Origin of the sequence: [Scytonema hofmanni] UTEX 2349 (assembly GCF_000582685.1) — a bacterium.
Taxonomy (GTDB): domain Bacteria; phylum Cyanobacteriota; class Cyanobacteriia; order Cyanobacteriales; family Nostocaceae; genus Hassallia; species Hassallia hofmanni.
Map to the genome: position 1 here is coordinate 316,837 of NZ_KK073769.1, position 55,724 is coordinate 372,560.

Consider the following 55,724-nt stretch of genomic DNA (forward strand, 5'->3'; position numbering starts at 1 on the left):
TGTCTTCGTCCCCGGATGTGCCTATAGTCTGGGACTTGCTGCAATTGTTCGATCAGATTGTTCATACTTCCAGATTGTCAATTTACGATCGCCTCCCATAAGTATTGTCATTTTTCTCTGTTTGTATGAAACCACCCTGCTTGGATATTTCGCCGTAGGGGGTTGTTTTGAGGAAGTGAGAGTAATTCACTGACCGCTTGACGTTGCGTTTCTCCCTTTCCTAAAATCCTCAGCCAGAGAGTTTCAAGTGTTAGTGGTAATTGGTTGATTGCTACTACTGCCGTTCTGAATGATTTAGGTAGAAAGTAAACACCTGCTAGCCAATTCTCTGTATCTAATTTAGCACCAAAACTCTCAAGTAAAGTCGTTGAAGCTGAACTTGCCAAAATCCATAAACGCGGTAAGTTATCTTCTGGTAAAGATGTATTCTCTCGCTTGGCTTTCCGTTGCGATTCTCCACAAACGGAAAATAGCTTCAGCAGACAATTACGCACCTCGGTTTTACTGGGTTGATTGCGGAAGGGTTCCAATAATGAGGCAGTTGTGGCAATTCTACCAAGTAACCCAAGGGATTGCAGGTCAGCATTGGGGGAAGGTGCGGGAGAAAACAAGATATCTACTTGACGAACTTCATCTATGACTTCCCGACTTACTTCTACTTTTCCATAAGGGGAAAGTAATTCTTCTAAATATTGTTTGGCAAATTGGTCATGTGGTTGTCGGGTCATGCGATCGCCAGCATATATATTATCACAAATCTTACTTTTAAAATGCCCAGCTTCATCAACCACCCTAAGCTAAAGTTTGCAGGGTGGTTGGTGAGATAGAGCTATTTAAAAATAGCAACAATGGTACATCCTACTGCAAGGATGGTTGCGACCCAGACACTACCGCTGATCATCAGAAGTGGAATGGAAACAATACCCAGTGCCAGAATTAAAGCAACAGTTCTACCACCTGGTTTTAAAAATGGGAGAATCGGCTTCATCCATTGCTCCAGCCAGCTTTGTTTAATTTGTTTTGGGTACTCGATTTGCGTTTCTTCGCTCGATTTTTCTCTAGAAGCAAACTGCAAGTCTTCACTGTCTAAATCGAATTTTATAACTAAACTGTCGTCGTTTTGTTCTATACAGGCGATCTCGTCTTCTATAGCTTCCTCTGTAGGAGCAAGGTATGAGTTCTCTTGATTGAAAGCGTCTTCCTCACTATACCCTTTTCATGCATGGGTAGCTTGTACTTCCAGTCATCTCCAGACGCAGTATTGTAGTATGTCAACTAAAAACGGGCTTTCATCCCAACAATCTAAATCTCCTACTGCTGAGAATCCCCCTTCTTCAGTGGCATTTGTCCATAATTTCCTGGATGAATACGGATTAGACCCTTATGAATTTCGGCTATATGCTCATATAGTTCGCAGAACAGGAGGAAAACCTGAAGGTGTTTGTTTTGCCAGTCTCCGTAAAACAGCAGAGATTTGCAAAATAAGTACACGCAAGGCTCAACAAGCGATCAAAGTTCTGATCAATGCTAATTTCGTGACGCAAACTAAGCGTACAGGACGCACAGACGAGTATAGAGTTACTCCTGCCACTGACTGGGTTCCCAAGGAAGAACTAGACGAAATCCGTAAAGCTATTGCAGGAAAATCTCCAAAAACATCTGTCGATGAAGAAACCGAGATTGATATTGATAGCGTTCGCACGTTATACATTACTGGAAAATCTCCAAAAACATCTGTCGATGAAGAAACGGAGATTGATAGCGATCGCACGTCATACACTTAAGGCATAATACGTTAAGCGTGCTTTAGTTTGCTGCTTTACAAATTTCCTTTACTGACTTTAAAAGTAAAAATATGACAGCACATATTCTGTTAGTTGAAGATGAAGTTAAACTAGCGCGATTTGTTGAACTAGAATTGAGTAGCGAAGGTTACACTGTCAGTGTGGCGCATGATGGTGTCACAGGTTTAACACTGGCGCGAGAGTCAACGCTAGATTTAGCGATTTTAGATTGGATGTTACCAGGACTAACAGGATTAGAAATCTGTCGTCGTCTGCGAGCGACAGGTAGCTCAGTACCAGTGATTTTGTTGACAGCAAAAGATGAAGTAAGCGATCGCGTTGCCGGTTTAGATGCTGGAGCCGATGATTATGTACTTAAACCCTTTAGTATTGAAGAATTACTAGCAAGAATTCGCGCACATTTACGCCGCACTCAAGAAACAGATGAGGATTTATTGCAGTTTGAAGACTTAAGTTTAAATCGCCGCACTCGTCAAGTATTTCGGGATAAACGAGCAATTGAACTAACAGCAAAAGAATTTGATTTATTAGAATATCTTCTTTGCCGTCCCCGTCAAGTGTTTACTAGAGACCAAATTTTAGAGAAAGTTTGGGGTTATGACTTTATGGGTGATTCTAATATTATCGAAGTTTATATTCGTTATCTACGTCTCAAACTAGAAGAAAAAAACGAAAAGCGCTTGATTCATACGGTGCGTGGTGTGGGGTATACTTTGCGGGATAATTAGTATTTAACAAGTGGCGATCGCACTCCAGAGTTAAGGATTTTCTCAGATTCAACTCACCCGGATTTCATCACTGAAGTATAGTATTGTTAATGGTGCTTTCATTACAGTGATATTATTATGACCAAACTGAGAAGCTCCCATCGTCAAAGCTTTAGAATTGGGGGACAAACCTATCTCTGGCTAGCGATTTTGATTTTTGGCGTATCTAGCGCAGTGACGCGGAAGATAACAGAAATTGGTGCCCAAAACTTTATCGGGGGTAGTAATCCAATTTCTCTTTGTAATGTTTTGTTCGTAGGAAATCTCTGTGCTTTAATAATTCTTACAACAATTTATTGGCGAAATTGGAACAAAGCAACATTGAAGCAACTTTCATTTAAGAATTGGTTTAATCTGACGATAGTAGCAATTCTATCTGGAGCGCTTGCCCCTGGTTTAATTTTTCAGGCATTGGCATTAACTGAAGTTAACAATGTCATTTTAGTTGGACGTTTAGAACCACCTTTGACTTTAGCTTTATCTGTTTGGTTGTTGAAAGAACGAGTCAATCTTTGGCAAGTTTTGGGAGCGATCGCTTCATTTATTGGTGTTATGCTAACTATCACCCTTCAACCCCCGACAAATGCAATGATGATGAATGCGGGAGGTTTCCATATAGGAGTTGGAGAACTTCTGGCTGCGGTTGGCTCTGTGGCTTTATCTATCTCTATAATTATTACGAAAAAACATCTCTTGCAGATACCCGCAGGAATTTACAGTATTTTTCGTACCGCTTTAGGAACTGTAATATTTTTCTTCTTGGCTTTAGTACTTTATGGAAGTGACCATTTTATGAATGCATTCTCACCATTTTTGTGGCGATGGATGCTTCTTTATGCTGCGATAATTATCGTAGTCGGTCAGTCATTTTGGATTAGGGGATTGAAAGCTTGCACCGTATCTATGGCATCTTTAGCTAGCTCGTTTATCCCCATTATAGGCATCTTGGCAGCTTATTTAATTTTAGGTGAAGTTCCAACACAGGCTCAATATCTTGGCGGTAGCGTGATATTATTTGGTATATTTTTAAGTCAAGTTGGTATTTCGCGTCAATCTTCTACACAAGAAAAGCAAACAATAGAAAACAAGATTGGATTTAAGGGAGTTTAAAATTATATCATGTCCCGATCGTTAACATTAAGAAAAACCTACCTACCCTCGTAGAGACGTTCCGGCGGAACGTCTTTACAGTATATATGATTTGTCGGATATGATATTATTACGTTCCTTATAGATAAAATGCGTATTTGGCAAGCTGATTTTTATCGTCGTCCCCAAGAGAATACATTTTGGCAATTGTTGATTTGTGACGCAACTCGCAGCTTTGAATATGAAGCTATCTGTCTTCAATCAGAAGCGAATTCTACTTGGGTTGGGGAGCAAATTCAATTAGCATCTGGCGAACATCTACCAGATATAATTGAGGTATTTCGTCCTCAATCTTTAAGTTTAATTGAAGCTGCTGGACGCAACTTGGGAATTAATGTCCAAGCAACTAGACGCACTTTCGCACTAAAACAGTGGTTGCAAGAACAACATCCTTTAGCGTTGGATAAACCACCCCCAACACCATTACCAGAAAACCTCTGGGGTGAAAAATGGCGTTTTGCTACTTTGAGTGCTGGTGATGTAGAGGAGGCATTTAGCGATCGCCCAATTCCCATTTTACATATGCCAGAATATCTCAAACCAATTAATCTCGGTTTAGCCTCAACACTGCCCGTCCCAGGTGTGATAATCTATGGTGGAAGGCAATCGATGCGCTTGGTACGGTGGTTACTACAAGCCCGTCCCGTGTCGCTTTCTTACATTGCAGGTGCCCCCGATGGTTTAATATTAGAAGCAGGTTTGGTAGATAGATTTATTGTGGCGACCTTTGCAGATCCAGAAGTTGCCGCATCTGCTCAAAGTTTTGAACAGCGCAAACAACAAAGTAAAGGCTTACATTTTTTGTTAGTTCAACCTGATGATTCGGGAATGACTTATACCGGATTTTGGTTATTACAGACAGAATGAGCGCTTTTCTGTATGAATAATAGTATGATTTTTAAGTAAGACTAAAAAGTAAGACTAATGGTCAAAGTGACAATTACCTTGGAAGAAGACATCCTCCAATTTATAGATCGACAAGCACAAGGAAACCGCAGTGGATACATTAATGCGCTGCTGTCAGAACATCGTCGCAGGCTTTTAGAAGCAGAAATGATTGCAGCACTCAAGCAGGATGCTGAAGATCCAAAGTATCAGGCTGAAGTTGTTGTTTGGGATAATGTTGTCGGGGATGGCATTAATGCCAGGGAATAATTTAACTTATCGACGAGGAGAAATTCGTTGGGTAAATCTTGATCCAACAGTCGGAGCTGAAGCACAAAAAATCCGTGCTTGCTTGATTATACAAAATGATATTATGAATCAATATGGATTGTTGACAATTGTCATGCCATTTCGACCAGGAAGTAAACAAGCTCCCTATGTTGTGAATGTCAAAGCAACATTAACTAATGGATTAGATCAAGATCGTTTTATTGATGTTGGGCAAATTCGTGCTATTGACCATAGTCGGGTTTTAGGTTTAGTTGGTATGTTAGAGCAAGAATACTGGGAAATTATTCAAACAGCTTTAAATGTAGTTCTGGGGTTTGTTGTTTAAAGTTTCCAAAGTGCGGTTCAAATTTCTCTCTTCGTTCTTGACCATCATACAATGTTTTCTTAATCAATTCTTCAGCCACAGCTTTGACTACATTAATACTCACAGAATTTCCCAATTGATAGTAAGCTTTATCATCATTGGGATGTAATATAAAGCTATCCGGAAAACCTTGTAAACGTGCGACTTCACGCTTAGTTAGTCGTCGCACTCTGTTATTATGGTACACTCCTAACCGATTAGCATCACTAGCAACCACAGTTACAGAAATCTTACTGGGATCGACAAATTTATAAACCTCAAAAGAAAAGTTCCCAGATACAGGTTTATATTTATCGTTAATCAGCTTAATATATTTTTTAGCAATCAACGCATCTAATATCTCTTCTAAATTAGGATGCTCAAAAAAACTAGCTATTTGCTTCTTAGTTAATAACTTACCATCTTGTTCTTGACCAAATTCTTTATTCCGTCTTTTTAAAATAAAACGGTTCATTAATTCAATTTCATCTAAACTACATTTTCCCCGCAATCCTAATTCCCAAGAATGAATTGAATTTCCTCCACGATAATCAATTAATCGCACTCCATGCAATTGATTTAAATCTTGGTTGTAGATTTGTTTTAAAGCATTGACAAATTTGGGACAACAATCATACTTTACATCTGGATTATCTTCCAAAATATCGGCAACAGTAACATATTTTTGAGGTGAGTCAAATAAAGATAGTTGCTGAGTATTGTAGGAGTGAGAATCTTTAAAACCAACATCAGAAATCAAGTCAAATTTAGGAGAAGCATTCAAAATGCCTAATAGATAAACTCTGACACGGTTTTGCGGTAAACCAAAGTTAGCACTGTTGAGCAAAAAAGCATCAAAGCTGTAACCTCTCTTTTTAATTTCATGCTTTATCGTTGCTAAGGTATTACCGTTATCATGGCTATAAAGTCCCCGCACATTTTCAAACAGAAAAGCTTGTGGTTGATATGTGTCGAGTAATCTGGTAATTTCAAAGAATAACGTTCCTCTCGTATCTCCAAACCCTGCTTTTTTCCCAGCATGAGAAAAAGACTGGCAAGGAAAGCCAGCTAATAAAAAGTCATGTTCTGGGAGTTTATCTATTAGGTGAATGTCACCTAAAGGCTTGTGTTGAAAGTTGTTTTCATATACTAATTGAGCATCTGGGTTAATTTCGCTACTTAATACGCATTCGGTTTTTAGATTTAAAGACTTAGCAGCTTCTTCAAAAGCTAATCTAATTCCCCCGATTCCGGAAAATAAATCAACAAACCGAATTTTTGGCATAAAAAATTAGTCTTTTTCCCCCAGTACAAGACGAATTACTTATATTACTTTGCTTTAACCCGCGTTTGCTTGATCATGTCAACTAATGTATGATGAGCATCTTCCGCATCTGCTAGAATATGGTCGAATTGAATGCGAACTGGTACAGGTTCTCCATTCACTTCTGCTTTCAAATCCATACCTTGAGCATCAATTGCCAGCATTTGTGCTGCTGTGACATCCGCTAACCCACCAAAAGCCTGAGCGTAAAGAACTATAGCATCAGCATGATCCTGGTTCATGTGATTGCAAATGCGTGAGCTAATTTCAGGTGAGAATTGTTCAGACATGGCTTGACTCCTTGTTGATGCTAATGGGATTTTAAACTAAAGAATGACCAACAGTATCCTAATTTAGTGGGAATGTAATTTCTTTTGGGGAATTTATAGTTATTTCTTATAGTATTTTACCTCAAAGCTAAGTATTCTAAATCTAATGCTTGCCAGGAGCGGAAATGTTCACCGATCGCTTGATATGTATATTTTTTATAAGCGATCGCTCTGAAACCGTATCTATTAATTTTAATAAAAGTTATGAAACATTTTTTACCTGTGAATCCGAAATTTATTTAGCTAAAACTGTAGCTTAATTGAGCAAAGTTATTCAAGCCAAAAACCGATGAGTGAAATCAAGCACCGCCGGATTATTATTGGGGATGTGCATGGCTACTATGATGCTTTAATGATATTATTGCAGGCGATCGCCCCACACTCAGACGATCAAGTCTATTTTCTTGGAGACTTAATCGATCGCGGACCTCAGAGTTGCCAAGTAATAAATTTTGTTAAAGAAAATGGCTATCACTGTCTGCTTGGCAATCACGAGCAGATATTGTTAAATATTCTTACTTCAAGATGCATCACCCCCGAAATTATGCAATCATGGCTTGACAAAGGAGGACAAGCCACTGTAGCCAGTTATCAAGAAGGGATTATTCCTCACGATCATCTTGAATGGTTGCTAAGTTTGCCTACATATCTCGACTTAGGAGATATTTGGTTATCTCATGCTGGTATTGATCCGTTAATTCCTTTGGCAAAACAAACAGCCGAGCAGTTTTGCTGGGTGCGAGATGCATTTCACAGCATGAAAAAACCCTACTTTAAAGATAAATTAATTATTGTCGGTCATACCATCACTTTTACTTTACCTGGGGTTGCACCCGGTAAGTTGGCTCAAGGACCCGGATGGTTAAATATAGATACAGGAGCTTATCATCACAAAAGTGGTTGGTTAACGGGACTCGACATCACCAATAACTTAGTTTATCAAGTCAACGTCAACCAGCTTTGTGTTCGTATTCTGCCCTTAGAAGAAGCTGTGATTAAAATCAATCCGGCGGAAATTGGGGACAAGGGGGACAAGGGGGACAAGGGGACAAGGGGACAAGGGGACAGGGAGACAAGAGGGAGTATTAACTGACTAATGGTCGAATATTTGCTTTATAGGCTGCACCATCCAAACCTTCACTGCGATTGCTCGGTTGAGCGTTTATGGCACGTTTGAGAGCTTCAATGCGATCGCCTGTTGCGGGGTGGGTACTCAAAAATCCTGGTGTAGAACTCTTTGATACCAATTTTTGCATAAAAGCAGGCATCGCCGACTGTGCATAACCAGCGCGTGTTAAAGTTTTTAATCCTCTTTGATCAGCATCAAATTCATTTTGACGACTGCGGGGAAGATTTCTCGCTACTTGCACACCAATGGCTACCGCTTGATTTCGATCTAAACCTGCTGCTGTTAACAATCCACTTTCAAGTGCTTTTTGCCGCATCTGTTTGAGTGCGTGCTTTCCACCGATGTGTCCCATTTCATGACCGAGCACACTTGCCAGTTGCGCTTCATTGTCTGCGGCTTTGATCGTACCGATGTTGATATAGACAAAGCCTCCCATTGTCGCAAAAGCGTTAAGAGCGTTATCGTCAATTACCTGGAAAGTATAGGGAATATCTGGGCGATCGCTAGATGCTACTAAACGCTGTCCAATTTGCCGGATGTAGTTATTTACTTGTGAATTACGATAAAGACGAATATCACTGCCTTGTAATTGCTGATTAATCCGTTTACCAAGATCAACTTCTTGAGAATCCGATATATTAGAAAGCTGAAATAACTGAGCACCTTGGAAAATGAGAGGCAATAAATCTATAGCCTTCCCTGGTAGAGGTGTCAAAAGGCAAACACTCAAGGCAACTACCACCGACATTAACGGATAAATCAAGCGATGTCGCCAAAAACGGTAATTTACTAAGCCTTTCCAATTCATCATAATCCGGCACAGCTGACTATTTTAGGAGAACGTAAAGTATAGGACGGATTTATGCAATTCTAAGTTGCATTTTACTTAATACTAATTCTGTTTGGTTTGCACACGTTTTAGACAGGTTATGATAGACTGTCGCATGACCGAGAATCACAGCCTCTTTTAAAACAAGCAACGAGTGTAAGCGGTTCTACTATTAGGACTTACGCACTCAGTCGCGAGAAAACAAGACTTTGATAGGTGCTTCCTGACGTCGATAGGGACGGAAATACGTAGTCCGTGCGTAAGTCCTGACTATACACCACGTTGCAACAATCAATTATTCCGCAATTAAGAATTGAAAACTGCTTATGGCTCTTTTAGATTCCAAAGGTCGCTTATTCGGTAAAATCAACCTTCTCGATTTTGGTGCCGCGCTGGTAATCTTACTAGTAATATTTGGCATCTTTGTCTTTCCAGGAACTTCTGGTTCTGTTGCTCAAATTAACTCGAAAACAGTACCAATTGAGGTAGATTTAGTTGTTCGCGGATTGAATGTACGCGACCCACAACAATTATATGAAAAAGGGTTTACAAAAGGCGGAAAAACTAACGTTATTATCCGCAATCAACCCTACGGTCAAATAGCGATTAAATCTATTCAAGAATTACCCAGAACTTTAGCAGTTCCTCAATCTGATGGTTCCGTCAAAGAATTGCCTGATCCTAGAGGTAACAATTTTAGTCGAGATATGCTTTTGACTTTAGAAGGCAAAGCGAATATCACTGAAACTGGACCAGTTTTAGGTAACAGTAAACTTAAAATTGGGATGCCTTTTGAGTTAGAAGGGTTTAATTACAACTTTAATGCTACTGTTATCGATTTAAGATTTAAAGACAAATGAAAAAGAGGGGGAAAGGGGAAAGGGGAAAGGTATGGAAATAAAGCGCTTTCCTCAGCGGGGTCGGTTTCCGTCCCGTTGACGTTTGTAAGAAGAGTTATTTAGATTACTCCTGAATATTTTTCTTCCCATGAATCCCTTTTTTCCTTTCCCCTTTCCCCCTCTTATCAAGCAGGGGTTTCAAGTATTAAAGGCTGATTTTTCACATCTCAGAGACGCCTTCATGCGAACGCACTACGTGTCTCAACTGCTATATATTTATCAACTACTCAACAAAGGCAAAAATCGCCGAATTAAACCAATTGTCACCGCCGGCAATTCTAGCTGTGGGGTTAATCCGACATTTTCTAACTCTAGAAAAACGCGAATCGCTTGCGGATTCATCTCAGCAAGACGACGACCAATTTCTGGACCCGTAAACTGCGATTTTTGCCCCCAAATTATCGCGGTGGGAGTTGTCAATTGTTGAATATAAAGCGATAAATCAAAGCATAAATCACCGCGCACAAAAGACAGCGCTGCATATTCAGCATTTGTCTGACGCGCAGATTCTAAATAAGCTTCGACAATTTCCTCGTAAACGCGACTAGATTCGGCAAATTGCCGTTGTTCTAAGAAACTGCGAATACCCGAACTAGTAGCAATTCCGGTAGTATACAGCAAGCGATCGACAATGGGAACGCTGACAATTTGGGCAAAAATGCTGCGAGAGTAGTCTTCACCAAAATCAGAAAGTCCGGCTGGTAAAGTGAGAATCAGCGACTTGAATAAATCAGGATGAGCGATCGCTACTCGAATTGTAAACGCTGCTGTCAGCGAAGAAGCAATTACTGTCACCGGTTCTGTACAAGTGTGCTCTAAAAACTCCCGAATTGTCGTTGTATAATCATCAATCTGATAATTTTGCGCTGGATGCTCAGATTTACCCCATCCCAGCAAGTCTGGTGCTATTATTCTATACTCGGCGGCAAAAGCAGGATAAACTTTTGACCACTCATATGCGGAAGAACCACCACCAAAGCCATGCAGAAACACTAAAGTTTCTTTTTCGGTGCGGGCAGCGATCTCATCTTGATAAGGCAAACCGACATTAGTATAATATACAATTCTACCTAATGAGGTATTTACGGAGCGTTGCTCAAATCCCAATGGCTGAAACATACGTGTTTTTTGTTTTCTGTTATGGTTGCTAGTACCGCCGTGAAGTCACGCATTCAAAAGTGAAAAGTCAAAAAGCTTACTCCATATTACTTTTGACTTTTGACTTTTAACTTCCGCCTTGCGGTACTAGTTAAATTAATTGGAGAATCTCGCACATCAAGCTTTTATTATTAGACATAGGAGTAAAAATTAATTATGCGTTACCCGAAACCCTTGTAGAGACGTAGCATTGCTACGTCTCTATGTCTTTTCTACGCCTATGTCTATTATCAGGTGCGCGATCGCAATTTACTTGTGAAATATCACACTGACTAACGGCAAAAATGCTAACAAAAAGCCATTCCAATTTTGGAAATTAAGTTCTGGAGTCGGTTCTGGTTGTGCTAACAAAGCTTCTATTCTCTGTTCTAAGCGATCGCTACCTAATGCAGCGCAGAAAATTTCTGAGGACATCGGAGTTGTACTCACTACCAACAACAGCGATTCTGCTAACAATAACGGATCTACTCGCGATGCAGCGTAAGCATCGGCACGTAATTCGCGCAAAATTAACAGTTCTTGCCACAAAGCATCTGTATTTGGCAACCAAGCGGTGCAGGAACGCACCCAACCCAACCAAAAAAACCAGAATGTATCCCTATAATGGTAATGTCCTTGCTCGTGTGCGAAGACGGTTTCTAAATGCTTTGGTGAAAGAGTTTCCAGTAGTCCTTCACTAATTACTAATTCTGATTGCCAAAAACCGATTTGACCGGCGAATAGCGCTTCAGTGTTGAGTAACCTAACTTGTTTCCCCTCAATATTAGCTAAGGGACAGTTGCGGACAGATTTCATCGATTGCCAACCACCAAAGGCAAGTTTAATGCACACAATGTCAACAATGACAAGACAAATTAACGTTAAGACATAACTAAACCAACCGGTGTACATCCCGCCCATTTTCCCTTGGGGTCCCATGCACAAAATGGCGATCGCTGTCATAAAAATTAACAAGGGCGGGAAGAGAAATAAGAATAGCGATCGCCTCCAGCGCATATTCCAACTACTTTCAAAGTCAGTCAGAAAGGATCTTAACCACCAAGCGACTGTTAAAGCAGTCAAAATCATCATCAGATGCATTATTCTCCCTCCCTAGCTTGGCGTGCAGCTTGAATGCGTTTGGCGATCGCTTGTATTTGTTCGCTTGCAGCTTCATCTAAACTATCTGCAAAAGCAGCAATTACATCGGGATTACCCACCGCGAGAAATCGCTGTAACTGCTCGTGTGCTTTAATTACCTCAGCTTGTTGTTTGGTAATTAACGCACGCCAATAAAATGCTCGTCCTCTTTTGTCGCAGGTTAGCCAACCTTTATCGGTAAGGCGACGCAATACGGTTGTCACGGAAGTATAAGCTAATTCGCGGTTGGGGTCAGTAAGAATGCGATCGTGTACATCTTTAACTGTAACTGAACTCAGTTCCCAGACGATATGCAAAATTTCAGCTTCTAGAGGACCTAAAGACAGTTGTTTGGGGCGATATTCAGGTAAAGGTGCCATATTTTTCGATTAGAGATGGTGAGCGGCAGAGCGTGAAGTGCAGAGTATTCCTGGGATTGTTACTGGTAGATTTATAGTCTGTCCTTCTTTTCAGATTACATTAGGACTTAGGCAAAATTCACGAAGAGGGGGAAAGGGACTCATGTAGAAATATTTTCTTTTCTCTTCGACTGATTTTAAATGACTCCATCTCCATGCGCCCCTTTTTTCCTTTACCCTTTTCCCCTCTCCAAAATGCCCAATGCCTAATTTGTTGCAACTCTTAACGTATACAGTAGCTTCCACTACCCCAGCCTTGGTAGACTGATGTTTATACAAATTGATTATTTCCCTGTATTGCGCCTTGTGAGAGCATTACTCAAAGCTTTCTCAGTCGCTCAAAAGAAAAAGACACTTCACACAATCAAGACATGGTAGACTCCCTAAAAAAACCAGGCTTTGAAGAAATGCGTCCAGGGATTAAAGTCCCGGCAAAAGAAACCCTGCTGACACCCCGGTTTTATACCACTGACTTTGATGAAATGGCGCAGATGGATATCTCTGTCAACGAAGACGAGTTGAGAGCGATTCTCGACGAGTTTCGGGCTGACTACAACCGCCATCACTTTGTTCGGGATGCGGAGTTTGAACAATCCTGGGATCATATTGACGGGGACACTCGCCGATTGTTCGTTGAATTTCTCGAACGTTCTTGTACGGCGGAGTTTTCCGGATTTTTATTGTACAAAGAACTTGGACGCCGCTTAAAGGACAAAAGCCCTGTTTTAGCAGAGTGTTTCAACCTAATGTCACGGGATGAAGCGCGTCATGCTGGCTTTTTGAATAAAGCGCTGTCAGACTTTAACATGTCGCTGGATTTGGGCTTTTTAACCAAGAGCCGCAATTACACCTTCTTTAAACCGAAATTTATCTTCTACGCCACTTATCTTTCAGAAAAGATTGGTTATTGGCGTTATATCACAATTTTCCGCCACTTAGACGCACATCCAGAAGATAGAGTTTATCCGATTTTCCGCTGGTTTGAAAATTGGTGTCAAGATGAAAACCGCCACAGCGATTTCTTCGATGCGATCATGCGATCGCAGCCGCAAATGTTGAATGATTGGAAAGCGCGTCTGTGGTGTCGCTTCTTCTTATTATCAGTGTTTGGCACGATGTATCTTAATGACATCCAGCGCAAAGACTTTTATGCCTCCATTGGTTTGGATGCGCGAGAATACGACATTCAAGTGATTGAGAAGACGAACGAAAACGCAGGTAGAGTCTTCCCGATAATGTTGGATGTCGAGAAACCAGAGTTTTATCAGCGGTTAGATGTTTGTCTGAAGAATAACGAGAAATTGAGTGCGATCGCTAAGTCCAGCACTCCCAAATTCCTCCAATTCTTCCAGAAACTACCGCTATACGTCTCCAATGGCTGGCAATTTGTACGGCTGTACTTGATGAAACCAATTGATACAGCTGCTACTCATGGCGCAGTTCGCTAGGTCATAATAAATTTGCGAAAGCTTTAGTGGTTCTGTACTTAACAGAACCATTTTTTTATGGTAAATCGTAGTAAGCACTTCAGTGCTTACTACGAAAGAAATTAAAGAATGAAACAAAAGTTGTCAGCTTTCGGCTTTTTAGTAAATATTTGCTTATTTTTACTAGCAAATCCGGCTTGGTGTCAATCTCAGCCAGATATAATACCGAATTCAACTGCCGAGGATTTAGATTTAAGTCCAGAAATTATTCAAAATAGCCCAGTTTTGCAACGTTGGCATCGTCATGTACCGAATATTTTACAAGAAATTCAAAACGATCCTAGTTTTCGCACTCGCTTGCGACTGGGTTTTTCAGAATTTCCTTCAACAGGACAAGCATTTGGGGTAATTGTTGGTGTAGAAGATATTTTTATTGGACGCACCGGCTTGACTGTGAGTGGTGAATATCAAGCAGCGTTTAATGGTAAGCGTCAGGCTTATGGTGCCGACTTACATTATTATTTGCGTCCTTTGGGTAGCTACGTCAATATCGCTCCCGTGGTTGGTTATCGACATTTGCAAACAAACCGCTATACAACCGATGGAGTGAATTTAGGTGCCAAGCTGCTGTTAGTTTTGTCTCGTGGTGGTGCAGCGGATATCTCTCTCACTCAAAGTTGGGTTTCTCCCGGTAGCAGTGAAGAAGTTGGTTTAACACAGCTTTCGGTAGGATATGCGATTACTTCCAACCTGCGTTTATCTACAGATATTCAAAAGCAAAATTCGCGACTTCAAAAAGATAGTCGGATAGGTGTCGTTTTAGAATGGATGCCGTGAGTTAAGCTATTGTACTAATTTAAGATTTTATTTATAAATCAACCCAAAGGCAGTTACTAACTATTAATCCTGTCATATTATTAAACATAATAGTATTATTGTTGCTTAAGTCTATTGGTATTGCTCATTGAAGCAAATTGTTTATTCAAAAAAATGCGAGGGGTGTACTGTCCATGCCCTTGACGATCCTTGTAGTGGATGACGACCTGGGTACTCGTTTATCTATCAGCGATTATCTGGAACTGTCTGGCTACATAGTAATTACAGCCGATGAAGGTCAAAAGGCTCTGAAATTTGTGGAAGAGTACCATCCTGATTTGATTGTCACCGATATTGTCATGCCACGGATGAATGGCTATGAATTGGTGCGCCAAGTGCGGCAAAAACCAGCGTTTCGTTTGTTACCGGTTATTTTGTTAACGGCAAGAATTAAGACTCAGGAAAGAATCTTGGGCTATCAGTCAGGGTGCGATTTATATTTGCCTAAGCCTTTTGAGTTAGAAGAGTTAGCCGCAGCGATTCGCAATCTCTTAGAGCGATCGCAAATCATTCAATCAGAGTATGGCTTTTCTCATCAAGAAAATTCAGGTAATTCTGCGCCTAAAGTTGCTGACTCTCATAATAATATTATTGATTTTGAGAAGTCCGAAGTACTTTTATCTTTAAGTTCTAGAGAACAGGAAGTCCTCGAACTGTTAACGCATGGTCATTCTAATGCTCAGATGGGTAATCAGTTACATCTGAGTCCTCGGACAGTAGAAAAGTACGTTAGCAGCTTACTAAGGAAAACCGAAACTAGCAACCGCGCTGAATTAGTGCGTTTTGCCATGACCCACGGTTTAGTTAAATAACACGTAATCACATCATGTCCGTTTAATTAACACTAATAAAAATATCGCAACCGTCGTAGAGACGTTCCGCCGTAAAGACGTTCCGCCGTAAAGACGTTCCGCCGGAACGTCTCTACAGTATATGTGATTTGTCGGACATGATATAATACCTTGATAACTGACCAAAAAAGTATGTTCGCGTAGCATCTGGTGACACCCGAACATACTTTATCCTTCATGCTTTAGTTGGCTGGTAACGTGTTTCAGCAAACCTTCACAAGCATCTACGAGTAAATCAATCACCTGATTAAATCCCTCTGAACCGCCATAGTAAGGGTCTGGAACTTCTTTGATGGTGTATTGAGAGCAAAAGTCACACATCAAGCGTACTTTCTGGGAATACTGTCCAGTTGGATCGAGAGAGAGCATATTTTCATAATTCTCTCGATCCATAGCCAAAATCAAATCAAAATTTTGAAAATCTGACTTTTGAAACTGTCGGGCTGAACCACGTAGTTTAATTCCCAACTTTTGAGTAGCTGCAACACTCATGCGTCTGTCAGGTGGACTACCAATGTGGTAACTAGATGTCCCAGCAGAGTCGCAGAGGATGCTTTCGCTCAAACCTGCCTGCTCGATTAAATGATACATGATATTTTCTGCCGATGGCGAACGGCAAATGTTTCCCAGGCAGACAAAAAGCAGCTTATAAGGCATAAAAATCCGTTTTGTGCGTCAGTCGTTAGTTGTTAGGTAGAGACGTTCGGTGTGGAACGTCTGTACAAAAGTTAGTTGTGAGTTGTGAGTTGTGAGTCGCAAAAAAATATTACTATCCATTATCCAGTAACTACTAACCACTAACTACTAACCACTAACTATTGACACTTTACTAAAATCCGGGAAGCTCTAGCCCACTGGTCAACTCTTCCATGCGATCGCGCATTGTAGCAGTGGACTTGGTGTAAGCATCTTTCATTGCTGCTGTCACAAGGTCGGAAAGTACATCTGCACCTTCTTCTAGAGCACTTGGGGCAATTTCCACACGCTTTGGTTCTTGGTTTCCGCTGACAATCACCTTGACTAGACCACCACCAGACTCTCCCAAAATTTCCATTTGCTCCAATTCTTCTTGGAGTTTTTTTGCGCCTTCTTGAACTTGCTGCGCTTTTTTAAACGCTTCGGCGAGTTCTTTCATTTTACCTAAGCCAAAGCCAAATCCCTGTCCTTTTTCTGCCATAACTGATTGTTCGCGTGTGCGTTGAATAACAAATCAAATTCAATTATAGATGTGCTTTTGCAGTTGCCTGTTTTTTTTACTGGAGTTGGTTGTCTGTCAGTTGCTCCCTTGGACACCAACTACTAATTAAACTGGTTGAAAATCTCCGATCATTTTAACTTCTGGCTCTAACAAAATCGACCAACGGTCTTGTACCCGCTGTTGAATGTGGCGGATCAGACCAAAGATATCGTTAGCTTTTGCCCCACCACGATTAACGATAAAATTAGCGTGGAGTTGTGCTACTTGCGCTCCGCCTATTTGATAGCCTTTAAGACCGGTTTGTTCAATTAACCAACCTGCGCTATGAGGTTTGGGGTTGCGGAACACACTACCACAACTGGGGAAGTTGTAGGGTTGAGTGGTTAGACGATGTTGTTTGTGTTGTTTTGTTGCGGCAATAACTAAAGCCCGATCTGCCCCTGGCTTTAGTTGGAAGGTGGCTTGGGTGACTATGCGATCGCTTCCTTGTAATAATGAAGTCCGATAAGCGTAGCCCAACTCATCAGGGGTGAGAATTTTTAATGTGCCATCAGGTGAAAGCACTTCGGCGCTGACTAACATCTGTGCGATACAGCTACTATGTGCGCCAGCATTCATCACAACCGCACCGCCGACGGTTCCGGGGATGCCAACCGCCCATTCTAATCCTTCCCAACCCAAATCTGCTGCTTGCCAAGCCAAGCTGGGGATTGATTCTCCTGCTGCAACTGTTAATTGACCTGTTTGGGGGTCAAAGTGGCTGTGGCGCAGATGACGAGTCGCAATCACTAAACCGGATATACCGCGATCGCTTACCAACAAGTTAGAGCCAGCACCGAGTATTGTTACTGCTAAATCATGTTCTTTTGCATACTTAACACTTGCTTCCAGTGCTGCTAGGTTTCGCGGAGCTGCGTACCATTCGGCGGGTCCCCCAACTCTGTAGGAAGTAACCGTTGCGAGGGAAGTCTGAGACTTGATTGCAAAATCGCTACCAATTACGTAAACTTTCTTTTCGATAGAATTAACTGTTTCTTGCTTACTTGTCGCTAAGGTAGAAACTTTGCAGACGTTTTCAGCTGTCTGGGAAATTGTCATATAACTTAAATTGGTGATTTTTTTACATTTCTATGCCGTATAAATACGACAAAAAGGTGAAGCAACAAAACTCTCGCGAGACAGACACAATGGGTTGTGGAATTAACCAAAAAGTGTCAGCTTTTTAGGATGTAGCTTTAGCTGGTTCGCAAAGAGTTGTAATTACTTCGGGTATCACCATGTTCAAGTTACCAGCACCTAAAAACAAAGCTAAGTCTCCAGGACGCAGCTTAGAAAGTAAATATTCACGTACTGAGGATAAAGTCGGTTGATAAGTCACCTGGGGCTGGTGAGTAGCAATTTTCGCCACTAGTTGTTTACCACTGACTTGCCCTAAATCTGGTTCACCAGCACTATAAATGTCAGTGATGACCACCAAATCAGCATGAGTAAAGGATTCAGCAAATTCTTCTAAAAAGGTGAGTGTGCGGCTGTAACGATGTGGTTGAAAGATAGCAACTACTCTTTGCCCTGGTTTTGCTTGGAGACGTGCGGCAGCAAGAGTAGCGCGAATTTCACTGGGGTGATGGGCGTAGTCGTCAATAAAGGTAATACCATTGACTTTGCCTCGCAATTCAAAGCGGCGTTTTGCACCTTCAAAAGTGGCGAGGCTTTCACCGATTTTGCCAAATTCTAAACCTAAAGCTCGACCAACAGCGACTGCGGCTAAGGAGTTGCTGAGGTTGTGACGACCGAGCAAATGCAAGTTTAACACGCCCAAGGCTTTGCCTCGTTCCCAAACTAAAGCTGTTGTACCATCAGCGCGATATTCGATATTGGTGACAGTGTAATCAGCTTCGGTGTCTGAGTGTAAGCTGTAGCTGATAGTTGGTTTGAGGCGGTTTCTTACCGTCTCACAATCAATACTACCGATCAATACTTTGCAACTATGAGCAAATGTCTGAAAAGTTTCCACCACTTGCTCTAATGTCTCGTAGTGGTCAGGATGATCTAATTCAATATTGGTGATGATGCCAATTTCTGGGGCATGTTTCACCAAAGAACCATCTGATTCATCTGCCTCAGCTACTAGATACTTACTTTCTCCCAATCGGGCATTGCCAGACCAAGCTTTTACTTCGCCACCGATCAAAATCGTTGGGTCTAAACCAGCTTGCAATAGCATATAACCAATCATGCTACTAGTTGTAGTTTTACCATGCGTTCCGGCTACTGCAATACTGTAATACTCGGCAATTAATGCAGCTAGTACATCAGACCTATGAAAAATTGGACAACCTAATTCTAGTGCTGCTTTGTATTCTAAATTATTTGTATTAATTGCGGTTGAACAAATAACTTGGGGCAGTATTCCTTTACTTACAGTAGGCGATTTATCTGGCGAGTTTAATACTACTGCATTATTCTCAGTAATAACCTCACTTTCCGGATGAAAAAAGGCGAGATTGCTTGCTTCTTGTGTACCAAATATATGAGATCCGATACCTTCCAACTTTTGTGTTATGTGATTTGGACGAAGATCCGAACCTGACACTGGCAAATGGCGTTTTGTCAGAACGTATGCCAGAGCAGACATACCTATACCGCCAATACCAATAAAGTGAAATGGTCTACCACTAAAGTCTACAGAATTGCTCATTGTTTAATCCTCTTACACCACACCACACCAATATTCACAAATGACACGCGTATCATAACAGGAATTTTATTTTTACCGTTACATATCATGCATCATTTTCTGTTTAATGATTCAGTTGCTATCAAATGTTAAACATCTGCATGTTCAGAATGATTTTACCAAGGCATGCGATTTTTTCTTTTTCTGAACTGTTTTTATGTTTATTCTGAAAATTTCCGCCGAATCGGGAAAAAAATGACTGTAATTTCAAATACATTGTTTGTTTTCCTTGCTGGAATTATCGCTCAATAGTAGATTGGGATGGGAAACTGCTTTTAAACTGAAATAAAACTCACACTAAGCTAATGCGGTCTATTGCAATTTTCGGCGGCACTTTTGATCCTGTTCATTGGGGACACTTGATTCTAGCCGAGACTGCTTTGCATCAAGTACCCTTAGAATACGTAATTTGGGTACCATCTTTAAATCCTCCTCATAAACAAGCGACTTTATTTGAGCATCGAGTAGAAATGCTCCAACTAGCGATCAAAGACAACCCCTCGTTTACTATTTCATTGGTTGAGGTGAATCGCTCCGGAACTTCCTATGCGATTGATACCCTACTTGAGTTATCTACTTTTTACCCTAATACTCACTGGTACTGGATTCTAGGCTTGGATACCATGCAAACTTTGCCCCGTTGGTATCGTGGACAAGAACTAGTACAAATGTGTGATTTGCTGGTCGCACCCCGATTAGTCGGTGGTGAGAATATAGCTCAAAGCGAGTTAATCTGCAAGCAAGTAGAGCAACAACTGCAAAAACAATCCTATACCATTAACTGGCAATTATTGCATATACCTTTAGTGGGAATTTCGTCAACCCTAATTCGACAGATGTGCGGCGATCGCCAGTCAATTCGTTACTTAGTCCCGGAATCGGTCAGATTGTACATCGCTGCCCAAAACCTCTACTTCAATAAATCTAAATAAAATATGTATTTTTTTGTTGCTCTAGCACTTTATAGTTATAAATACCCCCTCCCTTTGCTGTATGATCATTGTCAACGATATTAATGTATAGGCATAAATACAGAGGGGCAAGACACTGTGATTAGAGTTGCAATCAACGGTTTTGGGCGCATTGGACGTAACTTTATGCGCTGCTGGGTAGGTAGAGAACATAGCAACATCGACGTGGTTGCTATTAACGACACCTCAGACCCTAGAACTAACGCGCATCTACTCAGATATGACACGATGCTAGGAAAGTTAGAGAATGCTGACATTTCTGCCGATGATAATTCTATCATCGTTAACGGTAAAACCGTTAAGTGCGTATCCGATCGCAATCCAGATAACTTGCCCTGGAGAGACTGGGAAATAGACCTGATTATTGAAGCAACAGGTGTATTTACCAGCAAAGAAGGGGCAATGAAGCATGTAAATGCAGGTGCTAAGAAAGTTCTGATCACTGCCCCAGGCAAAAACGAAGATGGTACGTTTGTAGTTGGTGTGAATCATCACGACTACGACCATAACAAACACAACATCATCAGTAATGCCAGCTGTACTACCAACTGTTTGGCTCCCGTTGCCAAGGTGTTGCACGAAAAGTTCAACATCATCAAAGGCACAATGACCACTACTCACAGCTACACCGGCGACCAACGTCTGTTAGACGCTAGCCACCGAGATTTGCGACGTGCTCGTGCTGCGGCAATGAACATTGTACCCACCTCCACCGGTGCGGCAAAAGCTGTAGCGTTGGTACTACCAGACCTCAAAGGTAAGCTGAATGGTGTGGCATTGCGCGTACCCACCCCGAACGTTTCGATGGTGGATTTTGTCGTTAACGTCGAGAAACGTACTATTACCGAAGAAGTTAACCAAGCCCTGAGAGATGCCGCTGAAGGTCCAATGAAAGGCATTTTGGACTATTGCGACCTACCCTTGGTATCATCCGATCATCAAGGTAATCCAGCTTCTTCCATTGTCGATGCTAGCTTGACAATGGTCATGGGCAGCGACATGGTGAAAGTGATGGCTTGGTATGACAACGAGTGGGGTTACAGCCAGCGAGTCTTGGATTTGGCAGAGCTAGTAGCCGAGAAGTGGACTAATTAGTGAAGAGTCAACAGTCAACAGTCAACAGTCAACAGTCAAGAGTGAATATTTGGACTTTGGACTATTGACTATGGACTTTGGACTTTGGACTTTGGACTATTTACCAAAATGTTGAAACCCTCGACCAAGAGTGAGAACTTGGTGGGGGTTTTTTGCGTTCTGGTCGTGTAACAGGACTTTGGAGTCAGATGTAATTGTTCCCACGATCGCTGCCCCATAACCAAGTTGTTGAACTAAGAAATCAGCTGGTAATGACGGCAAGCACAGCACTAATTCAAAGTCTTCACCACCGTAAAGAGCGTATAAAAGCGCTTTTTCTTTTGTCAACCAGTAGTTGAAAGCATCTGGTAAAGGAATTTGTGTAGATTCTAAAACAGCACCAACACCACTAGCGCGGCAAATTTGCAACACTGCATCCGCTAAACCGTCGCTGCTATCCATCCCAGCGATGGAGAGGAGCGGTGAGGAGAAAGAATGTAAAATTTCCCAGAGGATAGGTAAAACATCTAAACGGGGTTGTGGGCGCTGGTGTGCGCGGATTAGAGCCGTATAATCCCCTTGAGTAAGGTTTTGCCTCAATTCCGGATGTAACAGCAGTTCTAAGCCAGCGTGGGAGGCTCCATGAACGCCTGTGATAACGATCGCATCCCCGACTTTGGCTTGATTGCGGCGGATAATTTGATCGGGATGAGCTTGACCAAAAGCGGTGATGGATAGGATTGTGACAGGCGATCGCACTACATCACCCCCGACAATTGAAGTATTGTATTTTTGCAAGCATTGTGTTATACCCTGGTACAATTCCTCAACCCAACTGACGCTGACTTCACCCCTGAGTCCCAAACCAACAGTTATTCCCAGTGGCGAAGCGCCCATTGCCGCCAAATCTGATAAATTAGCAGCAGCAGCTCGCCAACCGGCATCTTCAGCAGAAGTGGTAATCTCGCTAAAATGCACCCCATCAACCAGCACGTCCGTTGTCACCACCAAAGATTCCCCTGGTTTAGTCACCAGCACCGCTGCGTCATCCCCGATAATCTCCGGTGGACAAAAGCGCTGCAATCTTTCTAAAAGACCTTGTTCACCAATATCTCGAACTTGCATATGTTTGATGGTGGATAGTGGGCATGGGGCATGGAAAGAGTGCTATTAGATATAAAACGCGTATCAAAAATCGAGCGTCTTTAATTCCCATTGCCCAATGCCCAATGCCCAATGCCCTATGCCCTATGCTGTTTGCGGCTCGACTAAATTTTCTATGCCTTGGGTGACTTTTGCTGATTCGATTTTGTCACCTGCCTTAAGTTTGTCTAAAACTTCTTTACCCTCGGTAAGATAACCAAAAACGGAGTAGCGACCATCTAAGAGGTTGCGTCCGGCTGGGGTAAGTTCTGGTTCAAACAAAAAGAAGAAAAATTGTGAAGAACCGCCATTAACTTCACTTTCGGGACGAGCCATCGCCAACGCACCAAAGGCAGAAAAAGGCAGAACTGGCATATCAGTATAACGCCCAGCTTCTTCTAGTGTAATGCCGTAGGTGGGTTCTTTATCACCTTCAGCGAGAATTTCTAAGGGAATAGCGCGGTATTTTTTCGTTTTTGGGTCAATAAAACCGACTTCCTTACCTGCGGGATCTCCGGTTTGCAAAACGTAAGATTCCTCAGAACGGGTAAATTCTAAACCGTTATAAAACCCTTTTTGTACCAAATCAACAAAGTTTCCGGCGGTGACAGGGGCGCTGTAACCGTCCACAATCATAGTAAGATTACCTTTGGTGGTTTTCATTTCTATGGTGGCACGACCTTTGAGTTGAGGTAGGTTGCTGTACTCAGCAGGCACTTCAAAGGGGAATTTTTTCACCATTGACTCTTCTATGAGGGTAACGAGATTCAACAGCTTGGCTCGTTCAGAGCGAAGTTTTTCTTTATCTTTGGTTTTTACGACTTCATCCAGGGAAGCCACCCCAGATTTTAACTCAGCAATCCAAGCTTCAGCTTGGGGCTGGCGTTCTTCTGGAACGCTTGCTAGGATTTTGGAGGGATTATTCAGAATCCGCGATGCTTTACTGATGTCTCTGGAAATAGCCCCCCAGCGGCGATTTGCTCGCAGTTGCGCCGCAATGTCTTCTAAAGAAGCTTGCAGTTGCCGCACGGGTTTATTATCTATGGGCAGGGCGTAGCGTAACAAGGCGTTGCCATCGGTGATTGCATTTCCAGCTGGTAGCGCGGCTCTACTGATGGGAGTCCACCCAGCTATACTTATGCCTAAACTTATTGTCACCAACAACACTGCAATTAGGCTTTTTTTCAGCCAGGATTTTAATAAGTTGAACATGGCATGGCTCAAATGCAACATCTAAATTTTTGACTTTTTGCGTAACCCATGAATAATCTTCCCACAGTACAGGGGAATTGGGCATGGGGCATGGGGCATGGGGCATGGGGCATGGGGCATGGGGCATGGGGCATGGAAAGAGTTCTATTTAGATATAAAACGCGTATCAAAATCAAAAATCGAGATATTTAATTCCCATTGCCCATTGCCCATTGCCCATTGCCCATTGCCCATTGCCCAATGCCCAATTCTCAATTCTCAATGACAAAATGACTAATCTCCCCGCTTGAAGGGTACAATAAATGCCGATTGTCTTCCAAAGAGTAAAAGCTTCATGATCTCCAGTAACGACTTTCGACCCGGTGTTTCAATTGTTTTAGATGGGTCTGTATGGCGGGTGATAGAATTCCTGCACGTTAAGCCAGGTAAAGGTTCTGCCTTTGTGCGAACAAAGCTGAAAAATGTCCAGAGTGGGAGTGTGGTAGAAAAAACCTTCCGAGCTGGGGAAACTGTGCCCCAGGCTAATCTAGAAAAAAGCACGATGCAGTTTACCTATAAAGACGGCGATGAGTTTGTCTTTATGGATATGGAAACTTATGAAGAAGGCAAATTGAGCGCTAAACAAATTGGCGATCGCGTAAAATACCTCAAAGAAGGTATGGAAGCTGAAGTCATCCGTTGGGGTGAGCAGGTGCTGGGTGTGGAATTGCCTAAGTCTGTGGTTTTGGAAATTGTCCAAACAGATCCAGGTGTCAAAGGTGACACTGCCACAGGCGGATCAAAACCAGCAACTCTAGAAACTGGCGCAACTATAATGGTTCCTTTGTTTATTGCTCAGGGAGAACGTATCAGAATTGATACGCAGGAAGATAAGTACATCAGCAGGGAATAATTTTTATCTCACCTGTTTTATCTCACCTGAAAATTTCCCTCTCAAATCGGGATGCCAGCTTTGTGCCACGAAAAACATTTCATACGGTTAGGTTGAGGTAAAAAAACTGTGCCATTGGACTTTAATGAAATCCGCCAATTGCTGGTAACTATTGCACAAACGGATATTGCAGAAGTAACCCTTAAAAGTAACGATTTTGAATTAACGGTACGTAAGGCGGTTAACGTCAGCAATCAAGCACAGGTTAGCGGTGCAGCTGGATCGGGATTGACAACGACACCAACTGCACCCCAAGTGGCATTTACTCCTTTACCGGAGATTGCCACAAGTCGCGTTACAGAAAATGCCGGGACTGGGGCGCCGTCCTCAGCACAAAATTCGACGCTTGACCAGCGATTAGTAGAAGTTCCTTCCCCGATGGTGGGAACATTTTATCGCGCTCCGGCTCCAGGTGAATCGTCTTTTGTGGAAGTGGGCGATCGCGTCAAAAGCGGTCAAACTGTCTGCATTATCGAAGCAATGAAGCTGATGAATGAGATCGAAGCCGAAATATCCGGACAAGTGATGGAAATTTTGGTGCAAAACGGCGAACCAGTCGAATATGGTCAACCTTTGATGAAAATTAACCCTGATTAAGTATTAATCTATATATGAAATGAGTAATTGTTGATATTTTCTGTCCTTGCGGGTTAAACAGTAATGAAACAAGTGTTGCCTATACCCCCTGAAGTGGTGCAACAAGTCGCCGAATACTTCAGCCTGTTGAGTGAACCGATGCGCTTGCGGCTGTTGCACTTACTACGGGATGATGAAAAATGCGTGCAAGAGTTGGTAGAGGCAACACAAACTTCTCAGGCAAATGTGTCAAAACACCTGAAGGTAATGTGGCAAGCGGGAATCCTCAGCCGTCGCAGTGAAGGAACTTGCGCTTATTACCGTGTGGAAGACGAAATGATTTTTGATTTGTGCAATCGGGTTTGCGATCGCCTTGCCACAAGGTTAGAACAGCAAGCTCGTAGTTTTCGCATTTTGAACAGCAAAATCTAAGTTGGTTGTTGGTTGTTGGTTGTTAGTTGTTGGTTGTTGGTTGTTAGGTACGAAAAATTACTCTTAACCACTACCCACTACCCACCAACCACTAACCACTACCCACCAACCATTAACCATTAACCACTAACCAATAACCATGTTCCTAAAGCGAATAGTCTTTCTTAAAGCTTTCGCGAGTTAGTGGCTGTTCTACTTCCAAACCTTCACCGCCTAAAGTTTCTAATTTTTTACCGTTCACATCAATGTATACTTTGGCGGTGGGATTCAAAGTGGTAGCTGTGTAAATAACTTGTCCTAGACGACCCATCATTGAAGTACTACCACCTCCACTAGTAAATTCATTAGATAAATTAACGTGGATTTCATCATTTTTCACCTTTAAACTTTCTAATTTTGTTCCTTTGGGGATGGTGGTAGAACCAGTTCCTTCAGTTGGTCCTGCTAACAAACTTTGGAAAACCACTTCTAAAACTTGGTCAGGCTTGTTACTAGATGCTTTACCTTGAACTTGAACTGGCTGGGGAACAAATTCCAAGTTTCTACCATTATCTTTCAACCAATAAATATTAGTTGCTTGGTTAACAGGTTGAGTTGGTATAGTATTGCCTGAATTTGGTAAGCTTGTAGCTCCAGGTGTTGGCACTCCAGGATGATTGGCATTCCAAGTAAACCAAGCTACACCACCACTGACGGCTATAACTGCGGCTGAAACAGCTGCAATTACACCTGAAGAAATACGTTTAGATCCTTGTTGGTCTTTCATGTTTAAAAGCTTCCTGAGAGCTAAGATAATATTTATTTCATGAAGAGGGGTAAAGGGGAAAGGGGAAAGGGGGGGGAAGAATTGTTCGTGGATTGTAACCCCGGAGCTATATGAGACCTCCTTTATGAGTGGGCTTCAAACCCCTACAGGGGGTCATATAAGAAAAAAAGTTTAAAGCTTTTTTAAATAACTTCTTCACCTTTTCCCTTTTTTCCCAGGACTTACGCAGCAATAACGGAAAAACGAACCGCACCAGATCGCAGAGGAAACAGAGCAATAAGGGTTTGAGAAGTATTTTGCGTAAGTCCTGTTTCCTTTCCCCTTTCCCCCTCCCAGATTGGTAAGTAGAAGCCTGGGTAACGACGATACTTATAAGCCGGGAGTTTCCAATTTTCGCTTAGGATGGGTCTATCCTTATAAATGCTGCCATCTCTAATTCTCCTTGGCTTATCTTCAATTTTAGAATTCGCGCTTGCAGTCCGCCACCTTCTAGGTTACGTAAATTTAATCGTTTGTTGATCTTATTTAGGATTACATTAATAAGTCTTGGTGGAACTTCTACTTTATCTACTTCTGCAACTAAATTTACTAGCTGGATTTGTCCGCCATTAACTATACTCACTCCTGATTCTGCTTTAATTAAAAGTGGTTTGCTTTTTTGTTTTTCCTGTAATTCTGCTTGGATTTGCAAGCGGTTATTAGGTAAAAATTGTACCTGTGGATTGACTAAATTGTATACAGTCTTAGCCCTTGTATTTGCAAAATATCGTAAATTAATGTTTAAGTTTTGTAGCCTAGCTATTATTTGTGGCGATCGCAAGGCTTGATTAATATCTTCTTGGGTCAAAACTAACCGCACTCCCGCTTGTAAAGGCTTTTTTAATTGAGGTTTGCGAGTTAAACTATGCGGTTTTATTTCAATGCGATCGCTTTCTAATTCTAAAACTGCAATCCGGATATTTTGCCTTTTTAATTGTAAAGAACGTCCGGCAATTCTCACCCGTTCTACTTTACCTTGCAATAATTGATAACTGGGTGCATTATCTACACGCACTCGCAATTCTCCAACTTTGACAAACTGTGAACGGATGGCATTTTCCGCAGTGCGATCAACTACGATTCCCACGGGGGAAACTAAACCTAGCAAACCTGAGAGGAGGATTGTGAGGAATTCCATTTTTTTTGGATTTTAACGCAAAGGAACGCTGAGGTTTGCGCGGAGGTTCGCAGAGTATTTTTCTGCGAACCCCTGTATTTAATTTTTAATTTCTATTGCTTGGGAAATCCATTGTTTTAGGGTTGTTACGACTTCATCGATGGCGATTTCTTGAGTTTGGCGAGTCCGGCGTTCGACTACTTCGACTTTGTTGTTGGCGATCGCTCTTCCTGTTACAATCCTGTAGGGGATGCCTATTAAGTCGGCGTCTTTGAATTTAACGCCTGCACGCTCATCGCGGTCATCGAGTAAGGTTTCTACTCCCGCTTGATTAAGTTCAGTGTAAAGTTTTTCTGCGATTTCGATTTGTTGAGCGTCTTTTATGTTAGGGATTGTGACTATGGCGTGATAAGGTGCGATCGCTACTGGAAAGATGATCCCGTCTTTGTCATAAGACTGTTCTATGGCGGATTGAGCGAGTCGAGATACACCAAAGCCATAACAACCCATATATAAAGGCTTTTCTTCACCTTGTTCGTTGGTATAATTTGCTCCCATTACTTTGGAATATTTGGTTCCAAGTTGGAAAATATGCCCTACTTCGATTCCCCGCGCTGTTTGCAGAGTTTGTTCTGGGTTGTGTTGGGCGCGATCGCCTGCAATGGCTTTACGCACATCTACTATTAATGATGGTAATTTAATTTGCTCTGACCAATTTGCCCCAACTACGTGATAACCTGACTCATTCGCGCCGGTGACAAAGTTCTTTAAATCGACTGCGGTTTTATCAACTAAGCGGACAAACTTCGGTGAAACATCTTTGGTAGACTGAATATAATCATCGGCAATATCCGGGGCAATGTAACCTAAAGGAAGAGATTTTGCCGCCCATTTTTGTTGCGCTTCTCCATCTGGTACGCTTAAACCGATAACCGTGTTAGCGTTATACTGCGAAGCTAGTTTTGTTAACTCATTCTGCAACTTGATTTGGTTAACTTCTTGATCGCCGCGAATGCTCACCAGCACCAAAACTGTCATCCCATTATCGTAAACTGTCTCATAAAGGACGTTTTTGACAACTTGGGTCGGAGAACATTTCAGGAATTGGCAAAGTGTCTCAATTGTCTCTGTCCCTGGAGTTTCGCGTTTCTCGAAGGTGGTAAACTGGGAAGGTTCAGCATCAACGGGTAAAGAAACAGCCTTTTCCACGTTAGCGGCATATTTACCATCTTCAGTATAAAGAACTTCATCTTCCCCAGCTTCCGCCAGCACCATAAATTCTGTAGAACCAGATCCACCAATTGCCCCAGAATCAGCATCCACGGCTCTGAAAGCTAAACCACAGCGTCGCAGCATATTGCTGTATGCTGTGTACATATCTTGGTAAGTTTTTTTCAGGCTTTCTTCATCGGTGTCAAAGGAGTAGCCATCCTTCATAATAAATTCCCGTCCGCGCATTAAACCGAAGCGGGGACGAATTTCATCGCGGAACTTAGTTTGAATTTGGTAGAGATGCAGTGGTAATTGGCGGTATGAGCGAATCATATCACGAGCGATCGCTGTAATTATTTCCTCGTGAGTTGGACCTAGCGCCAATTGTTCGTCTTTGCGATCGATCAGGGAAAACATGATTCCCTCAGCTTTAGTATAAGTATCCCACCGACCAGATTCGCGCCATAACTCAGCGGGTTGTAATTGCGGTAACAAACATTCTTGTGCGTTTGTCGCGTTCATTTCTTCGCGCACAATCTGAGATACTTTTTGTAAAACTCGCCACATAAACGGTAGATATGCGTAGACACCACGACCGATGCGACGAATATAACCTGCACGGACTAGTAATTTGTGGCTGGGAATCTCGGCATCAGCTGGATCGTCCCGGAGTGTAACGAATAACATTTGTGACAGTCGCATCGTGTGTCCCTTTCCAAATTCGATAATTTTTATCTCAGTTAAAGTCTATTGAAGTATCAAGTATGAAGTATAAAGTGTAAAGTCTTAAACTTTCTGCCTCAATTTTTTCTTTTAGTACCCGACACCCTGAAGGGTGCGGCTATACGAGCGAAGCCCACCTTCGTGGGCTAAGAAAATTAAGGTTTTCAGCCTGCGAAGGCAGGCTTTGTTTGTATAGCCTCACCCTGGAAGGGTGAGGGTTTGAAACACCCCAGTCCCTAAATCCAGGAGAAAACCGCTTTGTCTGATGTAATTTATCAAGCACAACCACCTTTAGAATTTATACCACCGACACAGAACCCGTTATTTTTGAAACTTGTCCATCTGTTTTTACCCAGTTGGATGCGTTGGAAAACTGCGATCGCTGATGTGGAAGCAGATAAAGTAGAGATTTTGGTAGACCTCTATCGCCAATTTCAAGATGGTAAAATCCGCTTTATGTTGGCGTTTCGTCATCCCAAGACAGACGATCCATTTTGTTTAGCTTATTTGATGAGTCAACTCGTGCCAAAGGTAGCACGTTATCAGGGTACAATACTAGAGTCGCCGATTCATGCTCATTTTATCTACGATCGCGGTATTCCTTTATGGGCTGGTTCCCATGTCGGTTGGATCGCTTCTAATTTGGATGCGACGCCAATTCAACGCGGTAAAGCTGATTGGACGGGTTTGCGATCGGCACGGGAATTATTTGTAAATGGAAAATTCCCGATGGCGGCGGCGCCAGAAGGTGGTACTAATGGTTTGAGTGAGTTTATTAGTCCATTAGAACCGGGAATCGCGCAATTAAGTTTTTGGTGCGCGGAAGATTTGCACAAAGCACAACGCTCTGAACAAGTTTTAATTGTACCAGTTGGAATCAAATATAGTTATATCGAAGCGCCTTGGCAAGCGATCGCTCATATTCTAAGTGAATTAGAAGCAGCTAGCGGTTTACCTATACAACAAAGTAATGCTACCTTTGAGTCGCTTTATCCGAGGTTGTTAAATGTAGCTGAACATTTAATGTCCTTGATGGAACAGTTTTACACGCGATTTTACCATCAAAAGCTGCCAGAAATCAACATTGCAGAAGGACATGATAGAAATGAAGCGTTAGCAGCTCGATTGCAAGCGATGTTAAATATAATTTTACAAGTACCAGAGCAATATTTTGATTTGCAGTCGAAAGGAAATTTAATCGATCGCTGTCGTCGAGTAGAACAAGCGGGATGGAATTATATATTTAGAGAAGAGTTTAAAGATGTAAAAGCGCTGTCTGATGTGGAAAAACGTTTAGGCGATCGCATTGCCGAAGAAGCGAATTTGCGGATGTGGCACATGCGACTTGTAGAAAGCTTCGTTGCAGTCACAGTTAAATACATTCAAGAAAAACCGACAGCAGAAAGGTTTGCGGAAACAACCTTACTTTTATGGGATATGGTAACACGAATTAAAGGCAGTAATCCCTTTAAGCGTCCGCAATTAGGTAAGCAAAAAGCAAAAATTACTATCGGTGAACCGATATCAGTTTCTGCTCGCTATCCTGTATATAAAGCAACTCGTCAAGGTGCGAGACAATCAGTTGCTGACTTAACAAAAGATTTGCAACAAGCGATGGAAAAATTGATTTGAGGGATAGTGGATGGTGGATAGTGGATAGTGGATAGTGGATGGTGGATAGTGGATAGTGGATAGTGGATAGTGGATAGTGGATAGTTGACGGTCAACAATTATCTACTAACAACCAACAACCAACAACCATCAACCAACATCACTCAGACAATTCCCCAAAGCGATCGCGATACCGTTGTAACAAAGCTTGCATTTCTGCTGCTTGTTGTTCAGCTAACTCTCTTTGCTGTCTTTCTTGTTGTGCGCGAAAACTTTGCTGTTGTGCAACTTCTTCAGGAGTGGGGAATCTGTTTCCTTGTTCATCAAACCAGTATAACCACTCACGCTGCCATCCTTCATGGACACCTTGACCTCTACCAATTCCCAATCCTATTTCTGGCATCCACACTGGTTCACCAGAACAAAGCAAATATACGCCATTTTCTAAACGATAAACCTCAAAAGGTTGATGTTTGTCACGCTGATAATATTCAGGGTTGTAAATCACATAATACAACACGCCCAGCCGAGCATAAGCGTTAATTTTCTCTTCGTATTCTTTCCCGTAGGTTTGAGAAACAAGTTCTAACACCAAAATAGGAGCAATATTATTTTCTTCTAACAAAACGTAACTTAAACGCCCCTTTGGATCATTTTTGCGACGCGGTACTCCTAAACTTAAGAAACCATCGGGAATTATTGGAGTTCGTCGAATTTGACCGGTGCGATCGTAGATTCCCATATCAACACCAAAAAACCAGTCCCATCGGTCTTGCCAAATTAAAGCTAAAATGGCTTTTAACAAATTGGGAATCAGGTTTTGTAGTTCATTATCCACAGGGGTATCGTCGGAGCAAGGTAACTCTTCTGAGGAGGGTAAATACTCAGGCGTATTGTAGTCTAGCATGACGATTCATTTATTTTAAATTGATTATATTGCCATCGAAATCATTTTTTTAACGCAAAGGAACGCAAAGGTTTCGCAAAGTTTCGCAGAGTGTTTTTATATATTGTAGCGAGTGAAGTTAAATACATCATCCGGGAAAAACTTTAGAGAAATCAAGAGTTAAATCAGGAAAATAAGGCAAATTAATTGATTCATTCGGCAGATAAATAAACTTGCGGCGATAACCGAATTTATCTGATAAATTTTGATAAGGTTCGCTGTAAGATTCCAGGTAATTATCTACTAAATTAAATATCCAATAATCAGAGAGACGTTTGATTGTAATATATTTATTAGACATAGGTGTCAAAAAGAATGTAGAGACGTAGCAGTGCTACGTCTCTAAAGATTCTGGATAACGCATATTTAATTTATACCAGATGTCTATTTAATGAAAAGCTTTCTAATCAGATAGGACTTACGCACTCCTGATCGAGAAAACAAGACTTTGAGATTGCTTCCTTGCGTCGCAATGACGGAAATAAGTAGTCCGTGCGTAAGTCCTGTCAGAGTTAGCATTCATCGCTTTTACGAGTGAAGTGATTTTCCAACAGAGAAGCGATCGCTTCTGGGCGCACTTTGTTGTATTGCTTCTTACCAACCTGTAAAATACAATTGGGTGCGCTGCTACAAGTTTTTTGGCAGCTGGTACGCTCGATTGTAACTCGATCTAATAGACCGCGATCGCATAAAGTCTGCTCTAATTCTGACAACAAACCTTTACCACCACGCTTCAAACAACCGGATTTTTGACATATCATAATCCGTGCTTTTTGAGAAGGTGCGTTTTGTTTTGGGCAAACACCACTTCGAGACACACCATCAGCCTTCAGTTTGAGTTCCCCTGTCAGCTTATTTAACTTACTAACACCAACAACGCGAATTTTATCACCTGGTACTAAAGATACACTAATAGAGGTACGCAATTCTTTTGGAATTTTAATTTCTACTTCTTCAGAAGAAACTACTAAGCGCAAATATTTCGGCTTTTTTGGTTTCTCACCAATAAAACTTAGTAATTCTCCTTCAAGATTAAATTCTGATATTGTCAGATATTTGTCGCTCATTTTTGATTATTGGTTGATAGTTGTTTAAATCCCGTTAAATCGATAAAGTTGAGCTTGCAACCAAACAAAATAAAACTATGCTTTTGTCTACAAATCAACTCTAAATGTCTTAACTGTCTGTTGTTTTTTCTTTAACTGTCTTATCTGTCCTTGCATTCTCGCTTTGATGGTGAGAACATATTTAAATTGGTACGCCAACTCATAATTTACAAGTAAAATAAACCATGAAAAAAATACTGTTGTGCTGTTGTGGAATAATTTTAGCAATGTGGATCGCCATCAGCCCTGCACTCGCTGCTGATATTAAGGCATGTACAACTGAAGGATTTTTCCCCAATCCAGAGGACTGCTCCAGATTCTACCGTTGCGTAGATTTTGATGGTGAATTCACAAAGTTCGATTTTGACTGTGGTCCGGGTACCGTTTTCGATCCAGAATTGACAACTTGTAACCACCCTTGGGCGGTCAACCCCAGTAGTCAATGCTACAAGCCTATGGAATAGCAACTAAGAAACCTCGTGCGCGATCGCACAGGGCAAATACACCTGAAATCAGTTCACTAAGCAGCAAGTAATTAGCCCTATAGTTGATAGTTGTTGGTTAACAGTTATCAACTAACCACTAACCACCATCCACTATCCACTATCCACTAACTCTTTTTAAGCCAGCCGTTTTGCTTCAAAAGTTTGTGGTAACTTTAACGGTTCTGGCAAGTTGGAAAATTCCAATTCCCAACCATTAGCTAAAGTAAAAACCATTCCGTCGTCACCGGCTGTTTGCTTAACAACTTCTTCTTCTAAGTCTTTTTTAGCAACGTAGGCAATTAAATTTCCCGCATCATTCATCCGCAGCATTACTTTCATTTAGTTTCCTCAACAGCTTCTAATTCTTTTTTCTGACAGCCTACGATGAATCCTGTTTCCAAAAAATGCACCGCATAAATATACGAACTTTGTAAAAAAGTGCCAATACTGGCAATGTAGCCAATATCGCCCTTTTTCGCTAAAACTGCCCCGATTTCTTGACCGGGAAATGTACCATCATTTTTGATTAACTTGCGAAGTCGGACTTTTTGACCTATTTCAAAGACTGGAGGCAAATCCAGTTCTAATTCATCGCGCTGCATGAGAATACCTCTGTTCTTCCACCAAATTTAAAAGTTCTTGTGTAGTCAAGCTGCGTTTTTTCTGAACCGACTGCTGTCGTACTGCATCCAAGATAGATTTGGTTTCATCTGAGTTCAGGCTAATACCGTGCTGCTGAAGTAAGTTAGATACCAAATGACGACCAGAATGTTTACCTAAAACCAAACGTCGCTCCCAACCTACTTCTTCGGGGGCAAATGGTTCGTAGGTCATGGGGTTTTGTAGGACACCGTGAGCATGAATACCAGATTCGTGAGCAAAGGTGTTGTCACCTACGATCGCTTTCCAAGGAGGCACACTAGAACCTGATGCTGAAGCCACAAGTCGGGAAAGTTCCAATAACCGAGGGGTTTCAATGCCCAAATCAACATTGTGGATGCGCTTCATTGCCATGACAACTTCTTCTAAAGCTGCATTTCCGGCTCTTTCACCCAACCCGTTAACTGTGGTATTTACTGATAACGCACCAGCTTTGATACCCGATAAGGCGTTAGCAGTCGCTAAACCAAAATCATTGTGGGTGTGGATTTCCACGGGAATCATCAAAGCATTCACCAATCGCTTTACTTTAGTGAAAGTGCCGAATGGTTCGAGAACCCCGACGGTATCGCAGAAGCGAAACCTAGAAGCACCCCACTCTTGAGCATAAAGTGCGACATCTAAAAGAAAGTTGTCATCAGCTCTAGATGAATCTTCACCTCCCACTGCAACCCAAAGACCCTTATCAACCGCAAAGCTGATAGAATCTCTCAATTGTTGCAAAGTTACACGCCATTGACCGTGAAATTTGGCGGCAATTTGAATTCCGGAGACGGGAATAGAAATATGCACTCGTTGTAAACCACAAGCCATAGAAGCTTGAATATCTGAGATAACAGCACGGTTCCAGCCTAATAACTTGGCTTGCAAACCCATATTATTAATTATAGATATAGCACGTATTTCTTCCTCGCCCATCGCCGGAATTCCGACTTCTAATTCTTGAACACCCATTGCATCCAAAAATTTGGCGATCGCTACTTTCTCTTCTAAAGTAAAAGCAACACCTGCCGCTTGCTCACCGTCACGCAGCGTCGTGTCATTAATGATCACTTGATTCATATCTAATATCCTAGATGGGAAGTTTTCCTAATACCCTTTCACCGATTGCAGTGCTACTTTTCTTGATCCTGGTAATGACAGTTGATGCTCGACGGTAAATGCTGAAAAATATCACATTTCATATTTTTTCATTATTAACCAATTACTAACAGCGCATCTGTATGAGATAGAACTAAATCAAGGTATAAATTACAATTTCTTCTTTTCCGTAGGATACTTTATGGGTTCTAGCAGCAGGTAGCTAATACAGCTACTAGCAATTACCGGACAAATTCAATGCGTGCTTCTAGCTAAGAAATTAAAAATCATGGCAAAATCCTCATGTAGTTCCAAAATGTTGGCATTTAGGGTAGACAATTCATCATGCTATAAGTTAATAAGCGAACGGTTCCTAAATTTGGTTTTCCAGCCAATCAAAAATTCTTTCTAGCTGCTCTAAGTTTATTAGACCATACTGCCAAAGAAGCATTGGTAAGGGACCTCTCTCTAATTCCCGATGCCGCAGTGCCACAGCGATATCGGCAGTTGTAAGCAAAAGTTCTTGATGCAAAAAATTGAGAAATTTTGTATCGCTGCGAGCTACTATCATCGAAAATTTAACTCCTTCACCGAATAAATAATTAAAAATTTGAAATTAAAAGTCAACTTTGATAATTTCACCTTTTTAATCACTGTCACATGTGGAAAAATGTTCATTTTTAACAGTTTGGATAACAGCTAAATGTATGCTAATTTCTGCTAAAAATTGTCCGGATACTCAGTAATTATCGCTGTAATTCCAGCAACGCTCTAACCAGTGAACTAACTCGTGACGTGAAGCAAAAAATTGCATCACGATACTACGGACAAGAATCGCTGTTATACAACTATTTACTCGTACCCGCAAAGATCCATCAGCCGGACAAGAACAAGGAATCATTAATTCTTGTAAACGGTGATGAATTCTCCAGCGATCGCATAAAGGAATTTGCAAAACTTGCTCGTCTAAAGCATCGGAATTACTACAAGGTGGCATAATTGGGGATTGGGAATGGGGACTAGGGGACAGGGAGACTAGGGGACAAGGGGGACAAGGAGGAGAATAAATATTGGCTATTTACTCTTGATTTGTAGAGACGCGATATATCGCGTCTCTACTGTTGTCTGATGATGATTTTTGAGAATTTGCAGTTGTTGTTCGAGTTGCTCAACGCGAGAGAGCAAAGTGTGCATTACCGACGCTTCGACATCGGGTAACTTTCCATGTTCTAAAGGGGAGAGGCTTTCTTTGCGGCAAATAGTGCGTCCGGGAATTCCCACGACGGTAGAATCTGAGGAGACATCGCGTAAAACAACTGAACCGGCGCCGACACGAACGCGATCGCCAATTTGAATATTGCCTAAAATTTTCGCACCGGCTCCCACCACAACGTTTTTGCCTAAAGTGGGATGACGTTTACCTTCTTCTTTTCCAGTTCCGCCCAGAGTCACATCTTGGTAAATTAGCGTATAATCTCCCACAATGGCAGTTTCACCAATGACAACGCCCATACCGTGGTCGATAAATACACCTTTACCAATCTTTGCACCTGGGTGAATTTCAATTCCTGTGAAAAACCGCCCAAAATGTGAAATCAAACGCGGAATGAAACTTACTCCCCGGCAGTGCAACCAGTGAGCAAGACGATGCAAACAAAGTGCATGTAATCCTGGGTAGCAAAACAGCACTTCTAGCCAATTACGTGCCGCCGGATCGCGCTCAAAGATAATGCGAAAATCACTCGAAATCTGCTCAAAAAAAGCTCTATAAAGCAGATTTTTCAGCAAGTCGGTATTCGTATAATCCGGCGTGGGTGAATTTTTAATACTGTCGTCGAGACGTTGCATCATCTAAGCCTGAGTAAAAGAGCCGTGTGCTGTTTTTATGCTTATAGCAGGCGACTCTGAATAGGGCAGTCCATCCGATGCATATTTGATTTTATTGAATTGATTAAGGTTGTACTCATAACCCCAAACCACGATTTAAGGGAAATTTAAAATTTCCTTGGGGGTAGGGGTGCTAGTATTTTTAGGATAGGGTACTAGTATTTCGGGGTAGGGGAGTAAGTATTTCTGCACTCAACCTTCAGCTTCTTTAATGTAAGGCTGAGTAAGCATTTCTGCAAAATATTTTCTTAAAACTTAACTTGTACTCATCTTCACTTAAAGATGAAGTATTCAACTTAAAAATAAAACTTCTGTATATCGAGTTACTAAATATATCCTATTATTCAAGTCAGGAAAAAACGAATTTCTTTATTTTTTTTTAGGCTTCTCTTGTCTGTATGTACAAATACCATTTAAAATCTCATCGCTGCATCTGCTGAAGGAGGGAGGGGAGAAAGAAGAATTATTCTCCTTGTCTCCTTGTTTCCCCCTCGTCTAAGGAACGAAAATTAATAATGCCATTTCCTGCTTTTCTACCTCACCCCCTACCCCCTCTCCTTAGCAAGGAGAGGGGAGATAAAGCACAGCTTTATCGGGGTGAGGTTTTGTATTAGAAATAGAAAGTGAAAATAAACTATGCGTTGTCCGCAACCCTTGTAGAGACGTAGCAATGCTACGTCTCTCTTTTATTAAATTCATATTTCTAAGCGATCGCGATCGCAATTTTCCCGACCGTGCGCTCACTTTCGCTGTATGTATGCGCTGCTGCTAATTCATTTAAAGGAAATGTGCGATCAATTACTGTTCGCATTTTGCCAGCTTCAATTAAATCCTTAAGATAAGTCAAGTCTTCAGTGTTGCAATTAAAAAGAATGAATTTGGCTTTTTTACCAGGAATCAGCGCAGTCAAAGCACCTTGCACAAAAGTATCAGGACTTGGTAATGTAGTTATGTAAATACCGTTAGGTTTAAGAACTTCTTTACAGCTAGAAAAGGATTCTTTCGCCACCGCATCAAAGATAATGTCATACCGTGCAGCATCTTGAGTGAAATTTTGTTGTTTGTAATCAATCAAGCGATCGGCTCCCAAAGACTTCACCAAATCAAAGTTTTTGCTACTGCAAACAGCCGTCACTTCAGCCCCAAAAATCTTCGCAAGTTGCACCGCAAAAATGCCCACACCACCGGAAGCACCATTCACCAAGACGCTTTGTAATGGTTGAATGTTTCCCAAATCTCGCAAAGCTTGCAACGAAGTACCCGCAGCTACAGGCAAAGAAGCTGCTTCTTCAAAGGTCATATTCGCCGGTTTCATTGCCGCAACTTTTTCAGGAACAGCAGCATATTCTGCATAAGCTCCCCCAAAAGCAACACTTAAACAAGCATAAATCAAGTCTCCCGGTTTGAAGAGCGTCACATCAGAGCCAACCTCTACCACTTCACCGGACAAATCAAACCCCAAAATCTTCGGGAATGCATAACCTGTAATCAATTGCAACATTCCTTGACGGATTTTCCAATCAACCGGATTAACGCTAGCAGCGTGAACCTTGACCAGCAACTGATCTGATTTTATTTTCGGTGTAGGTAAATCCTCATACTGCAACACATCAGCCGAACCGTAACCACGAATAGCGATCGCTTTCATAATTTCCTTTTTAACTACTTTAATTTTTCTTTGAACTACTCCCTTCCCGCGACAAAGTTACCTATTTCCTCTTTTCTTAGCGGATCGTTGACATCGTAAGCTGCCATATCAGGACTATCCCAATCTTGGGCAAAACTTTGTAGCCTAGCTTGTAGATTAGCAGCTTGTTCCTGATTTATACCGCGAGATGGCAAATCAAAAGAACCAGATTTAGGAACAAAAGTAACAATTACTCGTGCTTCATCAACATCTGTGGGAAGTTGGAGTAACTCAACTTTGCCGTTTTGATAAATACCTTCTACTGATTGCAACATTGGTTTGGTTATTTAACGTAGGTTATGACTAGGATAACTTTTACAACATTCGCGGAACACTACAGATTTTATCTGGTAAGGTATCATCTGCAAGGCGATTATTACAAAACTTGTAGCGCGATCGCCCTTAATTTGCAAAATATCCGCATCGCTGCATCTCCCCATACAAGCGGGTTTGCGCCATCAAAACCCACTTTTATGTGCAACTTAATCTCATTAACATTCACCAAAATATTAAAAAAAAATAAACGGCATTTTTTCCCTGAAAAAAATGATATGTTGTATACAGAATTGATTTCGCAATTTTCTGGAGTAGTCTATATAAGCCTACTCCGGATTTTCGCCCTTTAAATCCGTCACAAATGGTATTTGTTGATGCATTTAAGGGTAGCTTGAGTACAACCTAAGAGAGATAAAAAAAAGCTAAAATTCTGCTTTAATTCTTATGAGCATTGGATTAGAGTTGAGTACATCAAACCCCTGCACCCTCCTCCTTAAATACTAGTACCCCTATCAGAAAATACTAGTACCCCTACCCAAAAAAATATTTTTTAATTCTTGAAACTCAAATAGAAAGTGGGTTTCATCTTTTGAGTACAAGCTTAACTAATTCAATAAATTCTATCCAGAGCGATCGCTTCAACGACTTAGTGAACGACTGATATAAATCTTATATCGCCAATCACTAAGCGCTCTGATAACGACAACAGCTTATTTTCCTCCCAGATAGAAGAGCGATTAGTGAGTGGAGGGATGAGATAGCATCATATCCTGTAAATAGAAGTCGCGGCTGTACACACCACGATTCAAACGTTGACACACACCAGTCGCAAACCAGGGTTTTACAACCTGCATCCGTCAGACAAAGTGAGTGTAGACGCGACTTCAATTCTACAGGTAGTACTTCCATTTCCCACAGTGGCAGCCACAGTCCACCGATTTTTGCGAGATTCAATGACACTACCGTCTACAGAAGTTATCAACACCACCGTCACAGAACCAACCAAAGCAAAATCCGGTGGTTGCGGACGTAAGAGCGATACTAGCCACGTCGTCGAAATGGACGAAAAGACCAAAGAGCGCATCGCCAAACATCCTTGTTATAGTGAAGACGCACATCATCACTACGCTAGGTTGCACGTTGCAGTTGCGCCAGCTTGTAACATTCAATGCAACTATTGCAACCGGAAATATGACTGCGCGAACGAAAGTCGTCCTGGAGTAGTTAGCGAATTGCTAACTCCCGAAGAAGCAGCGCACAAAGCATTGGTGATTGCAGGCAAGATTCCCCAAATGACAGTTGTGGGAATTGCAGGTCCTGGAGATCCACTAGCGAATCCAGAAAAGACCTTCCGCACCTTTGAGTTGATTGCCGAACAAGCACCAGATATTAAGCTTTGTCTGTCAACAAACGGATTGATGCTTCCCGAATATGTCGATCGCATTAAACAACTTAATATCGATCACGTCACCATCACCATCAACATGGTAGACCCAGAAATCGGGGTCAAGATTTATCCTTGGGTTCACTACAACCGCAAGCGTTACAGAGGTATTGAAGGAGTCAAGATTCTGCACGAAAAGCAGATGGAAGGACTCCAAGCTTTGAAAGAAGCTGACATCTTATGCAAAGTCAACTCGGTGATGATTCCCGGAATTAACGACGAACATTTAGTAGAAGTAAATAAAGTCATTCGCTCCAAAGGTGCATTCTTGCATAACATTATGCCGTTGATTTCTGCACCAGAACACGGTACCCACTTCGGCTTAACCGGACAGCGTGGTCCTACACCGAAAGAACTCAAAGCAGTTCAAGATGATTGCTCCGGCAACATGAAAATGATGCGCCATTGTCGTCAATGTCGTGCAGATGCGGTAGGATTATTAGGAGAAGACCGCAGCCAAGAATTTACCAAAGATAAAATCTTGGAAATAACACCCGAATACGACTTGGCTAAACGTCAAGAAGTCCACGAAGGAATTGAGAAATTCCAACAAGAAATCAAAGCAGCTAAAGAAAAAGCCAAAGTAGAGACGCGATTAATCGCGTCTGTACAAAATAGTCCCAAAATCTTAGTTGCAGTTGCAACCAAAGGTAGCGGATTGGTAAATCAACACTTCGGTCATGCGAAAGAATTCCAAATTTATGAAGTGGATGGCAACGAAGCTCGCTTTGTGAGTCATCGCAAAATCGACCACTTCTGCCAAGGTGGATATGGAGAAGAAGCCACACTAGAAAAAATTATAGAAGCGATCGCAGATTGCAAAGCGGTTTTAGTCTCCAAAATTGGCGAATGTCCAAAAACAAAATTACAAGAAGTTGGAATACAGACTGTTGAAAGCTACGACGTCATCGAAAAAGTTGCATTAGAATTTTACCAACAATGGAATAAGCAATAGTTAGTAGTTAGTAGTTAGTAGTTAAGTAGATGAGCATAAATAAACCCTCCTTAACGTAGTAACGGCTTAAGCCGTTAAAATCCTCACCGACGAGCGGTAAACCGCTCACTACTAACTACTAACTACCACTATTCCCCTAATTTATAAGGAGAATAATCATGGCTTACAAAATTACCAGCCAATGTATTTCCTGCAAACTGTGTGCATCTGTATGTCCAGTTGGCGCAATTAAAATAATTGACGGAAACCACTGGATTGACCCCGACCTTTGTACAAACTGCGTTGATAGTGTTTATAGCGTGCCTCAATGTAAAGCCGGTTGTCCCACTTGTAACGGCTGCGTTAAACAGCCAAACGATTACTGGGAATCATGGTTTGACACTTACAACAATATAGTGAAAAATCTCAAAAAAGAACCAGATTATTGGGAAACTTGGTTTAACTGTTATTCCCAAAAATACGCCGAGCAATTGCAAAAAATCAACAGCAAATAACTAAAATTGAAGCCAATAAATGACTCATTGTATGAAGTGTCAAAAGTGATAACGCATCCTTTTTGCTCCTATTACACTTCATACACTACCAATCCGAATAACTCTTTCTCCTCCTCCTCTGCGCCCTCTGCGGTTCGTTTTCTTACATAATTGCAAATAAGATTGCTACACCTCTAAAAACTTTCAATATAAAGACAAATTTGCGCTATTCTTAAATTAAGTAAAAAGCAATGCAAAAGAACTGCATTTATCTGGATAACAACGCCACAACCAAAGTAGATCCAGAAGTAGTAGAGGCAATGATGCCTTACATGACAGATTTTTACGGTAATCCTTCGAGTATGCACACCTTTGGTGGGCAAGTTGGTAAAGCGGTAAAGCAAGCGCGTCAACAAGTTGCAGCCTTACTAGGATGTGATGACTCAGAAATCATCTTCACCAGTTGCGGTACAGAAGGTGATAACGCTGCCATTCGCGCTGCATTGTTAGCGCAACCCGAAAAGCGTCACATCATTACCACCCAAGTTGAACATCCAGCAGTGCTGAATGTCTGCAAACAACTGGAAACTCAAGGTTACACCGTTACCTATTTGTCGGTGAATGGTAAGGGACAATTGGATCTAGATGAACTAGAAGCTTCCCTGACTGGTAACACCGCTTTGGTGACGATTATGTATGCCAATAACGAAACCGGTGTAATTTTCCCAATTGAGCAAATTGGGTTGCGCGTCAAAGAGTATGGTGCTATATTTCATGTAGATGCGGTGCAAGCGGTTGGTAAAATCCCGCTAAATATGAAGACCAGCACCATCGATATGCTTACGATGTCCGGTCATAAAATACACGCACCAAAAGGAGTTGGTGTTCTGTATGTGAAACGCGGTGTAAGATTCCGTCCCTTCCTAATTGGTGGACAACAAGAACGCGGACGCCGTTCAGGAACAGAAAACGTTCCCGGAATTATCGCCTTGGGCAAAGCTGCGGAATTGGAAATGTTACACTTAGAAGAAGCGACAAAGCGAGAAAGAAAATTGCGCGATCGCCTCGAACAAGCCATACTCAGCAAAATCCCCGATTGTGAAGTGAACGGCGATACAACGCAGAGATTACCCAACACTACCAACATCGGCTTCAAATATATCGAAGGTGAAGCAATTCTCCTTTACTTAAACCAACACGGTATTTGTGCATCTTCCGGTTCTGCTTGTAGTTCTGGTTCTCTCGAACCGTCTCACGTTCTGCGAGCAATGGGCTTACCCTACACGATTTTACACGGCTCAATCCGCTTCAGCCTCTGTCGCTACACAACAGAAGCTGAAATTGACCAAGTTATCGCGGTAATGCCCGATATTATCCAACGTCTGCGCGATATGTCACCCTTCAAAAACGATCAAGCAGGTTGGTTGCAAGCACAAGAGCAAACACTCGCTCATCGCTAGGGGGATTTGAAGAGGGGAAAAGGTTAAAGGGTAAAGGGTAAAGGTATGGAAATAAAGAGTTATTTAAATTACTCCGGGAATATTTTTTTCCCCCTTTCCCTTTCACGGCAGTTGCTACAACGCGGGGAACCCGCGCAACGCACTGCCTCCCCTTTCCCCCTCCTCAAATTGCCCAATGCCCAATTCCCAATGCCCTAATCGAAAATCTAAAATCAACTTATGTGGGAATATACAGACAAAGTATTAGAACTCTTCTACAATCCCAAAAATCAGGGTGAAATAGAAGAAACTGCTGAACAAAATGTTAAGGTTGCTACTGGTGAAGTCGGTAGTATTGCTTGCGGTGATGCTTTAAGATTGCATCTAAAAGTTCAAGTTGATACAGACAAGATTCTTGATGCACGCTTTCAAACCTTTGGTTGTACGAGTGCGATCGCTTCAAGTAGTGCTTTGACTGAATTAGTTAAAGGTTTAACTCTTGATGAAGCGCTCGAAGTCACAAACAAAGATATCGCTAATTATTTAGGTGGACTTCCTGAAGCCAAAATGCATTGTTCGGTAATGGGACAAGAAGCTTTAGAAGCTGCTATCTTTAATTATCGAGGCATTGAGCGCGAAGTTCATGACGATGATGATGAAGGTGCGCTAATTTGTACTTGTTTTGGCATCAGCGATACAAAGATTCGCCGCGTAATCAGAGAGAATAGTCTTATCACCGCAGAGGAAGTAACAAATTACGTTAAAGCTGGTGGCGGATGCGGTTCTTGTTTAGCGACTATTGATGATATAATTAAAGAAGTGCAAAGGGAATCTGCACTGCCAATCGCCGCTCCTGCAAGTAATAAGGGCGGGGTTGCTACAGAAATTAGACCGTTGACGACCGTCCAAAAAATCGCACTCATTCAAAAAGTGCTGGATGAAGAAGTTAGACCTGTATTGCTAGCCGATGGTGGAGATGTCGAATTGTACGATGTCGAAGGCGATCGCGTTAAGGTTCTACTCCAAGGTGCATGTGGTTCTTGTTCTAGTAGTACTGCAACCTTGAAAATTGCGATTGAAGCGAGATTGCGCGATCGCATTTCTCAAAGCATAGTCGTCGAAGCAGTTGAGCCATTGTTCTAAGGTTTAAGTACTCTACAAATACGTCATAGTATCAGCCAAGTAGAGAAAGTAGGATTTGACCCAAATAACTTGCGATCTTTCCGTCCTACTGACAAAAGACAGCAACACCACATATTAGTCATCCAACTCGCTTCAAAGGAGAAAGATATGGACAAGTTGTACGATAAACTTGGCGGAAAACCAACTCTGGATAAAGTAGTCCAGGATTTCCACAAACGTATTTTAGCAGATAACACCCTCCAACCGTTTTTTGCTAAAACAGACATGGAAAAGCAACGTCAGCATCAAGTTGCTTTCTTCGCTCAAATTTTTGAAGGTCCCAACGAATACAAGGGACGCGCAATGGAAGCAACCCACGCGGGTATGAATCTACAGCAGCCACACTTCGATGCGATCGTTAAGCATTTGAAAGATTCAATGGCTGTAGGTGGTGCTTCAGCTGAAGACACAAACGCCGCAGTTGCTCGTGTTGAAAAATTGAAGGGTGCTATTTTAAACAAATAGTCCCTGCTACCAACTCAAAATTCGCTCATTCCCAAAGAAGATTGTAATTTTGAATTTTGAATTGGGGCAAAGCGCGGGTCAAGTTCTACTTCTTATTAAGCACTGAAACAAATTATGACGTATTTGTAAAGTGCCTAATTCTTAGGCTCATTGGTCATTAGTTAAAACTAATGACCAGTGATAAAAAATAATCATAAAACTAAAAGAAAACAAATTTAACGAGGAAACGATGATGCTTTCAATAATTTTGGGAGAGCGATCGCCTCCAGGCACGTTCTTCTCGCGGTCAGCGCTGTAAATCGGGCGTGAACCCATCACACAAACGCTGCATACCCATTAACCATTAATCAACCAATTGCAGGAGCAAAACAATCATGTCCGTTGATGAAAAAATTAGACAGATAGCTTTCTACGGTAAAGGCGGTATTGGTAAATCTACCACCTCTCAAAATACCCTTGCAGCTATGGCAGAAATGGGTCAGCGCATTTTGATTGTGGGTTGCGACCCCAAAGCTGACTCCACCCGTTTGATGCTGCACAGCAAAGCTCAAACAAGCGTTCTTCAATTGGCTGCTGAACGTGGTGCTGTTGAAGATATAGAACTGCATGAAGTCATGCTCACCGGCTTCCGCAACGTTCGTTGCGTAGAATCTGGTGGTCCAGAACCCGGTGTAGGTTGCGCCGGTCGTGGTATCATCACCGCTATTAACTTCTTAGAAGAAAACGGTGCTTACCAAGACGTTGACTTCGTATCTTACGACGTATTAGGTGACGTTGTATGTGGCGGTTTCGCTATGCCTATCCGTGAAGGCAAAGCACAAGAAATCTACATCGTTACATCTGGTGAAATGATGGCGATGTATGCAGCTAACAACATCGCTCGCGGTGTTTTGAAATATGCTCACACTGGTGGTGTGCGCTTGGGTGGATTGATTTGTAACAGCCGTAACGTTGACCGGGAAATCGAACTAATCGAAACCCTGGCAAAACGCTTGAACACCCAAATGATTCACTATGTACCTCGCGACAACATCGTTCAACACGCAGAATTGCGTCGGATGACTGTCAACGAGTACGCACCTGACAGCAATCAAAGTCAAGAATATCGTGCATTAGCTACCAAGATCATCGAAAACAAAAATCTAGCTATCCCCACACCCATCGAAATGGAAGAGCTAGAAGAATTGTTGATTGAATTTGGTGTTCTCGAAAGCGACGAAAACACAGAGAAGATGGTTGGTAAGAGTGCTGTCGAAGCTCCTGTAGTATAAGTCCGTTTAAAAGGAAAAAGAAAAAAGGAGTAAATTGCATAATTTCCCTTTTACTTTCTCCCCTCCTTCTACCCCTTCGGGGACTACAAGTCCCCAACCCCAGAGGGAAGATCAGCAATAAAATGTGCCCTTCCCTTCCCTATTCCCAGATCCTTAAGACCTACTGAGGCAGAATATGACACCTCCAGAAAACAAGAACATCATCGAAGAAAGAAAAGAACTAATTAAAGAAGTTCTCGAAGCTTACCCCGACAAAGCGAAGAAAAAACGGGAAAAGCACTTAAACGTATTTGAAGAAGGCAAAGCTGACTGCGGCGTTAAGTCTAACATCAAATCTCTTCCTGGTGTAATGACCGCTCGTGGTTGTGCTTATGCAGGTTCTAAGGGTGTGGTTTGGGGTCCCATCAAAGACATGATCCACATCAGCCACGGTCCTGTAGGTTGTGGTTACTGGTCTTGGTCTGGTCGTCGTAACTACTACATCGGCACCACAGGTATAGACAGCTTTGGCACCATGAACTTCACCTCGGACTTCCAAGAAAGAGATATCGTTTTCGGTGGTGACAAAAAACTCTTCAAGCTAATCGAAGAACTCGATGTACTTTTCCCTCTCAACCGTGGTGTTTCCATTCAATCTGAATGTCCCATCGGTCTAATTGGGGATGACATTGAAGCTGTTGCTAAAAAAGCAGCAAAAGCAATTGAAAAGCCTGTAGTTCCCGTGCGTTGCGAAGGCTTCCGGGGTGTTTCTCAGTCTTTGGGACACCACATTGCTAACGACATGGTTCGTGACTGGGTTTTCACCAGAGCAGACAAAGAGAAGAAAGATGGCAAACTACAATTCGAGGGTACTCCCTACGATGTAGCAATTATTGGTGACTATAACATCGGTGGTGATGCTTGGGCTAGCCGCATTTTGTTAGAAGAAATCGGCTTGCGCGTAGTCGCTCAATGGTCGGGTGATGGCACCATCAATGAAATGATGATGACACCGAACGTGAAGATGAACTTGATTCACTGCTACCGTTCGATGAACTACATCAGCCGTCACATGGAAGAAGCTTATGGTATTCCCTGGTTGGAATACAACTTCTTTGGTCCTACCAAGATTGCTGAATCTTTACGGGAAATCGCTTCTAAATTTGACGAGACAATCCAAGCAAATGCTGAGAAGGTAATTGCCAAATATCAGCCAACAATGGATGCGGTAATTGCTAAGTATCGTCCAGGTTTGGAAGGCAAGACTGTTGCTATCATGGTTGGTGGTCTACGTCCTCGCCACGTTGTCCCAGCTTTCCTAGACTTGGGTATGAAGATGATTGGTACAGGTTATGAGTTCGCTCATAATGACGATTACAAACGTACCACTCACTACATCGAAAACGGCACTATCGTTTATGACGACGTTACCGCTTACGAATTCGAGGAGTTTATCAAAGCACTGAAGCCTGACCTCGTAGCTTCTGGTGTGAAAGAGAAGTATGTTTTCCAAAAGATGGGTCTTCCTTTCCGTCAAATGCACTCTTGGGATTACTCCGAACCTAGCGATGCCTTCGGCAATGCTACGCAAACGCTCTTACAATCGATATAATGCAAGGTTTTTTGGCGGCGGGAGGAAAAAGAGCCTATTTCTAGCCTAAATGCGAGTTGCAGGGTTATGTAGGAACAATCTGTTTTGATGCTTTAGACAGTATAACTCTTATGGAGTATGGTTTTTAGATTTTGATTGCATTTTGCTTCAAGAAAAACTGTCAAATAAAAGACTATTTTTAATGACGTTTTTTTAGATTAATTGCCCAAATCTTTTTTGTTTCGCGCAAAGGCGCATTTGATCTACAAAGTGTTAGCCTGCTAGACTGAAGCAATTGGATGCAGAAAAGACGAATGAATAACGTCTGGAGGTTTTCTTGAGTATTATACAAGCTGCCACTGAAAAAATGCGATCGCTCCCACCAGAGAAGCAACAAGAGGTCTTAAATTTTATTGAGTTTCTGCAAAGTCAAATAGCACAACAAAACACAAACATTGAACAAATTGAGCCTATTTCATTTTTGGCAGCAGCTCAACAATTTGCTGGTTGTGTCGATGGTGGCCCCGGTGATTTAGCGACGAACAAACAATATGTAACTTGTTACTTTTGCCCCATTTGGTGAGCTTCTGCATAGATTCGCAGTGCTGCTGCCATTCTCTTTTCATAATCTTCACCCTGAGACGGTTCGCATCGACTATCACTTTGTATGTCTCCTCCTAACGTTAAAACACTCCTCAAATTTCTGAAATAACTTGCCTGACTCTACAAAACCAATTTCTTGTGTCCAACTCTCAATGCAAAACAGAAACCCCTGAAGATCATGTTCTACAAGTGTCAGTGCTTTCTCGAACTGAGAGCGCGAAACATCAATATGAGAGGCACTACTCGCTGGTTCTATCCCACCATCTGACCAAATACGAACAACATCACCTAACCCCTCAACCCACGGACTTGGATCGTGTCCTAACCAGGGTGACTGACCTGTTTTCAGAAAATCTATCCATTCTCGCCACGTTTCGAGTCCGCAACAACAGCTTGGGGAAATAGTATCCTGCCCGGTGCAGACTACTTGGATCCCACCCGGTAGCACCAAACTTTTCGCTTTGAGGATTTGTTTTAGGACTACTTGTTTATCGCTTGAAAGTTCTATTTGGTTGTACTGAGCTAATTGTGCAAAAACCAATCCGATTTCTGGGTAGGTCATTTCTCCCCATAAACGGATCAATGAAAAGGGTCTAACCTCTGGAACTTCCCAAGGACAAAGAAACTCACCTTCATAGTAAGGCGCTTCTATGACGGCTTGCATCTGGATAAACGTACTCATGTTCAGTAAAAAAGTAGAGTGTTGTTGCGATCGCTTTTGCTAGATAAACAACTATACGATGTTATGTTGTGTCACAACCCCAGCCATGTACGCAGAGATCGTTGTACTTGCTCAATGTCGGAGTCAGTCAACTTACCTATAATCGCAACGACCAAACTCTGCTGTACTGTGTATAAACCCCGTTTTACTGCTGTCTCAACATTTAATCCGGCTCCTGACCAATCTGACAGCACGAATTCACCAACAAGTAAGGATGTAGTTTTGCTGGTTAGCGGTACAATAAAGACATCTTGAGAAACATGCGGCGCACTCACAACAACTGCCGGTCTAACTTTTGAGCCAGATAAATCTGAAAAAGGATACCGAACCAAGATGATGTCATTTTTGGAGTAGCTGGGCATAAACATCATCCTCTGTGTTGTCCCAAATTGTGTTGAGTGACACCTGACTTGTCTGAAGCCAGAAGTCAGCCTGCTCATCGGGGAGAAGTGTCACTAAAACCCTGGTACCTTCAGGAAGTTCCTCTGAGTCAAGTAATTCAATTTTTCCTTGACGAACAGTAGCCCACAGAGTTTTCAACATATTACATAATGACAACAACAGTTTTAATTCTATATCATTACCATATCTCATACTGCATAAAAATTCTGTGTAAGGCGCGTGGATGCCTTCCTCTGAGTAATAGGAAAAGCGCGATCGCTTTCACTCGACAATAAACTAGGCGATGTCTGCGACGGGCTACTTCTTGTGCATTAAACTGTCCAATTCTCAATTAACAATCCGGGTACTTTACTGAAATCCCGATGATTGCGCGTTAATAAAACTAATTTACGAGAAAGCGCGATCGCAGTAAAAGAAGTAGACTGTTGTTGCGATCGCTCTCACTCGACAAGAAACTAGGCGATGTCTGCGACGGGCTACTTCTTGTGCATTAAACTGTTACTACCTCTATTAACAATCCGGGTACTTTACTGAAATCCGGATGATTGCGCGTTAATAAAACTAATTTATGAGATAGTGCGATCGCCCCAACTCGACAACACGCCACTGCATATTTATACTGGGTGAAGTTAGAAGTTAAGCGATCGCGCTTGAGCATAAATAAGTCTGTCTAACTTAAATACACTTTAACGGCTAAGTTTACCCGGTGCGATCGCCACTTACTTTATTTACCAATTCGTCAAGAAATTCCAATCTTTCTCGCTTTCGGCTTTATCTTCTTTTTCTAATTGATCTTCTTTCTCTAATTGATCGTCTGTCTCTGACTGGTTAATTTCTAATTTCTTTAGGTTAGGCTGGCTTTTCACCGCTTCGTACTCACCGGAATTAACCCATTTCAATAGTTCAGCTGCGCGGAGAATGATCCAGGAACTATTCGATTCGCTAAAACTAAGCAGTTTCATGAGTTTATCTGGATTATCCAACTCCTTGCTTGTAAATTCCTCTACCTGATTGAGAAATTCTGAAATCACCACTGGTGTCAAATGTTCGTTTGGGAGTCCCCCCAGTTTCATCAATGTAGTTATAGCTATATTTACATCCTGACAAGCCAGTAACCCCGCTCGATCCGAGGTAAACCTTGCCATCATCAACCAATTCCAGAATGCAACTTCCATCCCACTGGCTGCCAAGCCACCCAAGCCTAATGTGGCAGAATTGATTAAGCCTTTTATAGTTGGCATCACTAACGCCATTTGATGATAAAGCATGTGCTGGCTCTTGATGTGAGCAATTTCATGCCCCATGACATATACTAGTTCCTCTGGTGAGAGCCATTCGTATGTTTCTAAATTGATGTTGACAATCGGACTTTCCACCCCAATTGTGATAGTGCGGATATGTCCCGTACCGCGAAACAGATACAGTTCCGGTAAAGGTGCGTCCAAAACGCGGCAAGCTTCTACCAACGATAAATGCAACACCGGAAAGTTCTTGGATGTGACTCGAAAATCAGCACCTAAGCATCGAAGTCTAAGCAAGCGATCGATGCCATACTCGTTGACTTTTTTCATCAGCAAAGACACTCCGGGCATTTTCTCCAAAGATGCCAGCGCTTTGCGATCGAAAGGATGTTCGTAAACGTCTGACTTTAATCCAGTTAGTACTTTTCTTGTCATAGAATTTGCGCGCATTTGTAACTGTCTTTGGAGCCAATCAAAACTAAGTATAAAGTGCTTTCGCGTGAATGCGATCGCCCTAACTGAATTAATCAATATTAGAAAACGAAGGATTTTTTTATTTCTCCTGCTTTCACAAATGTAAACTAAATATAGCGATCGCCTGTTACTAAATTTAAAATAACTTCATTTTATACACGCATTTGACCTACAAAGTGTGTACCCGTAGGGAACTTATATCTTGCACCTGTAAGCATAAACAATGAACCAAATGAGAGCAAATAAGAGTGAGGCAATGCAAATGGCTTATAGTGACTTTACGTTGACTAAGTTTAAAAAAGATTTCAATTTAGCTATTCATTTGTTGTAGTTGTTTGATTTTTTCTATCAACAGACGAACTTGAACAGGTTTGTTACGAAACCAGTCTGTTGACCAGATGCGGTGAATTTTCCAACCTAGCCTTTCAAGCACCTGTTGTCTGAGGCGATCGCGATCTCTGGCAGTAGGTGAACTATGGTAAGATGCACCATCGCACTCAATCCCCAGTAAAAACTCACCAGGGCGATTATTATTGACTACACCAAGGTCAATGCGGTATCCTGAACATCCAACTTGGGTGCGAATAGTGTATCCCTGCTGGACTAAAGCATGATAAACATCTTCTTCAAATGGCGAGTCAAATTTAAGTGCATCTGTATAAGAGTTGCCTTGCAGTCTTTCTCCACCACTCGCTGCGTATTCTAAGTAATCATGTAGTAATTTTACACCTTTGCTTTCGGCGCGCGTTTTGTCGATGTCACCAGCCACAATGGAAGAAACGAGTGTAATTTTGCTTTTTGCCCGTGTGACAGCTACATTGAGCCGTCGTTCTCCACCTTGCTTATTCAGGGGACCAAAGTTGAGATAAAGCTTGCCTTGATCATCACGAGCATAGCCAACACTGAGTATGATAGCATCTCGCTCATCACCCTGAACGTTTTCCAAGGCTTTGAGAAAAAACTGCGGTGAGTTATCCCTGCAAAGCGTTTCTAGATCGGAATATTCTTTCCCCAAAATCTCAATTTGTTCCCGAATCGCGTCTGCTTGGGCTTCGCTAAAGGCAATAATACCAAGAGATTGTTCGGGAAACCGTTGAAAATGCTCCAATGCCAACTGAGCAACCACTTGAGCTTCGCGTCGATTATCTTTGCGTTTACCGCGATCGTAAACGCCATCAGGAACATACTTAAACCATACTCCCAAATCTGGGTTTTGAACTGGGTTTGGAAATGTAACTAACTGAGAGTCATAAAAATGATGGTTGGAGAAAGCAATTAAACCCTCATCCTGACTGCGATAATGCCATTTTAGCGTGCGTCCAAACATAAAATTTGAACATTCATCCAAAACGCTTTCATAGCTTGCATCATCTTGATTATCGATATCTTCTTGACTGTCTCCGGTTGCAAAGAATGATGTGGGGGGAAGCTGTTTATTATCCCCAATTACAATAACTTGATTAGAACGGATAATCGCAGGAACAACATCTTCTGTGCGAAGCTGGGATGCTTCATCAAAAATGAGAACATCAAAATGAACTACATTTGGATTTATATATTGAGTAACCGAAAGTGGACTCATCATCCAGCAAGGCTTTAAAGCTTTGACGAGATTTGGTATTCCCTTTTGTGTGTCGTTGAGGAGTTTACGGATGGGTAAATGTCGGCTTTTCTTATTCGCTTCTCTTTTCAAATTTGGTATTTCAGCTAGAGCAAGTGAAGTCTTTTCCCAGTTTTGCCAGCGTTGCACATGAAGCTGTTTTAGACGTTCTCTCGCAGCATCTAGTTGATTATAATCGAGTTTAGCAAACTCTTTGATTTGCCGTTCGTGTACTTCAAAGTTAAAATTCTTCAACTCAGGTTTTCTGACAAGAATAGCATCAAGGCATATTTGATAAATTCGCTTTTCTAGAACTGAAAACCATTGCTCTGGTTGAATTTGATTATCACGTAAAGCATCTAAAAACTTATTATTACCCAGATTTTCGAGTTTATGGTAAGTTTCTTTATAGGTCAACCATTCTTGGAAGTAAGTCAGTTCCGATTGAGCCAAGCTTAAGAAGCTTTCTAGTTCGACAAAAGTAATTTGATTACGAGGTAGGTAAGAATTTGTGATGTCACTTTCATCAAAGTGCGATAAAAGGAAATCTAATCCTTGCCTAATACTGTCATGGGTTGACTCATATTTTTTAACTAATTCAGCCAGTTCGCGTCGTTTAGAAGGAGAATTTATTACGCGCTGGACGGAATCAGCAGAAAGCGAATATTTTTGTAAGCCAATCAACCAATTTAAAGCTTGTTCAATTTCTTTTAACTCTGCTTCACTAGAAAATTCTGGGTTAAATAAAGATCCAAAAACCTGACGAGGTTGGTAGTCAATATGACGTAGCCTATTTCGCACAGACTCAATAGGATTAGGTTTGTTATCATGCAAAGCATCTAAGAAATCTTGGACTCCTAAACTTTCTAGTTGCCTATAGATTTCTTTATATGTCAACCATTTGCGGAAGTCGGGTAAATCGGATTGAGCTTGGTCTAAAAAAGTTGCCAGTTCAGTAAATGAAATTTCATTCCGAGGCAGATATTGCCCAATAATATCATTTTCATTAAAGTATGAAAATAAGAAATTTATCCCCTCATTAATATCTTCAAGAAGGGATTCAAGTTTTTTAACTAGTTCTGCCAGTTCACGTCGTTTAGAGGGAGAATTTATAACACGCTGGACTGACTCAGCAGGAAGTGAATACTTTTGTAAGTCAGTCAACCAACTTAAAGCTTGTTCAATTACTTTTAATTCTCCCTCATTAGAAACTTCCGGGTTAAATAAAGATCCAAAAACCTGACGGTAATTGCTTTGATATAGCTCGTTTCGTCTAGCTTGTACTTCAACAGCTTGTGCCAAATCACGTTTTAATTCGTTGTGGGAAACCTGCCCCTTTTTAATGCTTAGTTTCTTCAAAAGCTTGATATCGCGTCTGTATCTGCGATTAAAAATCCTAATCAACCAAAAGCGACTATATTTCTGATATCTATTAGCTAAAGCAGGTAATTCTGAAGAGAATAATTCCGGATAGTATTTTTGTTTTAAAACTGGCTCATTTTCTTCGATAAATTTCACATTGCGTTTCAACTTACTGAAAGCATCCTGAACCGTTGAAATATCCAATTCATGCCAATTATCCGGTAAATTATCTGGAGCTTTCAATATATGTTTAAAAGCGGGAAAGCAAGCTTCTAGATTTTCCAAATTCAATAAGGGTTGAATCTTCTGAATTTGTTGGCTAGCTGTCTGAATCGAAGAAATTGATTGTTTAAATTTATTGATTTTATCCTTTATTTCTAGTTCTAACGACTCAGAGCAAGAGTTTAAAGTACTTTGCGCCCAAATAGTTGTTTTTTCTCCTCTTAAAAATGGTAGAAATGAAGAAAGCCGACCCAGCAAATTTTCAGCTTCTTGCGAAAGCTTATTTTTTTCAATCTCTTGAACGTCTGTTTGCAGAATAGTGAAAGCATCCTGAGCAATTGATACATCTACTCCAGTCCAGTTTTCTGGCAGATTTAATGGAGCTTTTCGTATGTAGTCTATGGCTGGATAACACTTATCTAGTGACTCTAAATTCAACAAAAATTGAACTTGTAGAATCCCCTGTAATTCGTGATTAATCTTTTGGACTAAAACAATGGCTTGCTGAAATTGCTCTATTTTATCGGTAATTTGCAATTCCATCTCATAAGAATAAGAATCTAGGGAACTTTTTGCCCAAATAGTTATTTTCTCTCCCTTAAAAAAAGGCAGAAATTGCGCTAATTGATTTAATAAATCTTTTGCTTGTTGTAATCTACTACCATTCCATTGGCTGAAGTTTGAAAATATGACATTAATGTTAGGAACTGCTTCGCGTTCCTTTTTTAAAAGCTCACCAAATATCTCAAACGGGGATTTATCTAAAGGTTCTTCTTTTGCATGTAAACTTGTCAAATATAATTTTAGCGATTGACGAGTAGAAACAAGCTG

Annotated in this window: 60 protein-coding genes and 1 pseudogene (1 of these 61 running past the window's edge); 26 read left to right on the forward strand and 35 right to left on the reverse strand. The window is 41.6% G+C overall.

All coding sequences use genetic code 11. The features are described from left to right. Positions 1-107: 107 nt before the first annotated feature. On the reverse strand, positions 108-791 hold the full coding sequence (locus TOL9009_RS41105) for a hypothetical protein (RefSeq protein ID WP_242055112.1): 684 nt from the start codon (positions 789-791) through the stop codon (positions 108-110). A gap of 38 nt (positions 792-829) precedes the next feature. Further along, a complete protein-coding gene (locus tag TOL9009_RS0131290; RefSeq protein WP_029637355.1) occupies positions 830-1,075 on the reverse strand; it encodes a hypothetical protein in 246 nt (81 codons plus the stop codon). Between the two features lie 193 nt (positions 1,076-1,268). Between TOL9009_RS0131290 and TOL9009_RS41110 the strand changes: the two genes are divergently transcribed. The 6 genes from TOL9009_RS41110 to TOL9009_RS0131320 all read left to right on the forward strand — a co-directional run bounded on the left by TOL9009_RS41110 (position 1,269) and on the right by TOL9009_RS0131320 (position 5,222). Next, entirely contained in the window at positions 1,269-1,784 is a 516-nt protein-coding gene (locus tag TOL9009_RS41110; RefSeq protein ID WP_242055110.1) for a helix-turn-helix domain-containing protein, read from the forward strand. A 71-nt stretch (positions 1,785-1,855) separates the two neighbouring features. Beyond that, positions 1,856-2,533 (forward strand): response regulator transcription factor, encoded by a 678-nt coding sequence (locus tag TOL9009_RS0131300; RefSeq protein WP_029637356.1) that lies wholly within the window; start codon positions 1,856-1,858, stop codon positions 2,531-2,533. 117 nt (positions 2,534-2,650) lie between these two features. After that, entirely contained in the window at positions 2,651-3,682 is a 1,032-nt protein-coding gene (locus TOL9009_RS0131305; protein ID WP_029637357.1) for a DMT family transporter, read from the forward strand. Positions 3,683-3,811: 129 nt separating this feature from the next. After that, positions 3,812-4,588, forward strand: coding sequence for a Tab2/Atab2 family RNA-binding protein (locus tag TOL9009_RS0131310; RefSeq protein ID WP_029637358.1), 777 nt, complete (start codon positions 3,812-3,814; stop codon positions 4,586-4,588). Positions 4,589-4,645: 57 nt separating this feature from the next. Beyond that, entirely contained in the window at positions 4,646-4,876 is a 231-nt protein-coding gene (gene mazE, locus TOL9009_RS0131315; protein WP_029637359.1) for a type II toxin-antitoxin system MazE family antitoxin, read from the forward strand. Continuing rightward, a complete protein-coding gene (locus TOL9009_RS0131320) occupies positions 4,863-5,222 on the forward strand; it encodes a type II toxin-antitoxin system PemK/MazF family toxin (RefSeq protein ID WP_029637360.1) in 360 nt (119 codons plus the stop codon). The genes mazE and TOL9009_RS0131320 overlap by 14 nt, the downstream gene beginning before the upstream one ends. Here the strand turns inward: TOL9009_RS0131320 and dcm are convergent. Beyond that, complete coding sequence (dcm, locus tag TOL9009_RS41115) at positions 5,179-6,525, reverse strand: DNA (cytosine-5-)-methyltransferase (protein ID WP_051503162.1); 1,347 nt, start codon at positions 6,523-6,525, stop codon at positions 5,179-5,181. The genes TOL9009_RS0131320 and dcm overlap by 44 nt on opposite strands. A 44-nt stretch (positions 6,526-6,569) precedes the next feature. Beyond that, on the reverse strand, positions 6,570-6,854 hold the full coding sequence (locus TOL9009_RS0131330) for a DUF2470 domain-containing protein (protein ID WP_029637361.1): 285 nt from the start codon (positions 6,852-6,854) through the stop codon (positions 6,570-6,572). Positions 6,855-7,182: 328 nt separating this feature from the next. Here TOL9009_RS0131330 and TOL9009_RS0131335 point away from each other — a divergent pair, with 328 nt between their 5' ends. Next, a complete protein-coding gene (locus tag TOL9009_RS0131335) occupies positions 7,183-7,986 on the forward strand; it encodes a metallophosphoesterase family protein (RefSeq protein ID WP_029637362.1) in 804 nt (267 codons plus the stop codon). Here TOL9009_RS0131335 and TOL9009_RS0131340 read toward each other — a convergent pair. Continuing rightward, a complete protein-coding gene (locus TOL9009_RS0131340) occupies positions 7,979-8,833 on the reverse strand; it encodes a M48 family metallopeptidase (RefSeq protein WP_029637363.1) in 855 nt (284 codons plus the stop codon). The genes TOL9009_RS0131335 and TOL9009_RS0131340 overlap by 8 nt on opposite strands. A 344-nt stretch (positions 8,834-9,177) precedes the next feature. On the opposite strand from TOL9009_RS0131340, the gene TOL9009_RS0131345 reads away from it, so the two are divergent. After that, positions 9,178-9,711, forward strand: coding sequence for a DUF4330 domain-containing protein (locus TOL9009_RS0131345; RefSeq protein WP_029637364.1), 534 nt, complete (start codon positions 9,178-9,180; stop codon positions 9,709-9,711). Positions 9,712-9,969: 258 nt separating this feature from the next. Here TOL9009_RS0131345 and TOL9009_RS0131350 read toward each other — a convergent pair whose 3' ends face one another. From TOL9009_RS0131350 to TOL9009_RS0131360, 3 genes are all read right to left on the reverse strand, one after another. Then, positions 9,970-10,869, reverse strand: a complete 900-nt coding sequence (locus TOL9009_RS0131350) for an alpha/beta fold hydrolase (RefSeq protein ID WP_029637365.1) — start codon at positions 10,867-10,869, stop codon at positions 9,970-9,972. Between the two features lie 288 nt (positions 10,870-11,157). Continuing rightward, positions 11,158-11,988, reverse strand: coding sequence for a M56 family metallopeptidase (locus tag TOL9009_RS0131355; RefSeq protein ID WP_029637366.1), 831 nt, complete (start codon positions 11,986-11,988; stop codon positions 11,158-11,160). Further along, the gene (locus TOL9009_RS0131360) at positions 11,988-12,407 is read right to left on the reverse strand and encodes a BlaI/MecI/CopY family transcriptional regulator (protein WP_029637367.1); all 420 of its coding nucleotides are present in this window, start codon (positions 12,405-12,407) and stop codon (positions 11,988-11,990) included. Before TOL9009_RS0131360 ends, TOL9009_RS0131355 begins: the two co-directional genes overlap by 1 nt. A gap of 410 nt (positions 12,408-12,817) precedes the next feature. Here TOL9009_RS0131360 and acsF point away from each other — a divergent pair, with 410 nt between their 5' ends. The 3 genes from acsF (at position 12,818) to TOL9009_RS0131380 (ending at position 15,561) form a co-directional block, all read left to right on the forward strand. After that, positions 12,818-13,894, forward strand: coding sequence for a magnesium-protoporphyrin IX monomethyl ester (oxidative) cyclase (gene acsF / locus TOL9009_RS0131370; protein ID WP_029637369.1), 1,077 nt, complete (start codon positions 12,818-12,820; stop codon positions 13,892-13,894). 108 nt (positions 13,895-14,002) lie between these two features. Then, positions 14,003-14,710, forward strand: a complete 708-nt coding sequence (locus tag TOL9009_RS0131375) for a hypothetical protein (protein ID WP_029637370.1) — start codon at positions 14,003-14,005, stop codon at positions 14,708-14,710. Positions 14,711-14,883: 173 nt separating this feature from the next. Continuing rightward, on the forward strand, positions 14,884-15,561 hold the full coding sequence (locus TOL9009_RS0131380) for a response regulator transcription factor (RefSeq protein ID WP_029637371.1): 678 nt from the start codon (positions 14,884-14,886) through the stop codon (positions 15,559-15,561). 207 nt (positions 15,562-15,768) lie between these two features. On the opposite strand, the gene TOL9009_RS0131385 is transcribed toward TOL9009_RS0131380, so the two are convergent. The 4 genes from TOL9009_RS0131385 to murC all read right to left on the reverse strand — a co-directional run bounded on the left by TOL9009_RS0131385 (position 15,769) and on the right by murC (position 19,496). After that, a complete protein-coding gene (locus tag TOL9009_RS0131385) occupies positions 15,769-16,257 on the reverse strand; it encodes a low molecular weight protein-tyrosine-phosphatase (RefSeq protein ID WP_072022203.1) in 489 nt (162 codons plus the stop codon). 172 nt (positions 16,258-16,429) lie between these two features. Beyond that, positions 16,430-16,777 (reverse strand): YbaB/EbfC family nucleoid-associated protein, encoded by a 348-nt coding sequence (locus TOL9009_RS0131390; protein ID WP_029637373.1) that lies wholly within the window; start codon positions 16,775-16,777, stop codon positions 16,430-16,432. Between the two features lie 126 nt (positions 16,778-16,903). Then, positions 16,904-17,896, reverse strand: coding sequence for a UDP-N-acetylmuramate dehydrogenase (gene murB, locus TOL9009_RS0131395; protein WP_029637374.1), 993 nt, complete (start codon positions 17,894-17,896; stop codon positions 16,904-16,906). Between the two features lie 124 nt (positions 17,897-18,020). Further along, entirely contained in the window at positions 18,021-19,496 is a 1,476-nt protein-coding gene (gene murC, locus TOL9009_RS0131400) for a UDP-N-acetylmuramate--L-alanine ligase (RefSeq protein ID WP_029637375.1), read from the reverse strand. 344 nt (positions 19,497-19,840) lie between these two features. Between murC and nadD the strand changes: the two genes are divergently transcribed. Both nadD and TOL9009_RS0131415 read left to right on the forward strand, forming a co-directional pair. Further along, positions 19,841-20,467: a nicotinate (nicotinamide) nucleotide adenylyltransferase gene (nadD, locus tag TOL9009_RS0131410; protein ID WP_029637376.1), complete on the forward strand. Its 627-nt coding sequence runs from the start codon at positions 19,841-19,843 to the stop codon at positions 20,465-20,467. 117 nt (positions 20,468-20,584) lie between these two features. Further along, complete coding sequence (locus TOL9009_RS0131415; protein WP_029637377.1) at positions 20,585-21,601, forward strand: type I glyceraldehyde-3-phosphate dehydrogenase; 1,017 nt, start codon at positions 20,585-20,587, stop codon at positions 21,599-21,601. 96 nt (positions 21,602-21,697) lie between these two features. On the opposite strand, the gene thiL is transcribed toward TOL9009_RS0131415, so the two are convergent. Both thiL and TOL9009_RS0131425 read right to left on the reverse strand, forming a co-directional pair. After that, complete coding sequence (gene thiL / locus TOL9009_RS0131420) at positions 21,698-22,705, reverse strand: thiamine-phosphate kinase (protein ID WP_038298127.1); 1,008 nt, start codon at positions 22,703-22,705, stop codon at positions 21,698-21,700. 123 nt (positions 22,706-22,828) lie between these two features. After that, the gene (locus tag TOL9009_RS0131425) at positions 22,829-23,956 is read right to left on the reverse strand and encodes a peptidylprolyl isomerase (protein WP_029637379.1); all 1,128 of its coding nucleotides are present in this window, start codon (positions 23,954-23,956) and stop codon (positions 22,829-22,831) included. Positions 23,957-24,269: 313 nt separating this feature from the next. Between TOL9009_RS0131425 and efp the strand changes: the two genes are divergently transcribed. The 3 genes from efp (at position 24,270) to TOL9009_RS0131445 (ending at position 25,874) form a co-directional block, all read left to right on the forward strand. Next, entirely contained in the window at positions 24,270-24,827 is a 558-nt protein-coding gene (gene efp / locus TOL9009_RS0131435; RefSeq protein ID WP_029637380.1) for an elongation factor P, read from the forward strand. 108 nt (positions 24,828-24,935) lie between these two features. Next, positions 24,936-25,463: an acetyl-CoA carboxylase biotin carboxyl carrier protein gene (accB, locus tag TOL9009_RS0131440; protein WP_029637381.1), complete on the forward strand. Its 528-nt coding sequence runs from the start codon at positions 24,936-24,938 to the stop codon at positions 25,461-25,463. A 63-nt stretch (positions 25,464-25,526) separates the two neighbouring features. Further along, positions 25,527-25,874 (forward strand): ArsR/SmtB family transcription factor, encoded by a 348-nt coding sequence (locus TOL9009_RS0131445; RefSeq protein ID WP_029637382.1) that lies wholly within the window; start codon positions 25,527-25,529, stop codon positions 25,872-25,874. Positions 25,875-26,019: 145 nt separating this feature from the next. Here the strand turns inward: TOL9009_RS0131445 and TOL9009_RS0131450 are convergent, their stop codons facing one another. The 3 genes from TOL9009_RS0131450 to TOL9009_RS0131460 all read right to left on the reverse strand — a co-directional run bounded on the left by TOL9009_RS0131450 (position 26,020) and on the right by TOL9009_RS0131460 (position 29,710). Beyond that, on the reverse strand, positions 26,020-26,640 hold the full coding sequence (locus TOL9009_RS0131450) for a GerMN domain-containing protein (RefSeq protein WP_029637383.1): 621 nt from the start codon (positions 26,638-26,640) through the stop codon (positions 26,020-26,022). A gap of 397 nt (positions 26,641-27,037) precedes the next feature. Continuing rightward, a complete protein-coding gene (locus TOL9009_RS0131455) occupies positions 27,038-27,817 on the reverse strand; it encodes an LmeA family phospholipid-binding protein (protein ID WP_029637384.1) in 780 nt (259 codons plus the stop codon). A 78-nt stretch (positions 27,818-27,895) separates the two neighbouring features. Continuing rightward, positions 27,896-29,710, reverse strand: a complete 1,815-nt coding sequence (locus TOL9009_RS0131460) for a proline--tRNA ligase (protein WP_029637385.1) — start codon at positions 29,708-29,710, stop codon at positions 27,896-27,898. 279 nt (positions 29,711-29,989) lie between these two features. Here TOL9009_RS0131460 and TOL9009_RS0131465 point away from each other — a divergent pair, with 279 nt between their 5' ends. Next, entirely contained in the window at positions 29,990-31,363 is a 1,374-nt protein-coding gene (locus tag TOL9009_RS0131465) for a glycerol acyltransferase (protein WP_029637386.1), read from the forward strand. A gap of 139 nt (positions 31,364-31,502) precedes the next feature. Here the strand turns inward: TOL9009_RS0131465 and TOL9009_RS41120 are convergent, their stop codons facing one another. The 3 genes and pseudogenes from TOL9009_RS41120 to TOL9009_RS0131480 all read right to left on the reverse strand — a co-directional run bounded on the left by TOL9009_RS41120 (position 31,503) and on the right by TOL9009_RS0131480 (position 33,355). Then, complete coding sequence (locus tag TOL9009_RS41120) at positions 31,503-32,249, reverse strand: Uma2 family endonuclease (RefSeq protein WP_051503163.1); 747 nt, start codon at positions 32,247-32,249, stop codon at positions 31,503-31,505. A 127-nt stretch (positions 32,250-32,376) separates the two neighbouring features. Further along, positions 32,377-32,559, reverse strand: a pseudogene (locus tag TOL9009_RS0131475) (Uma2 family endonuclease); the annotation flags it as partial. 241 nt (positions 32,560-32,800) lie between these two features. Continuing rightward, positions 32,801-33,355 (reverse strand): (2Fe-2S) ferredoxin domain-containing protein, encoded by a 555-nt coding sequence (locus TOL9009_RS0131480; protein ID WP_029637388.1) that lies wholly within the window; start codon positions 33,353-33,355, stop codon positions 32,801-32,803. A 224-nt stretch (positions 33,356-33,579) separates the two neighbouring features. On the opposite strand from TOL9009_RS0131480, the gene TOL9009_RS0131485 reads away from it, so the two are divergent. Next, positions 33,580-33,858, forward strand: coding sequence for a chitin binding peritrophin-A domain-containing protein (locus TOL9009_RS0131485; protein ID WP_029637389.1), 279 nt, complete (start codon positions 33,580-33,582; stop codon positions 33,856-33,858). Positions 33,859-34,014: 156 nt separating this feature from the next. Here the strand turns inward: TOL9009_RS0131485 and nifT are convergent, their stop codons facing one another. From nifT to TOL9009_RS41125, 8 genes are all read right to left on the reverse strand, one after another. Then, a complete protein-coding gene (gene nifT, locus TOL9009_RS0131490) occupies positions 34,015-34,218 on the reverse strand; it encodes a putative nitrogen fixation protein NifT (RefSeq protein WP_029637390.1) in 204 nt (67 codons plus the stop codon). Continuing rightward, complete coding sequence (locus TOL9009_RS0131495; protein WP_029637391.1) at positions 34,215-34,481, reverse strand: nitrogen fixation protein NifZ; 267 nt, start codon at positions 34,479-34,481, stop codon at positions 34,215-34,217. The genes nifT and TOL9009_RS0131495 overlap by 4 nt, the downstream gene beginning before the upstream one ends. Next, a complete protein-coding gene (gene nifV, locus TOL9009_RS0131500) occupies positions 34,468-35,601 on the reverse strand; it encodes a homocitrate synthase (protein WP_029637392.1) in 1,134 nt (377 codons plus the stop codon). Before nifV ends, TOL9009_RS0131495 begins: the two co-directional genes overlap by 14 nt. A 391-nt stretch (positions 35,602-35,992) precedes the next feature. Next, complete coding sequence (locus TOL9009_RS0131505) at positions 35,993-36,190, reverse strand: DUF2949 domain-containing protein (protein ID WP_029637393.1); 198 nt, start codon at positions 36,188-36,190, stop codon at positions 35,993-35,995. 168 nt (positions 36,191-36,358) lie between these two features. Next, positions 36,359-36,616, reverse strand: a complete 258-nt coding sequence (locus TOL9009_RS0131510) for an Asr1405/Asl0597 family protein (protein ID WP_029637394.1) — start codon at positions 36,614-36,616, stop codon at positions 36,359-36,361. A 77-nt stretch (positions 36,617-36,693) separates the two neighbouring features. Beyond that, a complete protein-coding gene (cysE, locus tag TOL9009_RS0131515) occupies positions 36,694-37,467 on the reverse strand; it encodes a serine O-acetyltransferase (RefSeq protein WP_051503230.1) in 774 nt (257 codons plus the stop codon). 742 nt (positions 37,468-38,209) lie between these two features. After that, on the reverse strand, positions 38,210-39,154 hold the full coding sequence (locus TOL9009_RS0131520) for an NAD(P)-dependent alcohol dehydrogenase (RefSeq protein WP_029637396.1): 945 nt from the start codon (positions 39,152-39,154) through the stop codon (positions 38,210-38,212). A gap of 35 nt (positions 39,155-39,189) precedes the next feature. Next, positions 39,190-39,468: a hypothetical protein gene (locus TOL9009_RS41125; RefSeq protein WP_051503164.1), complete on the reverse strand. Its 279-nt coding sequence runs from the start codon at positions 39,466-39,468 to the stop codon at positions 39,190-39,192. Positions 39,469-40,422: 954 nt separating this feature from the next. Between TOL9009_RS41125 and nifB the strand changes: the two genes are divergently transcribed. From nifB to TOL9009_RS0131550, 5 genes are all read left to right on the forward strand, one after another. Then, positions 40,423-41,868 carry a nitrogenase cofactor biosynthesis protein NifB gene (nifB, locus tag TOL9009_RS0131530; protein WP_029637397.1) on the forward strand — a complete coding sequence of 482 codons (1,446 nt, stop codon included), beginning with the start codon at positions 40,423-40,425 and terminating at the stop codon, positions 41,866-41,868. Positions 41,869-42,026: 158 nt separating this feature from the next. After that, positions 42,027-42,362: a DUF362 domain-containing protein gene (locus TOL9009_RS0131535; protein ID WP_029637398.1), complete on the forward strand. Its 336-nt coding sequence runs from the start codon at positions 42,027-42,029 to the stop codon at positions 42,360-42,362. A gap of 230 nt (positions 42,363-42,592) precedes the next feature. Next, entirely contained in the window at positions 42,593-43,801 is a 1,209-nt protein-coding gene (gene nifS / locus TOL9009_RS0131540) for a cysteine desulfurase NifS (RefSeq protein ID WP_029637399.1), read from the forward strand. Between the two features lie 219 nt (positions 43,802-44,020). Next, the gene (gene nifU, locus TOL9009_RS0131545; RefSeq protein ID WP_029637400.1) at positions 44,021-44,923 is read left to right on the forward strand and encodes a Fe-S cluster assembly protein NifU; all 903 of its coding nucleotides are present in this window, start codon (positions 44,021-44,023) and stop codon (positions 44,921-44,923) included. 147 nt (positions 44,924-45,070) lie between these two features. Then, positions 45,071-45,427 carry a group I truncated hemoglobin gene (locus tag TOL9009_RS0131550; RefSeq protein ID WP_029637401.1) on the forward strand — a complete coding sequence of 119 codons (357 nt, stop codon included), beginning with the start codon at positions 45,071-45,073 and terminating at the stop codon, positions 45,425-45,427. A gap of 147 nt (positions 45,428-45,574) precedes the next feature. Here TOL9009_RS0131550 and TOL9009_RS48025 read toward each other — a convergent pair whose 3' ends face one another. After that, entirely contained in the window at positions 45,575-45,745 is a 171-nt protein-coding gene (locus TOL9009_RS48025; protein WP_186227734.1) for a hypothetical protein, read from the reverse strand. A 56-nt stretch (positions 45,746-45,801) separates the two neighbouring features. Between TOL9009_RS48025 and nifH the strand changes: the two genes are divergently transcribed. The 3 genes from nifH (at position 45,802) to TOL9009_RS0131570 (ending at position 48,851) form a co-directional block, all read left to right on the forward strand. After that, positions 45,802-46,698, forward strand: coding sequence for a nitrogenase iron protein (gene nifH / locus TOL9009_RS0131560; protein ID WP_029637402.1), 897 nt, complete (start codon positions 45,802-45,804; stop codon positions 46,696-46,698). A gap of 175 nt (positions 46,699-46,873) precedes the next feature. Next, complete coding sequence (nifD, locus tag TOL9009_RS41130; protein WP_051503165.1) at positions 46,874-48,289, forward strand: nitrogenase molybdenum-iron protein alpha chain; 1,416 nt, start codon at positions 46,874-46,876, stop codon at positions 48,287-48,289. 316 nt (positions 48,290-48,605) lie between these two features. Then, positions 48,606-48,851, forward strand: a complete 246-nt coding sequence (locus tag TOL9009_RS0131570; protein WP_029637403.1) for a DUF2281 domain-containing protein — start codon at positions 48,606-48,608, stop codon at positions 48,849-48,851. A 75-nt stretch (positions 48,852-48,926) separates the two neighbouring features. Here the strand turns inward: TOL9009_RS0131570 and TOL9009_RS41135 are convergent, their stop codons facing one another. From TOL9009_RS41135 to TOL9009_RS0131595, 6 genes are all read right to left on the reverse strand, one after another. Further along, the gene (locus TOL9009_RS41135) at positions 48,927-49,553 is read right to left on the reverse strand and encodes a hypothetical protein (RefSeq protein ID WP_144238425.1); all 627 of its coding nucleotides are present in this window, start codon (positions 49,551-49,553) and stop codon (positions 48,927-48,929) included. Between the two features lie 71 nt (positions 49,554-49,624). Further along, complete coding sequence (locus TOL9009_RS0131580; protein ID WP_029637404.1) at positions 49,625-49,954, reverse strand: type II toxin-antitoxin system PemK/MazF family toxin; 330 nt, start codon at positions 49,952-49,954, stop codon at positions 49,625-49,627. Beyond that, positions 49,932-50,186, reverse strand: coding sequence for a hypothetical protein (locus TOL9009_RS0131585; protein WP_242055108.1), 255 nt, complete (start codon positions 50,184-50,186; stop codon positions 49,932-49,934). Before TOL9009_RS0131585 ends, TOL9009_RS0131580 begins: the two co-directional genes overlap by 23 nt. 298 nt (positions 50,187-50,484) lie before the next feature. Continuing rightward, positions 50,485-50,652, reverse strand: a complete 168-nt coding sequence (locus tag TOL9009_RS46455; RefSeq protein ID WP_186227789.1) for a PIN domain-containing protein — start codon at positions 50,650-50,652, stop codon at positions 50,485-50,487. A 70-nt stretch (positions 50,653-50,722) separates the two neighbouring features. Next, entirely contained in the window at positions 50,723-51,670 is a 948-nt protein-coding gene (locus TOL9009_RS0131590) for a M48 family metallopeptidase (protein WP_029637406.1), read from the reverse strand. 349 nt (positions 51,671-52,019) lie between these two features. Then, on the reverse strand, positions 52,020-55,724 hold the 3' portion of the coding sequence (locus tag TOL9009_RS0131595; protein WP_029637407.1) for a DUF4011 domain-containing protein. 1,215 nt of this gene lie beyond the right edge of the window; 3,705 of the gene's 4,920 nt are visible here — the last part of the coding sequence; the start codon falls outside the window, past its right edge; it ends in the stop codon at positions 52,020-52,022.

What these genes read in the sequence shown, in the direction of transcription:
- TOL9009_RS0131425 (WP_029637379.1), bottom strand. Translation starts at nt 23,956, where the DNA reads ATGTTGCATTTGAGCCATGCCATGTTCAACTTATTAAAATCCTGGCTG.
- cysE (WP_051503230.1), bottom strand. Translation starts at nt 37,467, where the DNA reads ATGCAACGTCTCGACGACAGTATTAAAAATTCACCCACGCCGGATTAT.
- TOL9009_RS0131300 (WP_029637356.1), top strand. Translation starts at nt 1,856, where the DNA reads ATGACAGCACATATTCTGTTAGTTGAAGATGAAGTTAAACTAGCGCGA.
- TOL9009_RS0131550 (WP_029637401.1), top strand. Translation starts at nt 45,071, where the DNA reads ATGGACAAGTTGTACGATAAACTTGGCGGAAAACCAACTCTGGATAAA.
- TOL9009_RS0131480 (WP_029637388.1), bottom strand. Translation starts at nt 33,355, where the DNA reads ATGAGCGACAAATATCTGACAATATCAGAATTTAATCTTGAAGGAGAA.
- TOL9009_RS0131580 (WP_029637404.1), bottom strand. Translation starts at nt 49,954, where the DNA reads ATGCCCAGCTACTCCAAAAATGACATCATCTTGGTTCGGTATCCTTTT.
- TOL9009_RS0131485 (WP_029637389.1), top strand. Translation starts at nt 33,580, where the DNA reads ATGAAAAAAATACTGTTGTGCTGTTGTGGAATAATTTTAGCAATGTGG.
- TOL9009_RS0131350 (WP_029637365.1), bottom strand. Translation starts at nt 10,869, where the DNA reads ATGTTTCAGCCATTGGGATTTGAGCAACGCTCCGTAAATACCTCATTA.
- TOL9009_RS41110 (WP_242055110.1), top strand. Translation starts at nt 1,269, where the DNA reads ATGTCAACTAAAAACGGGCTTTCATCCCAACAATCTAAATCTCCTACT.
- nifS (WP_029637399.1), top strand. Translation starts at nt 42,593, where the DNA reads ATGCAAAAGAACTGCATTTATCTGGATAACAACGCCACAACCAAAGTA.
- nadD (WP_029637376.1), top strand. Translation starts at nt 19,841, where the DNA reads ATGCGGTCTATTGCAATTTTCGGCGGCACTTTTGATCCTGTTCATTGG.
- murC (WP_029637375.1), bottom strand. Translation starts at nt 19,496, where the DNA reads ATGAGCAATTCTGTAGACTTTAGTGGTAGACCATTTCACTTTATTGGT.
- TOL9009_RS0131355 (WP_029637366.1), bottom strand. Translation starts at nt 11,988, where the DNA reads ATGCATCTGATGATGATTTTGACTGCTTTAACAGTCGCTTGGTGGTTA.
- TOL9009_RS46455 (WP_186227789.1), bottom strand. Translation starts at nt 50,652, where the DNA reads ATGCTCAAGCGCGATCGCTTAACTTCTAACTTCACCCAGTATAAATAT.
- mazE (WP_029637359.1), top strand. Translation starts at nt 4,646, where the DNA reads ATGGTCAAAGTGACAATTACCTTGGAAGAAGACATCCTCCAATTTATA.
- nifH (WP_029637402.1), top strand. Translation starts at nt 45,802, where the DNA reads ATGTCCGTTGATGAAAAAATTAGACAGATAGCTTTCTACGGTAAAGGC.
- TOL9009_RS0131450 (WP_029637383.1), bottom strand. Translation starts at nt 26,640, where the DNA reads ATGAAAGACCAACAAGGATCTAAACGTATTTCTTCAGGTGTAATTGCA.
- TOL9009_RS0131330 (WP_029637361.1), bottom strand. Translation starts at nt 6,854, where the DNA reads ATGTCTGAACAATTCTCACCTGAAATTAGCTCACGCATTTGCAATCAC.
- TOL9009_RS0131385 (WP_072022203.1), bottom strand. Translation starts at nt 16,257, where the DNA reads ATGCCTTATAAGCTGCTTTTTGTCTGCCTGGGAAACATTTGCCGTTCG.
- TOL9009_RS0131590 (WP_029637406.1), bottom strand. Translation starts at nt 51,670, where the DNA reads ATGACAAGAAAAGTACTAACTGGATTAAAGTCAGACGTTTACGAACAT.
- TOL9009_RS0131460 (WP_029637385.1), bottom strand. Translation starts at nt 29,710, where the DNA reads ATGCGACTGTCACAAATGTTATTCGTTACACTCCGGGACGATCCAGCT.
- murB (WP_029637374.1), bottom strand. Translation starts at nt 17,896, where the DNA reads ATGACAATTTCCCAGACAGCTGAAAACGTCTGCAAAGTTTCTACCTTA.
- thiL (WP_038298127.1), bottom strand. Translation starts at nt 22,705, where the DNA reads ATGCAAGTTCGAGATATTGGTGAACAAGGTCTTTTAGAAAGATTGCAG.
- dcm (WP_051503162.1), bottom strand. Translation starts at nt 6,525, where the DNA reads ATGCCAAAAATTCGGTTTGTTGATTTATTTTCCGGAATCGGGGGAATT.
- acsF (WP_029637369.1), top strand. Translation starts at nt 12,818, where the DNA reads ATGGTAGACTCCCTAAAAAAACCAGGCTTTGAAGAAATGCGTCCAGGG.
- nifB (WP_029637397.1), top strand. Translation starts at nt 40,423, where the DNA reads ATGACACTACCGTCTACAGAAGTTATCAACACCACCGTCACAGAACCA.
- TOL9009_RS0131360 (WP_029637367.1), bottom strand. Translation starts at nt 12,407, where the DNA reads ATGGCACCTTTACCTGAATATCGCCCCAAACAACTGTCTTTAGGTCCT.
- nifV (WP_029637392.1), bottom strand. Translation starts at nt 35,601, where the DNA reads ATGAATCAAGTGATCATTAATGACACGACGCTGCGTGACGGTGAGCAA.
- TOL9009_RS0131375 (WP_029637370.1), top strand. Translation starts at nt 14,003, where the DNA reads ATGAAACAAAAGTTGTCAGCTTTCGGCTTTTTAGTAAATATTTGCTTA.
- TOL9009_RS41120 (WP_051503163.1), bottom strand. Translation starts at nt 32,249, where the DNA reads ATGCTAGACTACAATACGCCTGAGTATTTACCCTCCTCAGAAGAGTTA.
- TOL9009_RS0131310 (WP_029637358.1), top strand. Translation starts at nt 3,812, where the DNA reads ATGCGTATTTGGCAAGCTGATTTTTATCGTCGTCCCCAAGAGAATACA.
- nifU (WP_029637400.1), top strand. Translation starts at nt 44,021, where the DNA reads ATGTGGGAATATACAGACAAAGTATTAGAACTCTTCTACAATCCCAAA.
- TOL9009_RS0131390 (WP_029637373.1), bottom strand. Translation starts at nt 16,777, where the DNA reads ATGGCAGAAAAAGGACAGGGATTTGGCTTTGGCTTAGGTAAAATGAAA.
- TOL9009_RS41125 (WP_051503164.1), bottom strand. Translation starts at nt 39,468, where the DNA reads ATGTTGCAATCAGTAGAAGGTATTTATCAAAACGGCAAAGTTGAGTTA.
- TOL9009_RS0131510 (WP_029637394.1), bottom strand. Translation starts at nt 36,616, where the DNA reads ATGCCACCTTGTAGTAATTCCGATGCTTTAGACGAGCAAGTTTTGCAA.
- TOL9009_RS0131320 (WP_029637360.1), top strand. Translation starts at nt 4,863, where the DNA reads ATGCCAGGGAATAATTTAACTTATCGACGAGGAGAAATTCGTTGGGTA.
- TOL9009_RS0131495 (WP_029637391.1), bottom strand. Translation starts at nt 34,481, where the DNA reads ATGCAGCGCGATGAATTAGAACTGGATTTGCCTCCAGTCTTTGAAATA.
- TOL9009_RS0131455 (WP_029637384.1), bottom strand. Translation starts at nt 27,817, where the DNA reads ATGGAATTCCTCACAATCCTCCTCTCAGGTTTGCTAGGTTTAGTTTCC.
- TOL9009_RS0131505 (WP_029637393.1), bottom strand. Translation starts at nt 36,190, where the DNA reads ATGATAGTAGCTCGCAGCGATACAAAATTTCTCAATTTTTTGCATCAA.
- nifD (WP_051503165.1), top strand. Translation starts at nt 46,874, where the DNA reads ATGACACCTCCAGAAAACAAGAACATCATCGAAGAAAGAAAAGAACTA.
- TOL9009_RS0131520 (WP_029637396.1), bottom strand. Translation starts at nt 39,154, where the DNA reads ATGAAAGCGATCGCTATTCGTGGTTACGGTTCGGCTGATGTGTTGCAG.
- efp (WP_029637380.1), top strand. Translation starts at nt 24,270, where the DNA reads ATGATCTCCAGTAACGACTTTCGACCCGGTGTTTCAATTGTTTTAGAT.
- TOL9009_RS0131345 (WP_029637364.1), top strand. Translation starts at nt 9,178, where the DNA reads ATGGCTCTTTTAGATTCCAAAGGTCGCTTATTCGGTAAAATCAACCTT.
- nifT (WP_029637390.1), bottom strand. Translation starts at nt 34,218, where the DNA reads ATGAAAGTAATGCTGCGGATGAATGATGCGGGAAATTTAATTGCCTAC.
- TOL9009_RS0131445 (WP_029637382.1), top strand. Translation starts at nt 25,527, where the DNA reads ATGAAACAAGTGTTGCCTATACCCCCTGAAGTGGTGCAACAAGTCGCC.
- TOL9009_RS0131380 (WP_029637371.1), top strand. Translation starts at nt 14,884, where the DNA reads ATGCCCTTGACGATCCTTGTAGTGGATGACGACCTGGGTACTCGTTTA.
- TOL9009_RS0131340 (WP_029637363.1), bottom strand. Translation starts at nt 8,833, where the DNA reads ATGATGAATTGGAAAGGCTTAGTAAATTACCGTTTTTGGCGACATCGC.
- TOL9009_RS0131535 (WP_029637398.1), top strand. Translation starts at nt 42,027, where the DNA reads ATGGCTTACAAAATTACCAGCCAATGTATTTCCTGCAAACTGTGTGCA.
- TOL9009_RS0131585 (WP_242055108.1), bottom strand. Translation starts at nt 50,186, where the DNA reads ATGAGATATGGTAATGATATAGAATTAAAACTGTTGTTGTCATTATGT.
- TOL9009_RS0131335 (WP_029637362.1), top strand. Translation starts at nt 7,183, where the DNA reads ATGAGTGAAATCAAGCACCGCCGGATTATTATTGGGGATGTGCATGGC.
- TOL9009_RS41135 (WP_144238425.1), bottom strand. Translation starts at nt 49,553, where the DNA reads ATGAGTACGTTTATCCAGATGCAAGCCGTCATAGAAGCGCCTTACTAT.
- TOL9009_RS0131305 (WP_029637357.1), top strand. Translation starts at nt 2,651, where the DNA reads ATGACCAAACTGAGAAGCTCCCATCGTCAAAGCTTTAGAATTGGGGGA.